Source organism: Halalkalibacter suaedae (genome assembly GCF_017939705.1).
GTDB lineage: Bacteria > Bacillota > Bacilli > Bacillales > Bacillaceae_D > Halalkalibacter > Halalkalibacter suaedae.
The window spans coordinates 171,427-229,097 of sequence record NZ_JAGKSQ010000006.1 but is presented as its reverse complement, the minus strand read 5'-3'; the positions used below and the strand labels follow the sequence as shown (position 1 = coordinate 229,097).

Below are 57,671 nucleotides of genomic sequence, written 5' to 3'. Positions count from 1 at the left end.
ACGTAAGAAATAATGACTTATTGCCACATCATTTATATCATATTCAATTATTGTTTCCGTCTTTTGTATAAATAAATGAGGAGCGATTGCTCAATAAGGGTAGTCACTCTTTATCGTAACTGGCAGGATATATAAATTATAAATGCGATATGAATGGAGGGGGAAAAATGGAACTTTGGGTTATAGTTTTTATTTCAGTTACAGCACTTTTCGCACTTATTAAATATACGTTTAATCAAAGGAAAGACAGAAAAAGAAGTACTCTGATGAACACCTTTGGCCCCGCATTAGCTGTAGGAGGTTTATTTGCTACTCTGTCCAGCTTATTAGTTTTTTTTATCAATTAACTGCGATCCTTATATTTACAGCTACGTACTCAAGCCATGTGGAGTGCGTAGCTGTTTTAGAATTTGAAAAATAAATTTTTCTAAGAAAAGAGTTCAAGAAATTGGACTCTTTTTTGTGTTAGGAAGAAGGATAGGGGGAGGGTTAAAGGAGGTCGGACCATTTGCTTTAATATTCTCATGAAAAGGACTTCTTGCATCGCTTACACGGTTAAGCAGTCTTCGCAATGTTGTTTTTTTCTTCATATGAACATCAATTTTCTTCTGACTATCCTAATCTGTTTCACTCACTAACATAGCTATAGCCATCGGGCTGAAAATGTGATATATTACCTAAGGCTAAATGTCTAAATTAAATATGGGCAAACTATTTGAAAAAATAGGACGCAAAACTATAGGGACTAAATACTAGACATATGTATAAGTCTGCCAGTTGCTTTTCATACAACAACTACTAGGTTGTGTGACTACTTATGGGCTACTTCCTATGGTTGTAGTCTTTTATTTTTAGTCTTATGTTAAAGCTTTAATTTTTCGACTTTACACATGTTGCAAAAGGCTGGAGATTAAGAGTGTCCGAGCTAAGTGATTTCCTGTGGTAGAAATCAACAACCAAGTTTAACAGAGATTATTTTTAAAATAGTTAAGTCTTTTGTTAGCATAGCCGATAAGACATAAGCCGACATTTTTTTCTTTTCGCAATAAATCTAAATTAATTACTTAAGGGAAGTGTACATCAATGAGAAAATGGTATTCTAATATATCATTAAAGACAAAAAGTATTTTATTTAGTATCATCACAACTACTTTAGTTGCTATTTTGATAACTGGGGTTAGTTACTCTGTTAATTCTAATTTCATGTTAGACGATCTTGTAACAGATGCTGAACAAATTGTTGAAACATGGTCACAGGATATTGATCCTAAAGATGTAATCGAAGTAATGGGAACAGATGATGAGAATAGTGAAGCGACTCAACGTTTGGTTAGTCATTTTGATCAATTATCAAACTATCAACCTTCAGTTGCACAGGGTTATATTTTTGGTACTGAGTTAGAAAATGGATCAGAAACGAGTTTAGTTGCTGCACCATCAGGATTATTAGACATACTTAAAACGGAAGCGGATTTAACAGTTGGCGATATGTATGGTCAGCCTGATAATATTGTCAAGCTAGTTAACAAGCTGACGGCTGAAAAGGAAATAGTCGTTTCTGATATTTACTCAGATGGATTAGGTACATGGATTACAGTTGCTAAACCGTATGTAGATGAAAATGGTAATGTTTATGCTTATTATGGAATGGACTTTAATGCACAAGGCTTTGTAGATAGTCAACGAAATATCCTAATGACTGTAGGTATAATTCTATTAATTGTCGTTGTGGTTATTGGCGTGTTGGAATATTTCTTGTTAGGAAAGCTATATAAACCAATTGGTGAGCTTGCTAGTGGGATTGAGTCTGTCACAGAAGGTAATTACGATGTGAGATTAAGAGAGTCGAATGATGAAATTGGTCGGGTAGCTGTAAGCTTTAACGCGATGGTAGATAATATAAGTAGGTTAATTAATTCTATTGAATCGGCATCGAAGAATACATCAAGTAACTATGACTCATTGTTCGCTTCTGTAAACAGAACTAGTGAGAAAATGGATAGTATTACTAAAGACGTGTCAGAAATGTCAGGAAGATTTGATTCTCAGAGTGGATCTGCTTATGAGATTTCCTCTTCGTTGCAACAGTTATCTGCTGGTGTGGAGACGGTTGCTCGTAATATTTCTAATGTCAGTGAAAGATCAAAAGAAACTGAGAGTCGTGCATTGCAAGGGAATGAGTCAGTAGATCAAGTAGGAAAACAAATGGGATTGATTAATCAATCGTCACAAAACTCAGAAAAGATTATCCGAAATCTTAATGAACGTTCTAATGAAATTCATTCGATTGTTGGACTGATTACAAGCATTTCAGAACAAACAAGTCTTTTATCATTAAATGCTTCGATTGAAGCGGCTCGAGCAGGGGAGCATGGTAGAGGATTTGCGATTGTTGCTAATGAAGTGAAAAAGCTAGCGGAACAATCAAAAGGTTCAGCAGAGCAAATTAAATCATTAATTGATTATATACAAAATGGGACAGAGGAAGCTGTTACTTCAATTAATGAGGGAGTCAAATACGCGAACGCCGGTGTATCTCTTGTAAAAGAGACAGGAGTCCTTTTTGCTGATATTCTTGACTCTGCACGGGATGTGTCTGCTCAAATGGATGAAATATCTGCAGCAACAGAACAAATGTCTGCAGAAAATCAAGAAATCACATCTACGTTTGAACAATTTACAGATTTAACCACACAAAATAGCGATACAGTTATTACACTAACAGATAGTATTAAAGATCAGAAGGTTTCATTCGATACTATTGTTGATTCAGCACAGGATATGAAAAAATTAATTAATAATCTTGAGGAAGCTGTAAAAACGTTAAAAGTATAGACCCTAAAACTTGTTCAGTACTAACAAGGCCTATAGGATAAAGTTCCTATAGGTTTTTTGTGTTGAAGCTTTTCATAGGGTGATATCCGAAAACTAAGGGGATTTTCAGAAAATAATTTATTATCCTTAATCATGATTGAGAAACACCGGCTAATCTCTTTAGTAATGGTAGATATAACACTCAATACTTAAGCATTGAGTGGAAAATCTCATCTACTTACCAATGGTCAGGTTTGAATGGAGTAACTACTGGTAATTATACCCATAAATTAGGAGTAATGTAGGAGTTATTTTCCAGTTAAAACATTTATAATGATTAAGTTGCTTAGATTAGACATATAAACAAAAAGGGTGTGAGAAGTTTTGAAAAAAAGTTTATCTATTCTTTTAGGGGTTTTCTTCGTTTTGATGTTAGCTGCGTGTAATTCTAGTGCTGATACGGTGAATAATGAGGATGGCACTTCAAGTGCAAAGAAATCGGATCTGACATTGGAGCAAGTTTTTGAAAAAACGACAGAGGCATCTAAAGAATTGAATAGTTTCAAAGTGAATATGGATTTAAACCAAGTAATTAATTCGGATCAAGATGAAGCAGCTAATGTGACATTAGAATCGACACTTGAAATGGATGTTGTTCAAGATCCTATGGCTTTTCATCAAAAAATAAGTACGGAAATCCCTGGTACAGAGCAAGTCATGGAGGTTGAAAGTTATTTTTCAAAAGACGGTATGTACTATTATGAGCCTACTAGCCAAACTTGGATGAAGTTCCCGTCTGAAATGATGGAACAATTAGTACAAATATCGAATCAACAGACAAACCCAGCAGCGGAAATTGAAAACTTGAGAAGATTTGTTGATGACTTTACATTCCAACAAGATGATAAAAGCTATATTCTAGTACTAAATGCTTCTGGTGAAAAGTTTACTGACTTTCTGAAGGAAACGGTGGAACAGACGTTGCCTGAGGGGATGGCTAATTCTGCAGAAGCTATTGAAAGTATGAAAATCAATCATATGGATTACGAGATACATATCGACAAAGAGACCTATTATCCAACAGTATTAAATCTCAACATGGAGATGGAAATGAGTGCGGAAGGACAAAAAGTAACAATAGCACAGGATATGAAAGGCCAGTATGTAGATCATAATCATCTTGAAGAAATTGAAATTCCACAAGAAGTTATTGAAGGTGCGGTAGAGGCACAACAATAATAATCTGGAAGGATGCGGGAATCTTTGAATAGATTCTCGCTTTTTTACGGTCCTTTAACTTTTTACATCCTAAGTCATTCTTCCCACTTCATCACCCTACGCAATCGTTTCTAATATAAAACTAGGTAGGAACACCCTATTAAAAGTACTTTATCGATTTTTAATAGAATAATGACTTAAATAGCATTATTAAAAATAGTGCTATCTAATTATTGAACATATATTACAAATTTTGGTAAAGTTAACTAAACAAAGCATGATACTACATAGGGCAAACCTATTGAAAAATAGGGACGCAAAGCTACGAGTCTAAGGTAAAGCAATTTGCTATGATCGTCGGGTTGCACATATAAATGGCTAGGGTAATGTCAACATCTGGCTTGAGTATGCAACCTAATGAGAAGGCTCATTAGGTTTTTTATTTTCCTAGATTTATATTTGCACAGTATGAAATGATAACGAGATTCTTATTTGAGGAGGTGAATGGAATGGTCTAATGATTATTTTGGATTTGTAGGTAGTCATTCTAGTAGGTTGAAGTTTTTTAATTTAAATAATGGAGGGATTTTAGTGAGGGCTATGATTAAAAAAGGGTTTAGTCGAGTATTGATCTATTCTTTTATGCTATTTCTGGTATGCGGATTCGCAAGTCAGACATTACATGCTGCTAGTCTTTCTATAACTAACAGTGGAGGTTGGTTTGAAACGGCATATATAGAGTGGTCTCCAGTAAGTAATGCTGAAGGATATAATGTCTATGTCAAACATGCTAATGCACCAGATAGTCAATATGAGCAAATTGACAATGAATTGATTCGCAGATACGCTTCATTTTGGAGAGCTGATGCAGTAGGACTTGCAGCTGGAGATTATGTCATGAAGGTTGATGCGATTCTTTCTAACGGTCAAAAAGTAAGCGCTTCCTCGGGTGTAATATCAGTAACGGAGCATGATAGATCTGGTTTTGCTTTTGCTGATAACTCGAAGTATGGTACGGGTTCAGGTGCATATAATGAGGACGGGACAATGAAGGACGGGGCTCAAGTTATCTATGTAACATCGGAGACTGCGAAAACTGTTTCTCATGATGTAATCGTTAATAGCTCAGGTGATGTACAGACGGGTGTTGGTATAAGCGAAATTCTTTCATTACGACAAAAGGGATATGATACGACACCGCTTGCAATCAGATTTATTGGACAAGTCACTTCTGGGGACATGAGTGGACAAGTTAATGGTAATGGTTATCTTGAAGTGAAAGGTAAATCGAGTTATTCAGAAATGAATATAACATTAGAAGGTATCGGAGAAGATGCATATGCTTACGGGTGGGGAATATTAGTCAGAAATGGCGGGAATGTAGAAGTTCGAAACCTAGGTATGGCATTATTCCCTGATGATGGCATTTCTCTTGATACAGGGAACGCAAATATCTGGTTGCATCACAATGATCTTTTCTACGGGACGGCAGGATCGGATTCTGACCAAGCAAAAGGTGATGGTTCAACAGATCTTAAAAAGGGTTCAACACATATCACAATCTCTCACAATCATTATTGGGATTCAGGAAAAGCTTCTCTAGTTGGGTTGAGTGAATCATCAGAGTTCTTTGTTACCTTTCACCATAACTGGTTTGATCATTCAGACTCGCGCCATCCACGTATAAGAGTAGCGTCAGTCCATGTCTATAATAATTTCTTTGATGGCATTTCAAAATATGGTATTGGTACAACAACAGGAAGTTCGGCATTTGTAGAATCGAATTATTTTAGAAATGCAAAGAATCCAATGATGAGCTCATTACAAGGTACTGATGCATTAGGCGATGGTACATTCTCAGGTGAAGATGGAGGTATGATTAAGGCATATAATAATATTGTTGTCGATGCGGCAAGTCTTATTTACGCAAATTCAAATGAGGGAACAGCATCAGCTAATGCCAAATCATTTGATGCGTATCTAGCATCGTCGAGAAATGAAACCGTTCCAAGCTCTTACAAAACATTAGTCGGTGGGACAACGTATAATAACTTTGATACTAGGATAGATCTTGGTGTCAATGGTTCTAGTATTGACAACGTAAGCGATGTTGAGCAAATTGTGACAGCAGAAGCTGGGCGCCTAAATAATGGAGACTTTACATGGGAATTTAATGACTCGGTTGATGACAAATCCTACAAACTCAACTCAGAGCTTATGGCAAAAATTAAAGGTTACAAGACAAGCCTCATATCTGTAGGGGGCAATTCCACAGAAATGCCAACAGACCCAAGTCCAACAGATCCGACACCAACAGACCCGACAGATCCGACTGACCCCACGCCTCCAACAGACCCAACGGATCCGTCAGAAGCATACTCTCATAATTTCACGACAAATGGAAAAGTCAGCAACTACTTCGCTATTGAAGGAAATTTATCATCTAGCAAAGGGACGGTAGAATATAATGGGTTAACTTTAAATCAATGCCTTAAGATTGAAAGTTCAACTAGGATTGAGTTTGCGACGACTGAAGAGTCCACATTAACATTAGTGTTCAACACTGAAGATGGAGCAGAAATCAAGGTAAATGGGACAAGCTATCCGATTGTAAATGGTATTGTCACTGTATCGCTTAATTCAGGCACACATGTAATCACAAAAGATGATGTGGCAAATCTATTTTACATGGCAGTAGAATAATATTTGTGGGAAGTTGTCGACTGTATTTGCTATTAGCATATAGTTGGCAGCTTTTTTTGTTGTAAACATTATCGTTTAATCCAAAAAGTTCATAAAAATAGTTTATGATAAGGAAGTCCTCGTTTGAATTAAAGCAGTATGGGAGGTGTCTACTATAGATTTGTTAGAGTTATATTACAAGAGATATACGAATACAGTCCAGGTAGCAGATTATGTGGAGTGGGCAAATCATTGTTTATATCTGGATGTACTTGAAATTAAGAAGTTAGCTAGTATGGGCATGGGTGAGCAGTTAAATCTATTTGAAATTGAAGCGATGTTTGCTGAGGCGATGAAAAGCATCCAAATGACTCCACCTTCTAAAGAAGAGTGCCTAGATGATCATTTTAAACGACTACATGCACAATTATTACTTCCTAGTGAGAATGCTATGCTCATTGTGCAAGAGATTTATCACTTTGCAATCGAATATGAGTTAGTTGAAGAACAGATGAATTGGCAAGAGCTAAGTGATATGATAGATGATTTTCAGGATGGTGATAATCATTATGGCTATACGATGGCCAAGATCAATGAAATGATTATTGGACATGCACGTAGGACCTGGCATTCGAAAGGTAGTAAGGTTACCTTTAAGGATTTTATTGGTCAGCAGATTACGGCAATTGATACGGAAATTCATTTGATTATTCAATTTGAAAAAGGGTCAATCACCATTGAATGCCCATGGCGAATCCGAAATGCTGATGTCATATTATTTGGGGGAACAGATATCCAATCTAACCAAGGGCAATGGAAAACGGTCAAAGAATTATTGGTCGGTAAAACGATTGAAGATGTTCAGTTATTCGAGCAATGTCCCTTTTTAATCGTACAATGTGACGATCTCTTTTTAGATGTGTTTCATGCGAGTTCCTTTTTTGATGGTTGGACTTTGACCGATGAAGAGGATTTCTATATGTTCTCAATGCATGGTGGAGTGATTGGATAAATTTATGAGAGTAGAAGAGTGATCTAAATGATCTATTTCATAATTATATATTAGAGGGCTGGAACTAGAACTTAAAAAAAGTGTCTAACTGAAATACCGAACAAAGCAATTACGTAGCGGATGAAATATACGGAGACTCCTGCGGGATCAAAAAGAGGCCACTGAAAAAGTCACTTTTAGCAGATTCGAGGAAGCAGCAATGGCTCCACACGTTGCACGCCTTCTATGAGAAACCCACTCATAGCAAGGCCTAAGAGAATGCAAAGGTTTCGCTCATTGCTTAAAGGCCACTAAAAAAGGTGGAAATCACGCCTTTTTCAGTGGCCTCATCAAAAAGCCAAGGGTGAGACCCCACAGGCGTAGTAGGCTCACCGGCTTCCCGCGGAAAGCGTAGTATATTTCAGGAGCGGTTTACGTCCGCCAATTATCATTGTTCGGATTTTCTATTAGTTAAATCACTTTTGTCCTAGTCTTATTTAACGTATACAGCACTATTTCTATAGACCATTTAATCTTCAACAAAGTTCTTTTTTTAGATTGTCGGCTGTTTAAGGATTCTATTAGAAATTAGGATAGACTATTCGAAAATATGATAAAATTAGAGCACTAAGTTTTTGCTACTAGAATATTCCTCAGGTTGAAATGTAAGCGTTTGTTATTATTGGTGTTTGATCATTATTTACAATTCATAAATCTATTAGGAGTAATGTAGAATCTATTCAAGGTATGAGTCATCGAAAGTCTATGAGATTTCAGGGGATTCTTTTATGTTGGGCAGTTGTTAATAAGTTTACTTGTTAAAGGTATCTCATTGTTGTTAATATATAAGCTAATAGTACTAATTAATTGGTTGGTATTGTATAGGGTTTGAAGAGCAAAGTAATTTGAATAATGGAGGTTATAACCATGATAGAAGTTATAACGTACGCAGATATTACTTTTCGAGTTGATTCAACTAGTAACTATAAAACAACAGTAGAAAATCTATTGTTAGCAACACAAAGTGATATAAAGGCTCTTGAAATAAATAATATTAGTCCGCCTAAAAGAAATACAGATAATGGATCTCATGAAGTCGTGGTGTATGGGAGACTATTAATTAATTTACCAGAGGTTTCAAAGGAAAAGAAAGTAGAACAATATATTGAGGATATTAATCCATTTTTGCGACGTCATCTAAAGCAGTGTAATAGTGTAAATAATTTGAAGATCATACAAATGAAAAGAATCTTAGAGAATCCAGATATTGAAGAACATCTTACTTTGTATGATAACTGACCATTTCTTACACATAGGAAAAGTAAAGCTTACCGAGAATGAATTCGGTGGCTTTTTTGTTTGGACAAGAATATTTTGGGTTTCAATATCTCATATGAAAAATTCAATATTCTTATATGAACATAAAATGAAAGCGTTTTATAATTAATCTGAACAAAATTATATTATAAAGAGGAGGAGAATAATATTGAGGAATAATCTTGTGAGAAATCTATGTATCGTAGCATTATCCTTTGTCATCTTTTTATCGCCTACAGTGGGTGATGGTATTCAAAAAGCAGAAGCCGCACCTTCTTTTGCTTATGGAGCAGATATCGGTTGGATGAAGCAATTGGAAGATGAGGGTGTAAGGTGGGTAGATGACAATGGACAACCTGAAGATCCTCTTCAAATCCTTAAAGACCACGGAATTAATTCCGTTAGATTAAGAGTATTTGTTGATCCTCCTAGTGATTATTATTGGAACAAAGATGGGACAACTTGGACTATGCTTGGTTATAGTGATAAGGCGGGGGTCCTCGCAGCGGCACAACGAGCAAATGATATGGGAATGAGTATTATGGTTGATTTCCATTATAGTGATGTGTTCGCAGATCCTGGTCATCAGATTAAACCTTCTGCTTGGAGTAATTACAATAATAATCAGTTGCAAACAGCAGTATATAATCATACGTACGATGTGATGAATGAATTGAGAAACAATGGTATCACACCTGATTGGGTCCAAGTTGGAAATGAGATTAACTCGGGTATCATGCTACCTAATGGTAGTACTGATAATTTTAATGCCTTAACAGCATTCCTAAATGAAGGCTATGACGCTGTAAAAGATGTTAGTCCATCTTCCAAGGTTGTCACTCATTTGGCTCATGGAGATGATAACAGTCTATTTAGATGGTGGTTTGACAATTTCTTTAATAATGGTGGTAAGACAGACGTAATTGGGGTATCATTCTACCCATATTGGGAAGGTCAGCCTTACTGGGAGCTTACTGATGACTTATCGTATAACTTAAATGACATGGCTTCACGATATAATAAGGAAGTAATGGTCGTTGAAGTAGGTGGAGACGAAAGCAATCCTAAAGATACGTATTGGACGATTTACGATACGATCAATGTTGTGAAAGCGGTACCGAATGGAATGGGAACTGGAGTATTTTATTGGGAGCCTGAAGGACATTCGAGTGTTCTTCCAGATGGCTACCTAGTAGGTGCTACTAGAGAGGTAGCTCCAAATGTTTTACAATACACCACTGCTATAGACGCTTTCAGTGATGCATCATCCGATGGAGATTCTAGTGGTGGAACAGGTGGAACTAATCTCGTAATAAACGCTGGTTTTGAATCTGATGCAGATACACAAAATCCTACAGGTTGGACAACTTGGTCAAATTCAAATAATGATGCAAATTATACTGAAGCTGGTGGCTATACAGGGGATTACCGGCTTGCTCATTGGAAAAATAGTGCGTATCAGCTTAGTACGTATCAGTTGAAAACAGGTCTTACTAATGGGCTATATACTATGAAAGCATGGGTTAAGAGTAGTGGTGGCTTCAATACTAGTCAAATGTATGTTAAGAATTTTGGTGGATCAGAAAAAAATAGTGCGATCCCTGTAACCAATTCATGGACGCAAATTACTATAACAGATATTAATGTGACAAATGGGCAAGCAGAAATTGGATTCTGGACTGATGCAAATGCAGGGAATTGGATCAATGTGGATGATGTAGAATTTTACAAAAATTAGTGGAAGTGATAAATGAGTATAAAAGCACAAGGTTCCCTTATAGGAGGACCTTGTGTTTTTTTGTAAGGAGCATGAGGCGGGGGCATAAATAAAGTGTCTAACTAAAATCACTTACAAGGCAATTATGTAGCGGATGAAATAGACGTAGACTCCTGCGGGATGAAAAAGCCAAAGCTCGAGGAGGCTCAGCGGCTTCCCGCGGAAAGCGTAGTATATTTCAGGAGCGGTTTACATCCGCCAACTACTATTTTTTGGATGTTCTATTAGTTAAATCACTTTTGTCTCAGGCCTTTTTATGATTGAAGGCAATAAAATCAAGGTGCAGTTTGATAAACATCATCAACATAAGAGATCCCTTTGTGAAGAGGAGAAAAAATTCATCTTAGATAATGAATTAACTACATTTTAGAATGAATCAAGCTTATTTCACTTTCAGATTTTCATATTTCATTTTAAAAATATTATATATTATAGGTAATGAAAGCGTTATATAATTCATGTAAGGTGATAATTAAATTAATTTAAAAATATCATCGTGAGTTTCATATTATCGTATAGAATAGGGAGGGTTAACGATGAAAAAGGCTTTATTCTTTTTAAGTCTAATGGTTTTTGCATTAATAATGGTAGGGTGTTCAAGTACTGGTGAAGAAAGTAATGGCAATGGAGGAACAGATGATGGTGGTTCTTCAGACGAAAGTGTAGAGGTGTCGATCTGGGCGACTAATATTAATGTTCCTGTACTTGAAGAGGCTGCCGCAGCCTACAAAGAACAAAATCCCAATCTAACAGTTAATGTTGAAGAAATGAATAATAATGATATCCGTTCAAAAGTGACAACCGGTTTACAAGCTGGTGGTCAAGGTTTACCAGATGCAGCTTTGTTAGTAGATGATGGTGTGACTGGTTATGTAACTAACTTTCCCGATCAGTTTGTTAATGTAGGTGAGATGGGATTTAGTGAATTTACAAGTGACTTTCCTGAATATAAGGTTAATAGCGTTTCTTATGATGGTAGCGTTTACGCAATCCCGTTTGATGCGGGTCCTGTAGGAGTCTTTTATCGTACAGATCTTTTCGAAGAAGCTGGTGTTAATGCTGAAGATATTAATACGTGGGATGATTATATTGAAGCTGGTATAAAAGTCAAAGAAGCAACTGGTGCAAATATGTTAAGTTATGACTCAAATGATTCAACTGTTTATACAATTTTCTTGAGTCAGCAAGGTTTAGGATACTTTTCTGCTGAAGGTGAAAGCAATATGGACACAGAAGCTTCTGTTAATACTGCTAATGCATTCAAGCAAATGGCAGACGCGGATATTCTACTTGGTACACCTGGTTGGGATGCGTGGGTAACTTCACTATCAGAGAGCCAAACAGCAACAGCAATTGCTGGTGGTTGGCTAGTAGGTACTTTACAACAGTCGGTACCGGATCAAGCTGGCAATTGGGGAGTTATGCCATTGCCACAATTTGAAGGAAACGACAGTCGTTCGGCAAACCAAGGTGGTAGCTCATTTACTATTTTTGAAAGTAGCGAAAATAAGCAAGCTGTTTATGATTTCTTAGAATTCTTTGCTACTGATTTTGAAACGCAAGAGCTAGCAATGGATGGTGGATTATTCCCAAGTTATTTACCAGTTTATGAATCTGAATTATTCTCTGAGGAGCTAGAGTATTTCGGAAATGAACCAGTATGGGAATTCTTTGCAGATCAAATGACTCAAATTCCATCTGTTCTCTATACAGAAAATGACCAAATTGCACGTGATGAAGCGATCAAAGTTCAGGCTGAAGTTGTTCAGGGAGCTGATCCACAAGAAGCTGTCGAGGGTGCACAAGGAAGAATTGAGAACAGGCTTCAATAGAGAATGAATAGTCTGTAGTACATTAACGTCTCTAGATCTATAATCTTACAGGTGAAATAAGAACCGCCTGTAAGATTATTCCTTTTAAATAGACTATAGTGAGTGACATATAAGGGAGTGGACATAGATGTCTCATACAAAATTGGCACCCTACTTATTTTTGGCACCGGCATTAGCCTTGTTTATGGCTTTTACGGTTTATCCAATTGTGGCTTCAGTAATACTAAGCTTTCAAACATTAGAAGCTGGAAACTATATATTTGTTGGGTTCGATAACTATATTCGTTTGATCAAGGATACAATCTTTCACAAAGCTCTATTCAATACATTAATTATCTTAGTTGTTCAAGTGCCGATTATGCTGTTTTTGGCCTTAGTTTTAGCTAATGCACTGAATAGTCAGCTGCTAAAATTACGTGGGATTTTCCGAGTTGGTTTCTTCATGCCAGCAGTTACATCATTAGTTGCTTACTCAATCTTGTTTTCGATTATGTTACAAGATACAGGCATTATCAATCAGTTTCTAAGTTATCTAGGCATTGGTCCAATCAATTGGCTAGCAGACTCATTTTGGGCAAAAGTATCGATTATGCTAGCGATGACTTGGAGATGGACAGGGTATAACATGGTTATATACTTAGCAGCGATGCAAAATATACCGAGTGAAATGTATGAAGCTGCATCACTGGACGGTGCTAGTAAAATCAAGCAATTTTTGCATATAACAGTACCTCAATTGAAGCCGATTATTCTATTTACTGCAATCATTTCAACAATCTCAACATTACAATTATTTGATGAACCGTATAACTTAACAAATGGTGGTCCATCGGATGCGACAATGACATTAGGTCTCTATATTTACAATAATGGTTTTCAATATTTTGATTTTGGTTATGCATCAGCAATTGCTTACGTTGTTGTAATTTTAGTGGCGATCCTGTCTTATTTCCAGCTTAAAGTAACGGGGGATGAATAACGTGAAGCAAAATAAAATGGTACAGAAAATAGCCTTATATGTTTTCCTAATTCTCTTTTTAGCTGTTTCAATATTCCCTTTTTATTGGATGTTTGTAGGGGCTACAAATGACACAAGTAAAATGTTCACAAATCCTCCTACACTAGTTATCGGTGAGAGATTACTAGAAAATATCAATAACTTAAACGAATCAATTGGTATATGGAAGGTTTTGTTTAACTCATTATTTGTCTCTTTATCCTATGTCTTAATTTCCTTGGCAGTGTGTACACTCGCTGCTTATGCTTTGGCAAAATTTAAATTTAAAGGTAGCCGTGTCATTTTCATTGCCTTTTTACTATCGATGATGATTCCTTATCAAGCAACCATCATTCCACTATTTCAACTATTTGCTAGCTTGAATTTGCTTAATACGTATTTTGCTTTAATTGTTCCACAGCTTTGTTATCCGTTTGCGATCTTCTTAATGCGACAGAACTTCATGTCCTTCCCAACTGCATTGTTGGAGTCATCACGTATTGATGGGGCAGGGGAGCTAAGAATATTCTTGCAGATTGTATTACCGTCAATGAAACCGGCTTTGGCAGCGACAGCGATCTTTCTCTTCATGATGCAATGGAATAACTTTATGTGGCCACTTGTCGCTATTTCGACTGAAGACATGTACACATTTCCTGTAGCTCTATCAAGTCTTATCGGCTTTTCTCTGATTGATTACGGTCAAGTTATGTCAGGTATTGCGATTGCTACAGTTCCAATTATTATCTTCTTTTTGTTGCTACAGAGACATTTTATTGCAGGTATGTTAGGGAGTGCGGTGAAATAAAATATTAATATTGATATAAACCTTAAGAATAAGCTGAATGGGAGGTGGCTGGATTGACAGAAATTAAGAAAAGATTATTATTTTCAGCCTCTGAAAACTCATTACCGTTATTCATAGAGAGCATTGGCTATAACCCTCAAGAAGAGGATTTTGCTAGACCTGAGGGATACCCGTATTACCATTGGCTTCAAACGATAGAGGGAAAAGGGAGTTTTAGCTTTGGAGGCCAGGAATATATCCTTGACGCGGGCAAAGGTGTGCTGTTGATGCCTTTTACTCCCCACTCTTATTACTCAATAGGAGAAAAATGGTCGACTGTCTATGTTACTTTTACTGGGGCTGTTGTTGAGGGAATTATGGAATCGTTAGATATTGACTATTCTGCCTTGTATGAAGAATCGAAAGAAGAAAAATCAATATCGAAAATCATTTATCAAATCATGGATAATATTGACCATAATTCGGAGTTTTCTAGGCTAGACTCGTCTGAACTTCTCTATAAGTTCATGGTCATACTAAAGAAGCATAAAAAGATCAAAAATCAACATTCGATCTCACATTACTATGACAAGCTACGTCCTATAGTGGTATGGCTAGAAGAGAATTATGCTGAAGATATTGGTTTGCAGGATATGGTCGAGCAAGCAGGTATAAGCTCACAATACCTAACGACTCTTTTTCGTGAAGCATTTAAAATGAGTCCATATTCCTTCTTGATTCAGCTGAGGATAAGAGAGGCAAAAAAGCGACTCATTACTCATAATGATCTGCCATTAAATTATATAGCAAGTAGTGTTGGATTCAATGATACGAGTAATTTCATTGCAACATTTAAAAGAATAGAAGGGATCACACCTAAAAAATACACTAAATTATTTATGCAAAATAGCGAGGTTAATAAAGACAAAAATACCCTCTAGTACCTACTAGGCTTGCCATTATGATAGAAATGCAAAGGAGAGTATTATGTTAAAACAATCAAAGTCATATGTCACTAAAGCGAAATCGATGCTTCATGGTGGCGACTATAATCCTGATCAATGGTTAGATCAGCCAGACATTTTGGCGGATGATATCAAATTAATGAAGCTTGCGAATACAAATACATTCTCAGTAGGTATTTTTGCTTGGAGTGCCCTAGAGCCAGAGGAAGATGTCTATCACTTTGAGTGGCTAGATGAAATAATTAATAATATTTATAACAATGGTGGACGTGTCATCCTGGCAACACCTAGTGGTGCACGTCCTGCCTGGATGTCTCAGAAATATCCAGAAGTGCTACGTGTTAATGAAAGACGCGAGAAATTGTTACATGGAGGACGTCATAATCACTGCTTCACGTCTGAGGTTTATCGTGAGAAGACGCAAAAGATAAACGGTTTGTTAGCAGAGAGATATGGCGATCATCCTGCCTTACTGATGTGGCATATTTCGAATGAGTATGGTGGTGAATGTCACTGTGATAAATGTCAGGAGGCTTTCAGAATCTGGTTGAAGGGCAAATATAATAATGATTTAAAGGCATTGAATGATTCATGGTGGGGACCCTTCTGGAGTCATACGATCTTTGATTGGTCACAAATTGAATCTCCCTCACCAATTGGGGAAAGTGCCGTTCACGGCTTGAACTTAGATTGGCGTCGCTTTGTTACTGACCAAACAATTGACTTCTACGAAAATGAAATTGTGCCATTGCGGAAAATGACGCCAGCTGTACCAATTACAACGAACTTCATGGCTGATACATTTGATTTAATTCCATTTCAATCCCTTGATTATAGTAAATTTGCTAAGCATGTCGATGTAATCAGCTGGGATGCTTATCCTGCATGGCATAATGATTGGGAAACAACCGATAATCTTGCGATGAAAGTGGGCTTTATTAATGACCTTTATCGTAGCCTGAAGCAGCAGCCGTTTCTATTAATGGAGTCAACGCCAAGTCTTGTAAACTGGCATAATGTCAACAAGGCCAAACGTCCTGGAATGCATCTGCTTTCTTCGATGCAAATGGTCGCTCATGGCTCAGACAGTGTGTTGTATTTCCAGTGGCGTAAATCTCGTGGGTCTTCTGAAAAATTCCATGGTGCTGCGGTCGATCATGACAATAGTACGGGAAATCGTGTGTTTCAAGAGGTTGCCAAAGTAGGAGAGGTATTAGGGAAACTGGAAGATGTCGTAGGGACCAACCGCCCCGCTGATGTAGCAATCCTTTATGATTGGGAGAGCAACTGGGCTTTGAATGATGCACAAGGCTTTGGACGGAAAACAAAACAGTACCCACAAACATTGCAAGAGCATTATCGTACGTTCTGGGAGCAAGACATTCCAGTCGATGTCATTACAAAGGATGAAGACTTTTTAAACTACAAGCTACTAATTGCCCCAATGCTCTATTTAATGAGTGAGGAGACAATTAGTCGGTTGAAGGCATTTGTTGCTAATGGTGGAAGATTAGTCATGACCTATATTAGTGGATTGGTGAATGAGCACGATCTAACTTATTTAGGTGGCTGGCATAAAGACTTGCAAGAAATCTTCGGCATGGAGCCGAAAGAAACAGATACCTACTATCCGAATGACCGTAATTATGTTCAGTTCCGTAATCATTCCTATGAAGTAAAGGATTATGCAACCGTCCTTCAGCAAGGTTCTGCACGGACAGAAGGCATGTATCAAGAAGATTTCTATAAAGATACACCGGCTGTTATGAGTCATGAATATAACAAGGGAAAAAGCTATTATATAGGGGCGCGTCTTAATCAACAGTTCCATAGAGACTTCTATCAAGAAATTATTGACGAATTAGGACTTAGTCCAGTTGTTACTGTCAAACATGGGGAAGGCGTTTCTGTTCAGACAAGACAGGGCGAGGATACGAACTATGTCTTTGTTATGAATTTCACTGAACAAACGCAACAGGTAGAATTTACTTCTGCTGTAAAAGATCTAGTTACAGGGGAAAAGCTAATTGGTGAAGTGACTTTGAATACGTATGAAGTACGAGTTGTTGCGTGTAAAAGATAACTGAATGATGAAAGAAGTATTGTATTAAATATGTAAGAGGAGCTACAAATCGAAAATGATTTGTAGCTCCTTTTTTTGTTCACGAAAAGAAGTATAGCTAAAGTGACTTAATGGAGTACCCGAACAAAGCATCTAATTAGCGGAGTATATATGAGGAGTGTTGCTATCCATATCTGGGTTGCAGAACTCTTTACGGACATATGATCCGTTAAATCTCAATAATTCCCCTTCTTGAACATGTTTACGGACATTTGATCCGTTATTTCATATAAATCTTAAAGAAATGATAGTCATAACCTTGAATAACGGATTAAATGTCCGTTACTACACGATTTTGCGTTTTTTCTCATTGTTAGCGGAACCAATGTCCGTAAGCAACCTTCAGGAACTAGGCCACGTCTTTTTCCCTTTTTATTGGGTACGTATATACAGAGCATAACCATCAGTTCAGGAGCGGTGTCCATACGCGATCCCCTATTCTTGAGCACTTATTTCGTTAAAATACAGTCTTCCTTAGAAAAGCCTATTTAATTGATGCAGCGATCTTATTTAAATTCTCAAGAATAGATGGTTTATCTCCACCACAATAGAATGCTGTTACTAATTCGTAGCATGTCTCAATATCGATTAAATAACAATTATGTGTACCCATATAGTAGACAAAATGATTTAGTTCTTCCCCTTTTGAACCATCAAATACTTTATATTGACCAAGCTCAAATAGTTCACGAGCTCCATTTTGAGCCAAGTCCATAAATTCATCTCTCGATACTTCTCTAAGAGCTACTAATCCGTCTTTATTCATGATAAAACCTCCATTATTTTATAAATTCCTTAAGTATACTTTCGATTATTACTAATGCTTTCTGTCATTCATTTTAAAATTTTATCATAATTTTATTTTTAGGAGGTAGTACTTTGCCTATTGGTAATCATTTCAGGTATTGTTCTTATCGCAAGTTCAATTAAATGAGTTAATTTCTTGTTTTAGCTATATTGCATGTGTAAGATATAGAAACGAAGAAATTCATAAAGAAGAAAATTTCAGTACTGAGGTGATTGTTTGTTTAGTCATGTGATACCGGCTGTGCGTAATATGAAGGATTTTGAGTATGCCCTTAAAAAGGATCATGAACAGATTATTTTCCTTGAAACACGCCTCTCGCAAGTAGAGAGTATTGTTAAATTTGCTAAGCAGCATAAAAAGAAAGTGTTCATGCATGCCGACCTCATTCAAGGATTAAAGGTTGATGAGTATGGGCTCGAATATTTAATTAATAATGTCAAGGTGGATGGGATTATTTCAACAAGGGTCAATGTGATCGCTTCTGCAAAGAAACATAATATTATTGGGATTCAACGGTTGTTTGCATTAGATAGTCATGCACTTAATTATAATTTAAAGGCTTGTAAGAAAATTCAGCCTGATTATATTGAAGTCTTACCTGGTATCATTCCAAGCGTTTTGAAAGAAATTAGTGATGAAACAGGAATTCCACTTATTGCAGGGGGACTAATTCGTACGAAAGAGGATGTAGATAATGCACTAAATAATGGGGCTTCAGCAGTTACAACGTCTAATCGTAGTCTTTGGTAGCAATGACTGATTTAAAAGCAGAGATGTTAAGACTCATAAAATAATTATTTTGAAATAATTGACGAATTTTTGTCTATTCTTATTGACACCGTTTTCATTAGAATATATACTTACGCTAAGTTAATAAATTGTGACGAGAACAGGAGACACATTGAATACCTTGAATGCTTATTCAAGGGGATTTCATGTGTCTTTTTTTGTCTCTAAAACTCAAATTATAGTAATATTCACAACATCTTGGGGGTGAACTGACAAAGAAGCTTACGTACGAGCGAAGGCTTTTTGGTATTATCTATTTGTCTATTAAAGTAGTAATTATTATTTTACAAAATTTTCAAAGATAAAGGGGAGAATATGATGAGAAAGAAACCGTTCATATTATTAGTGATTTCTTTACTGTTAATTCTAGTCGGAAGCTTTGTTGCTTCTCAATTTAACAGTGCTAATGGAGATGTTGATGTTTCACGCATTTATTTTGATACACCAAGAGGAGAGCTGTCAGGTCTATTGTACAAACCAGATGGTGCCGATCAACAAGCAAAGCCTACTGTCATTGCGACGCATGGATATCTCAATTCAGCGGAAATGCAAGATGCTCAGGCAATTGAAATGTCAAAACGAGGGTATGTCGTGCTAGCTCTAGATCAATATGATCATGGTCATTCAACTGGAACAATGGAAAAACCGGTTCCGTTCTTCTCTTTCTGGCCACATGCGATCTATGACGCTGTTCAATACATGTATGAGCAGGATTATGTCTTAAAGGATGAGAATGGTAATGGGGTCATTGCTGTTTCGGGTCACTCAATGGGAGGATTTTCTTCAACACATGCTGTCATGCTCGATGAAGCCGACTTCCAAGAAAGTGGTATTAGAAAAATTTATGCTTCACTAACAATGGGTTCTGATTATCAGTGGATTAAGGCACTTGGATTTACAGATGAACAGATTAATAGCTCATATGGTCCAAGATTTTCGGGCAAAATTGCAGGTCAATATGATGAGTTCTTCTTTGATGCAGCCGCAGCCGGTGCTGGAGAGCCTGTTGTCAAAAAAGACTATGTTAGTACAGAGGAAGGGCAAGGGTTTTTGGGGAATCCAGAAACAGCAGCAGCAGGTACGGTTTATGACGTTGATGGTGGGAAAAGGGTCATCTATCAACCAAATGAAACACATCCGTGGAATCATTTCTCAGAAACATCGACAGCACATGCCATTGATTTCTATGACATGACGTTTGCTGATTATAGCAATCTTGTTACAGTTGGAGAAGAAGGTCAGACATGGGTATGGAAAGAGTGGTTTTCATTTGTAGCGTTAATCGGATTCTTTCTGCTCTTCATCCCCCTAATTCAATTGTTAGCGAAATTACCGTTCCTAAAGAATATTTATACAAAAAAACCTGAACCACTTCCAGAGCCAAAAACAAATGGGGCGAAGCTTGCAGGTATCCTATTAGTAGTTTTCGGTGCGTTATTTCCAGCGTTATTCTTCTCGGCTTACTATGGAGGCGACTTCTACGGGATGAGGCTATTAAGACAAATTAGCATGATCTTCATTGCGATATCAGCAATTGTCTTCATTTATTCATTCGTGAAAAATGCCGCACGAAATATTAAAACATGCTCATTGATTATGCTTGTCTTAAGTGTCATTCAGTACTTCTTCTTGAAAAATCAAGCAACATTAATTGCGACAACAGAAATGTTTGGTGCTCCAACAGCCAACCCGACTGTATACTGGGCGATTAATGTAGCACTTGTGACATTAATGATTATGGTTTGTTACCATTTTGTTTCTAAAAAGCCTGAAGGGGCAACAATTCAGAGTTACGGTGTAAAGGTAAATGTGAAAACAATTATTGCTGCACTTCTAACAGCAGTTATAGCGGTTGTCGCTGGCTACGCGGTTCTTTATTTCGTAGATGCTGTTTTCAAAACCGATTTCCGAATCTGGACATTTGCTGTTAAAACATTTGAAGGACAGCATGTGATCGCCATGCTTAAATATGCACCACTCTTCTTAATCTATTACTTTGTCATTGGTCTATCTGTTAATATGAATACAGCGAGTGTGAAGTATGATGGGTTCAAAGGCTATCTCATTTCAATTTTCCATTTTGTCGGTGGCTTAGTCCTTTACCTTGTCTACCACTATGGTTTATTGTTTATGACAGGTACTGCAGGATACCCTAGTCAATCACTAGCTTCAATCATTGTTATTGGTCTAGTACCAGCACTAGCAATTGCTGCGATCTTTAATCGCTATTTCTTTAGAAAGACAGGAAATGTCTATGTAGCAGCTTTCCTTAACACATTGCTACTGACAATGATCACAATAGCGAATACAACACTTTATACAATCCTTTAATCACTTGTCACAGAATAACTGATAAAAAAGAGCAAAGGACTCCATGCCTGAGCTCTTTTTTATCCCTATGTTGCTTTTAAGTGTTGGGAAAAAACAGTAGGGAGGATTTCGGATGGGAACATATATATTATCGCTTGACCAAGGGACAACAAGCTCCCGGGCAATTCTATTTAATAAAAAAGGAGAGATTGTTGAATCGGCTCAACAGGAGTTTGAGCAGTTCTTTCCTAAGCCAGGCTGGGTTGAGCATGATGCTAATGAAATCTGGACGTCCATTCTCGCATGTATAGCCGAAGTGCTACGAAAGGCAGATATTGGTCCTGAGGAAATTGCAGGAATCGGAATCACGAACCAACGTGAAACGGCCGTTGTATGGGATAAGAATACTGGAAAGCCAATCTATAAGGCGATTGTTTGGCAGTCACGTCAATCCGAAGAGATCTGCCGAGAATTAAGGGAAAAGGGATATAATGACTTATTTAATGAAAAAACAGGACTGCTGTTAGATCCGTATTTCTCGGGTACAAAAGTGAAATGGATTCTTGATCATGTTGAAGGTGCGAGAGAAAAAGCCGATAACGGTGACTTGCTTTTCGGTACGATTGACACATGGCTTGTCTATAAATTCTCAGGCGGAAACGTGCACGTCACTGATTATTCCAATGCATCGCGAACATTGATGTTTAATATTTATGATCTAAAATGGGATGAGGAACTATTAGACATTCTAACGGTTCCAAAGAGTATGCTTCCTGAAGTACGTCCATCCTCCGAGATATATGCCCATACCATTGATTATCACTTTTTTGGTCACAATATTCCGATTGCCGGAATAGCAGGTGATCAACAAGCAGCTCTATTTGGGCAGGCTTGCTTTGAAAAGGGAATGGCGAAAAACACGTATGGAACCGGCTGCTTCATGTTATTGAATACAGGTGAAGACGCCGTAAAATCAGAGCATGGTCTTCTGACGACAATTGCTTGGGGCGTTGATGGTAAGGTGGAATATGCGTTAGAAGGAAGTATATTTGTTGCAGGCTCTGCAATGCAGTGGTTACGTGATGGAATGCGTATGCTGAAAAATGCTTCAGATAGTGAGGACTATGCAACGAGAGTCGATTCGACAGACGGTGTCTATGTTGTACCTGCATTTGTAGGATTAGGAACACCATACTGGGACAGTGATGCTCGTGGTGCAGTTTTTGGATTAACTCGAGGTACAACAAAAGAGCATTTCATCCGTGCAACATTAGAATCGCTCGCATATCAAACGAGAGATGTCATTGATGCGATGATTTCAGATTCTGGGATTGAGCTGAAATCACTCCGAGTGGATGGGGGAGCTGTCAAAAATAACTTTCTAATGCAGTTTCAGAGCGACATTCTAAATGTACCTGTCCATCGTCCTGTTGTGAACGAAACAACTGCCCTCGGTGCAGCCTTCCTAGCTGGACTCGCAGTTGGCTTTTGGGCCGAAAAGGAAGAGATTGCTACCCAGTGGAAGAATGATCGAACGTTCATAGCTGAATTATCAGAGAAAAAGCGTGAGGAGCTATACAAGGGCTGGAAGAAAGCTGTTAATGCCACACGAGAATATAAGTAAAGATTTTTACAAAGCAACGTAATATAGGAGTGTCAAGCCAAGGTGTTATCCGGCATTATCCTTTAAAATGAAGTGTTACTGTGCTATACTAAACTTAAGTTAATAGCGTGGATGGAGAATTCGAGAGACCACATAATCACTTTTTTCCGAAAATGGGAATAAGGTTGATTTGTGGTCTCTTTTTGTTTTTCTAACGGTGACCGAGAGAAGAAAAGAAAAACAGATAGCATTGTTTACTTAAGATGCTTCATAGGTTTTTAAAATATGATGATGTTGAAGGGGCCGATTTTAATGCAATTTTCAAACTTACTTAGAGCGGATATTAAGAAACAGATTCAGAAGGAGCAGTTAGATCTTCTAGTTATTGGTGGGGGGATTACAGGTGCTGGAATTGCCTTAGATGCAGTTACGAGAGGATTAAATGTTGCCGTTGTTGAAATGCAGGATTTTGCTGCAGGTACGTCAAGCCGTTCAACCAAGCTCGTCCATGGTGGACTAAGATATCTGAAGCAATTTGAATTTGGCGTCGTTGCAGAGGTTGGTAAGGAACGGGCCATCGTTTATGAGAACGGACCACATGTGACAACACCTGAATGGATGGTACTGCCCTTCTACAAGGGTGGAACATTTGGCCCTTATTCCACGAATATTGGTTTAAAGGTCTATGATTTTCTAGCCGGAGTTAAAAAGAATGAGAGAAGAAAAATGTTTAAGCCAGAGGTCGTGCTGGAGCGTGAGCCGTTATTGAAACGTGAAGGACTTAAGGGTGGCGGTTATTATGTTGAGTATAAAACAGATGATGCCCGACTAACTCTAGAAGTCATGAAAAAAGCGGTTGAAAAAGGAGCACTTGCCCTCAATTATATGAAGGTAAATGATTTAGTGTATGAGAATAACCATTTAGTCGGTGTGAAGGTAGAAGATATAACCGATGGCTCTGTTGAAGAAATTAGAGCAAAGAAAATTGTTAATGCAGCTGGACCATGGGTTGACACATTAAGAGAAATTGATCATTCGAAAAAGGGAAAAACACTACAATTAACGAAGGGGATTCACCTCGTTTTTGATGAAAAACGCTTCCCGTTAAAGCAAGCGATCTATTTCGATACCCCCGACAAACGGATGGTATTTGCGATACCAAGAGATGGTAAGACGTATGTTGGAACAACAGACACTGTTTACAAAGGTGATATCGCTCACCCAAAAATGACAGTTGCCGACCGCGACTATGTCTTAAAAGCGATCGACTTTATGTTTCCTGAAGTGAAGATAAGTTCAGAGGATGTCGAATCAAGCTGGGCCGGACTTAGACCATTGGTCCATGAAGAAGGGAAATCGCCCTCTGAAATTTCGCGTAAGGATGAGATCTTTGTCTCAGACTCCGGTTTCATTTCGATTGCTGGAGGTAAATTAACCGGGTACCGAAAAATGGCTGAAAGTATCGTTGATCTAGTCGCGAAGCAACTTCATGATGAGGAAGGAAAGAGCTTCCCACCCACAAAAACGAAGCATTTACCGATCTCTGGTGGTGACGTTGGTGGTTCCGAAGGGTTTAAAACATTCGTGAACAATAAACTGAATGATGGAAAGAGGATCGGTCTAGCAGAGAAAGTGGCAAGGAAGCTTATCTATCGCTACGGGTCAAATGTCGATCATATTTTTAACACGTATAGGGATGAAAAAGAAAAGGCAGCAGCAGAAAGCATCGATCCAATCGTCTATGCAGAGGTGAAATACGCCATCGATCATGAACTGGCCTATAAGCCAATCGACTTCTTCATAAGACGAACTGGAGCATTATTTTTCGATATAAACTGGGTACGTAAGCACGAGGAGTCTGTGATCAAGTTCATGAAAAAAGAATTTAATTGGTCGAATGAGCAGACGGAAATATATAAAGAAGAGCTTGACCAGCTGATCTATGAAGCTAGTCATCCGATTGAAAAAGAAGAGTTTTAAGAGAAGCGAGCCGGTACTCAAATTCCGAACAAAAGATAGAAAGTGCGGGGGGGGGATCGCTACTGCATTCATGTACCCAATAGACAAGGAAAAGGATGTAGCATAGTTCCTAAGGTTACTTGCGGACATTGGTTCCGTTAACAATGAGAAAAGGACGCAAAATCATGCAGTAACGGACATTTAATCCGTTATTTAGCGTTATGACTGTCATTTCTATAAGATTTATATGAAATAACGGATCATATGTCCGCAAGCATGCTAAAGAAGGGGCATTATTGAGATTTAAGGGATCATATGTCCGTAAAGAGTTCTACAAAGCACAGATGGAAAGCAACGGTTCTTCTTATTGATTAGAGGCCACTGAAAAAGGTGAATATCTACCTTTTTCAGTGGCCTTGCTTAATTATTTTAGTCCTGTCTGTCTGCATACACTTCCATAGCATTACGCATGAATTTGGCTAAGCCTTCACCAAATTGGTCAATGTTCTTAGTGAAGCGTTCATCATCTACGTACATTTGACCTAGTTCCTTAAATGCCTCAAGGGAATAGTTCCCGATTTTGTTTAGGAACTGATACCATTCTTTTATTTCCTTTTGAGCCTCTTTGGAAGCGGGAGAGAGATGGCGAATGGCTGCAAGATTGCGGTAGATCTCATTGAACTTTTCTTGATTAAAAGCAGTCATGTTTTTCGTTTTTTCATTTGCTCCATCAACAGCTTGATCGCCCCACCTTTCTCTTGCTTCTTGTTCATAGGGGTTATGGCTAAAGTCAAAGCCTTCGAATCTTTCTTGATTTGACATTGGTATTTCTCCTTTCGAATGTTGAATGGTTTTTTCGATAGTTCCGATCATCTTTTCGAGTCGGCTCTTTTTTTCTAGCAGCATGTTATGTTGGATTTTTAATGCTTCATGTCGATCAAATGACGGGTTATCAATGATTTCTTTGATTTTCTTCAAAGGGAAGCCGAGTTCTTTAAAAAATAAAATTTGCTGCAGGGTTTCGAGATTCCTGTCAGAATATACTCGATAACCAGCTTCAGTGGTTTCTTCTGGGATTAATAGTCCGATTTCATCATAATGATGTAGTGTGCGCACACTAATTCCCACTAAGTCGGCAACTTCCTTTACTTTCATCTTATTTCGCCCCCTTCATCAGTTACTATAAAGGATCACGTAACGTGAGAGTCAACCTGATTAATTTACGTATTTATTGAATTATAAGTAATGAATTATAAAGTAGTGTATGAATAGAAGGTGATCACTAATTGATCGCCTATGATTTTCATTAGCAATTCCCATTTTTTCGTACCAATAAAATGAAAATTGATGTTAAAGTTGAAGAAGCAGAACATTTTAATAAACGATGTTGGATTTTTATAAATAGTAGCAAGAACATACAGACGGGGGGATAATCATGTCTAGGATGATGTATACTTTTAAAAATATGTTCTTAGATTTACTATTGTTAATACTTGATGTTCTAAAGAATATGTTCTTAGATTTAGTTTCAATGGCACGGGGCTTTATATATGGTTTTGTAATGGTAGCTTTATTTATAGCCATTTGCACAGCTATATTATACGGGGTTTTGGTCATGAAAAATTCTATCTTTTAAATACTATCAAGCAGGGTTTTAGCTTGAAACGAGGATAACGTGGTTTGAAGATTGTAGAGTTTGCTGGTGCAATTGAAATAACAGGTTAATCCTGGTGCAGTATCTCAGCTATGAAGATGATTATGTAGGAGGCTGCCTGTGAAGAAGAAACTATTTTTATTTATACTATTTATTCTTGTACTACTCAGTTCACAGTACATTCAAGATGAAGCTTATAATAGAAATGTTACAGTTAAAGAAACACAACAGCATTTTGATGCTTACGAAATAGTTATTCAGGATTATATTGAAAACCCTTCTGAAGAGAAAATAAGTAAGGTATATCAGGCAGAGGATGAATTTACTGAAGCTTATTATACAATAATGACTAGAAGTGAAAGCAGTGAACGATTATATGAAAAAATCCTCCCCATCAATTCTAAACCACCTAGTCAAAATGAAATATCTAATTTAGAATCACAGTATTCTTTAGTAGAGAAGTTCAATAGACAAATTGAAAATATAGCTATAACAGAAGTATATCAAGCCGATGACTTTTCGCTACTACTAAATGAAGCTAAAAAAATGGAGTTTTATCAAGATGACGAAATTTCAATAGAAACGTCTGAAGATGAGCAATATTCTATTGCGATAAATGGAAGTTTCCATTCAGATATCTTAAGAAATTATTTTATAATAAAGACTGCCGATGGTAATTACTTCTGGGAAGCTCCGAACAGCTATTCAATTCACACTAGTGAAAATAAGATAACTTTGGCGTCCGAGGGAATACACTATGAAATCAGTTCAGATAATGTTCAATAATGTACTCCTCGCTTACTTATTAAAGGCATTCCTTCGAGAAGGAATGCCTTTTCTATGTCGATGAAAAGGAAATTGATGTTAAAATAAAGTGGAATTGAAAAAAGTGAAATAGTGAGTTTTAAAAAGACTTTTGGGAGGGGGAAAGCCTTTGTTTATTAAAGCATTTTTCTTAGATTTTTATGGCACTGTTGTCCATGAAGATGGCGAGATTCTTTTAAACATTTGTAACCAAATAAAAGAATGTTCAAAGACAGAAGCTACTCTATCTGAAATTGGAGGGTTCTGGTGGAAGGAACTCTCGAATTTATTTCATGAATGTTATGGTGAAACGTTTAAAACACAAAGAACATTAGAAACGATCTCTCTAAAAAATACACTTTCCCATTTTGGTTCAACTTTAGATCAAAACGTATTGAGTAAATTACTATTTGAGCATTGGATGAGACCTTCTATATTTGATGATTCATTAGAGTTCTTTAAGGGAAATAACATCCCCGTATATATACTCTCGAATATTGATACCTTTGATATAAAAACAGCAATTGAATTCCATAAATTAAAGGTCAGTGGATTAATTACGAGTGAGGATGTCAAGTCCTATAAACCACGCCCAGAAATGTTTGAACGAGCTTTAGAGTTAAGTAATCTATCAAAAGATGAAGTTCTTCACATCGGTGATTCCCTTTTAAGTGATGTGAAAGGTGCAATGAACATAGGAATAAAGAGTGTTTGGATAAACCGAAATAATAAGGAATTTAAAGGTGAAAATAAGCCAAGTTATGTGATAAAAAAATTAGATGAATTACTTAGGTTAGAGTCGCTAGCTAAAAGTTAAATAAACTTTTTTACAAACGGATGTATTCCAGAGTGAAAAGTAGGAAACGACGTAAGGTACTGATAAGACCACTAAAAAAGGTGAAATCTTCCCTTTTTTAGTGGCCTCGTACTGACTAAGTAGGGGACCATGTATATAGAGTTAGAGTATAAATTAGACCAAAAAACTTCCCTAGCGTGATGGAGTTCTTTGGTCTGATTAGAATTTCTTAAATACATATACCACCAAGACTTTAATGATGGGTTTCTTTAGTGGGAGTCTCGGCTTTCATTCCCTTTTCTAAATATTCAATGTCACTAGCTGAAAGCCCACCAACAACAAACTGGGTTGTCGGTATAATAGTGGATCCAGCACTACTTGCGTGTACTTTGACAAAATACAAACCATCTTGCTCAAAGTCCTTTGTTATACGGTAAGTTCCATCGCCGATGTCTTCGGCTTCTTCCATTGGATAACGAACAGATCCATCTTGTTTCCATATCTCAAAATGAACAAAGCTAGGATTTACGACTCTTTCACCATTTTGAGTAAGAACGGCATCAATAGACTCAGGTTTCCCCTCAGAAAATCTTTCGGGGATCATGACTTCTACCCTTAAAGGCAGTTCCTGTTTATATCGCTTAGCTACATCCTCGTTGAGAGAGCATGCACTTAAAAAAAGAACGAACACGATTGTTAAATAAAGTGTAGTCTTTCTCATCACATTTGACTCCATTTCTTGTTATGCATTTAGAAATCTTTTTAGTAGAGGTATCTTTTGAATAATCAACCAATCTATTAACCATACAACGATTAGCGATAGTCCCACTAATGGGAAGAGAAGTCCTAAACCTAATAAAATGACTAAGAATGATTTCTTTTTGAACAATCTAGGAGCTTTCGGAGCACCCAGTTGTTTCTTTGGCTTACGTCTTATCCATAAATAAAAGCCGCTAACTGCAACCAAAATGATGCCTAGACAAATGAATAAACTAATTAATTGATTCAAGAGACCAAACTGAGTACCTTTGTGTAGCGTTATCCCTAATGCTACCATCTTACCGACAAAACCATAATGATCATAACGATAATCTGTTAAGATAGCACCTGAATATTGATCAATATGCATCGTAAATTCATCCTGTGCCCTTGGTGGATAAGCAGAAAGGGTATAAACGCCCTCCGCATCAGATGGGATGCTAACTGTATAGCTTGGATGAACCTCTTCTCGGTTAGCGATTGTGATAATCTCCTCAATAGGTAGAGGGACAAAGCCTTGAACGTCTGATAGAGGAACCTCTAACGTTTCAGCTGCCCAAGGAACATCGGCAACATCCTGTGTTTGAATGTCTGATGTCGGGGCACTCCCTCCCCAGAGAGAAGGTGGATAACCTGCACCAGAGTTTGTCGCTATCGTTTGGAAGTGTGCTCCCCAGAATCCAGACCAAGGCAAGCCGGTCATAATTAAAAAGAGCATGCCTACTGAAAGCCAAATAGCTGGTACAGCATGTAGGTCTCTTCTTAGGATCCTTTTTCCCTTGTTGATTCTTGGGATGATTACACCAAAGATCTTTTCGTTCTTTCTAGGAAACCAGAGGAAGGCACCTGTGACAATTAAGACGACAGACCAACAAGCCGCTAACTCTACCATTCGGTCTCCAAGTGTCCCTGCCATTAACTCCCCATGGATTTCCTCGATCTTATTCATCACTCTGTCTTGACTATTTAATGTGCCAATAGATTTCCCGGTGTAAGGATCCATAAAGACAGTAAGGGATTCTCCATTAGAGGAAATGGTTACTTCACTAGAACGAGATTCATACTCTCCCGGACGATATTTAGTTATCGCCGCCTCAGGGTATAATCTTTTGACTTCTTCTAGTTGCTCTGTTGCAGAGACTCGATTCTCCTGTGGGTTTACTTCGAAATATTCCTGGTATAGAACTTGTTCAATTTGTGGCTTAAATAAATAAATAGAACCAGTGATTGCGAGAATGATCAGAAATGGTGCCACGAGAATACCCGCATAAAAATGCCATCTCCATACAGTAAGATAAAAAGACGAATTTGGTTGCTTTCTATTTTGAGGGGAAGAACGATGCTTCTCTGGAACATTCATGTTACTAATCTCCTTTTATGAAATATGAATCTGAACAATCATACTTAATAATTGTGAGGAAACTATGAAGTCATTAAAAAAAATGAATTAACTAAACCTTAGCATTCCTTTAAGAAGCTTGAATTTACATGTTACAATAATTGTAAGAAATAGTTAGGAGGGAGTAATATGGGCAAGGGGAAATTTCTTTTTTACTTTATTACTGGTACTCTCACAGGCTTAGTTATCGCTGGTTTTACAGGTTCGTTTTTTGCGAGTCTATCGACAAAGTTATTTGGTGGACCTACTATATTAAGAGTAACAGTGGGTGTGTTCTTAATATTGCTTTTTAGTTATATTTCTGTCAAAAGACAATATAAAAAGTATGTAACCGAGAATTAGGTTGCTTTAATGTCTTAACTCTCAATAAAAGTCATAGACATTTAACAGTAAATGGAAAAAGTGAAGAGGTGGATATTGTAATGGAAAAGGGTACTAAAATTGCAATTGTATTTAGTGCTATTATCGGTATTTTAATTGGATACGCACCGAGAGTAGGTTCAATTGACGAAGCAGAGGATAAAGGAAAGAAAGATGAAGGAATAAGTGAATTGAATTAACTTATCGGGAAGCATGTCATAATAAGTTGTAAATACCTTTTTGCACGCTAATAAAAAGGGATATAATGTCAAATCATCGAGGGAGATTAATGAAATATGAGAGAGGATTGGACATAACTAAAGTGTCTAACTGTATTACTGAATAAAGCAATCACATAGCGGCTGAAATATACGTAGACTCCTGCGGGATGCAAAAGAGGCCACTGAAAAAGGTGTGATCTTCACCTTTCTTTAGTGGCCTTTAAGCAATGAGCCAAACCGTTGCATTGTCTTAAGCCTGCTATGAGTGGGTTTCTCATAGAAGGCGTGCAACGTGTGGAGCCATTGCTGCTTCCTCGCACCTGCCCAAAGGGACTTTTTCAGTGGCCTCATGCAAAAGCCAAAGGTGAGACCCCGCAGGCGTAGACGAGGAGGCTCACCGGCTTCCCGCGGAAAGCGTAGTATATTTCAGGAGCGGTTTACTTCCGCCAACTATTATTATTCGGATTTTCTATTTGTTAAATCACTTTTGTCCCATCCTTTTTCCATTACTAATAAATCCTTTTACCTTTAGAAAGAAATAATAAAAGTTGAGTGATGACTGCTAAAATTGGTAATTCCAATAATGGGCCTATTACTAATGTTAAAGCTATTAAAGGTTGTTCTGGAAATGCAGTCATAGCAATAGCTAAAGCAATTGGCGAATTTCTCGCTAAAGTAGTTAAACTTAAACTTATTCTGTCGGAGTTTGGGAACTTCATAAACTGTCCAATCTTTTGAGCAACGAAGAAGTTTATTATAAAAAATAAAGAAATAGGTATGGTAATTTGCCACATTACATCTAAATTATCAAATAGTAGTTGTCCCTGTGAAGCAAACATAGCAACTATTGCAAGGCTTAGAAAAATGATAGGTAACACGCTAAGATTTGATATAAGACGGTCTCTTAGTTGTTGCTTGTTTCTTAGTAAACATTTTGTTAGAAGAGCTAAAATTAACGGTATAAATAAAACAATTAAAATACTTTCAACAAGAAAAGAAAGCTCGATAACTCCCGTTGTTCCGCCAAAAATAAGCAGGTAAATAGGTAATAAAACGACTTGTAAGATTAAATTTAAAGGCAGGATAGCTGTTGAAAGTGCCACATTACCTTTCGCAATCCCTGTAAAAATTAGATACCAATCCGTACATGGTGTAACCATTAGCATGATGAACCCGATGTATATTGCGGGATTATCAACTAAAAAAAGTGAAGCAAGTAGCCACGCTAACACAGGCGTCCATGCAAAGTTAATGATCACCGAAGTGTATGTAAACTTGATGTTTTGAAAAGCTGTCTTAATTTCTTCAACAGGTATTTGTAAGAAAGTAATATATAACATAGCTACTAATAGAGGCAAAATAAAGCTTTCTGCATTTTCTTGTACCAGATTTAACTGACCTATACTTATTCCAATAATTACAGCTCCGAAAATAATAACAGTATATAGCTTCTCGATGATACCCATTATGCGTGTCACAACCTACCTATAATATCTTTCAGCACCTATAATCTTACCATATTTGCCTGTAATGAAGTTTTGCATGATTAAGTAACGGGTGAGTTTGATTAGAATTAGCATATTAAATATTCTTTGTGCTACAGAGGATATGTAGCTGCTTTAATTAATATTCGTATATACAAAGTCGACTAATAATTGTTTTGAATTGTAATCATTGGCTAGCATTCCTAAATAAAATAAAGGGTGTTTTTTTTTGCTAAAAAAAAGGAAATTAATGTTAAAATTGGTTGTGGGCAAAAGTTTAGGAGGAGATTTAGATGGGATTTTTGGAAATGCAAAATGATTTAATCAACAAGACAAAAAGAGGTTTACCCATGATTATTGTTGGGATGTTTTTTTGGCTTATTGTCGGACTGTTAAGTTTCTTTGAGATGCACATTAAAATGCACGGACTATTACTATTTATCGGAATATCAATTATTTTTCCACTTGGCATACTTCTTTCAAAAATGATGAAAATTGATATGGTTGCAAAAGATAACCCGTTGTCAGTTCTTTCAGGAATGCTTGGCGCTATGCAACTGTTTTTTACTCCTATTTTGATGGTGATCTTTGTTGATGAACCACAAATGCTTCCGTTTTTTGTAGGGATTTTAACAGGAGCACATTTTTTTCCATTTGCATGGGTTTATAAGAGTAAAGCATTTATCTTTCAGACAGTAGCGATTATCTCTATTGCCACAATTTTTGGATTTGTGCTAACTGAATACTTATTTTCCATTTTTCCCTTTGTCATGTCAGGTGTTTATTTCATCACTAGCGTGTGGTTAATGAAAGAAAATGCATTAAAAGCCGAAAAAGGAAAGATGATACTAAGTTAGCATCCTTCTTCTTCATCTATAGAGAACGTTTAGGTGGAATAGCTGAGTAGTAGCTAAAGGGGAGGAAAGATTGAAATTCATCAAGAATAATGGCTTTGCATTTCTTGATTTCCTTGTAGTAAAAGCTAGTAATGAACTATTGATGCTGGTTTGTTCGAGAATGAATTGTCTTTTAAGGTAATAGTGATCGGAGGAAGGGTGAAATGAAAAAATTAGTAGTTATGACGTTTGCAATAGTTACACTCATTACATTATCTGCTTGTAGTTCAGGAGAAATTGATACATATTGGACAGATAAAACAGATAATCAACTACAGCGTTTAGATCAAGCGAATATCAAGTATGAAATAAGAGAAGGTGAAATTTGGATTAGTGAGGAGGATTTGTTTGATGTGGTAGCTTGTTGTTCTTAAATTATATAGTTATTTTAATGCGTATTTTTACTTAAAACAACGTGAAAGAGGGGAATGATGTTGTTTGAACAAGTAAATATCCTAGGTGTTATTTTCCAATTTGTGTTCTTAGGACTTATCGTTTTATTTGTCATTTCTTTTACTCTTTTTATAAGGAGATTGCTATTAAATTCAAAAGAAAAAGCCAGTGATATGAATGAGGTTGAAAAGAAATTAGATAAAATAATAGAGATACTAGAAAAGGATAAGAGATGACTCTCAAACTGAGTAGGAGCTTGGATTATTAAAAGGCGATTCTGATTTGTTTATTTTACGATAGTGTTTATTGTAAGAAGTGGTATGGTTCACATACTTTATAAATTCATTCCTAACGAAAAAATTTCTAAGGATAGGCACGAGTCAAGCTAGTAAGTAATAAAATGAAAATGTAAAAATAGTACTTACTAAGAGAGGAAATGAACAATATGCATCCAAATGGAATGATGTATTCACAAGCACCTGATTCACCTATGCAAGTTATGTTAGTAGAGCCTTATGTATATGCAACTCTTCGTAGCATTATTGGAAAAAGAGTGGTTATTGATACTTCACGTGGGCCAGTAAATGGGATGATTAGGGATGTTAAACCTGATCATGTTGTGATTCAAGAATATGATTCGACATTCTTTGTTCGCATAAGTGAAATTATTTGGGTTATGCCAGAGTCCTAAAACCGAAAATAGTAAGAATATAATAAGTATAGGCAGTTATGAGTTGATAAGCCTTTTAGATACCGAGATCTAAGATAGTACAGTAGCTACTTTTGCAGCTATTAAGAGCAATCCTCTATGAAGCGGGGATTGCTTTTTTCCTTGACTGTAGAAATGAACATCGATCGATCTTTTCCTAAAATTTTATAGGCTAAGCCATTAAAAATCCTTTGATGATTTTAAGGTTTTGAGCTAGGAAAGGTATGTATTTCCCTTTTTCAGAGGTCTTTAAGCAATGAACGGAACCGTTGTTTTCCTGTATTGAGTGTTGTAGAACTCTTTACGGACATATGATCCCTTAAACCTCGATAATTCCCCTTCTTTAACATGCTTACGGACATATGTTCCGTTATTTCATATAAATCTTAAAAAAATTACAGTTATAGCACTGAATAACGGATTAAATGTCCGTTACTGCACGATTTTTCGTTTTTCTCCTTGTTTAACGGAACCAATGTCCGCAAGTAATCTTTTTTGAGAACTACATAAAATCTTGAGAGGATGATGACTTGATGGCTAATTTTTGAGTGATTCAAATAGGGTGCTCGAACGATTGGGGAGTAATGAAAGAAATTGATACAAAATATGTTTCTCTTAGAGCTAAAAGGACGTAGGTCTCCATTACTAACTATTGAGGAACCATATTTTTCGAATATATTGTAAAGAAACAGTCTCTAATCGATGAATTTTGAACGGTTTGCTTTGCTCTGCTCAAAAATGAACGATACGTGGACAATAAGAAGAAAAAGAAGAAGAAAAAGAAGAAGAAAAAGAAGAAGAAAAAGAAGAAGAAGAACAACAACAACAAGAACAGAATGAAAGAGAAATCCAAAATCCACATCTGATTTTGATTTCGAGACATCAGATCAGATTCCGTTCTTTTCTAGGTGAGACTTTAAGGGCATGGTGGAGCTGGAGAAAATGCTCCATGAATTTTGAGCGAAGCGTGATTATAAATGGGATCAAGTGGTCCATTCAAATAGGGTTAGTTAGTCTTCTAATATTAATCATTGAGTTATTTTCAAGGAAAATACGTTCAAGATTAGTAAAAGGGTGAATCGTTTCTAGCATTATACATGTCCAATAAGGATGAGGTTTTTCTTTTTCAGTAACGCCCTACTTGAAATCGCGATAGAATAGATATTTTTTGTACATATAGTTATAAGGTGAATGGCATTAAATATACTATATGGTACGATTGAGAAGGGTTGCTGAGACTCGCGATGATTAACTCAAACTTTTTAAAAGGGGCAGGTGTATGAGATGGAACAAAATTACAATAAACATGCTATGATTGACCCGCTTTTTCATTATGTATTGACACCACTTGCACTACTTACTGTGATTCTTAGTATTATTCAACTTGTCGGTGGATTTTCACTAGCTAGTTTACTATCGGTTATAGGAGCCTTCTTGTTCTTATTTATTGTTGCAAAAGTAAGACTTTATGCGTTAAAGCTTCAGGATCGCCTAATTCGTTCTGAAGAGAACTTTCGTTATTTTGTGTTAACTGGGAAGCGTCTAGACAATCGCGTATCTATGAAGCAGCTAATTGCATTGCGATTTGCTAGTGATGAAGAGTTGCCTCGTTTAGTTGACAAAGCAGTGAGTGAGAGTTTGACACCGAATCAAATTAAGCAATTGGTAGAAAATTGGCGTGCGGATTACCATCGCGTATAATGAAAAATAGAAGTTGGCAATGGCTCGGTTCGCTACTTACCTTGATAGGAGAAACTCTTTCCTTTCATGGTTTTTAAAAGATGTAGTGCTCCGTCCTTGCTGCGGGGTTTGTCATAGGACAAACCCTTTTTTTTAGTAAGGAAAGGTGTGAGTAGAATGAAAGAGGATATGATCGAGGTTGATGGATTAGTCAAGAGATATGATAAACACACCGCTGTCAATGATGTGAGATTCAACGTGAAAGCTGGCGAGGTTTTTGGTTTGCTAGGGCCTAATGGTGCAGGGAAAACAACAACGATTGAAATGCTCGTCGGTCTTCGGAAGCCTGATGAAGGCACAGCTCGTCTTGCCGGCTTTGATATTCGTAAGCAGATAGGAAATGTCAAAGAAGTGATAGGTGTTCAGCTTCAATCGACCTCCCTTTTCGAATTGTTAACCGTTCAAGAAATTATGGAGATGTATGCGAGCTTCTACCCTAGCCATGTTTCAATCGCGGATTTAATAGATGATGTGTTGTTAACGGAAAAGAAAAAGGCGAGAATCAAATTCTTATCTGGCGGCCAAAAGCAGCGATTAGCGATTGCGCTTGCAATCATTCATGATCCGAAAATTGTCTTTCTTGATGAACCTACTACAGGGTTGGATCCTCAAGCACGAAGAACATTGTGGGATATTATTGAGAGCCTAAAGGCAAGGGGGAAGACGGTTGTTCTCTCGACGCATTATATGGATGAAGCCCATGTACTCTGTGATCGAATTGCGATCATGGATCAGGGTCAGTTGATCGCTCTCGACTCACCGGCAAAATTAGTGAAAAGTCTTCAATCAGATAGTGCTGTTGAATTCTCATTATTAGATAACGCGGATCCTGCTTTCCTACATTCATTACAAGGTGTAAAGCAAGTAAGCAATCGAAACGAGCGATACGTTTTATACACTGATTCAATTCAGTTGACACTAACGGATTTGATTCAGCAGGCTTCACATCAAAACATTAATCTTGAGGATCTGCAGACGAGAACGGCGACATTAGAGGATGTATTTATCCATATGACAGGAAGGAGTTTACGAGAATGAAAGCATACTGGCAACTAACATTAGCACAACTTCGCATCTTTTCACGAAACCGCCAAGTACTCTTTTTCACATTACTCTTTCCGCTTATTTTAATGGTCGCACTAGGCACATTTGTTGGCAATGGAGGTGGTGTCTCGATTTCAATTACGGTTGTTGATCATGATGATACGGATACCTCCGAGGAAATCGTCTCGCTTTTGAAAGAAAATGAGGCGTTGGTTGTAAATGAATCTAATGATTTAGCAACAGCATTAGACCGTTTAGAAAAAGGCGATACCCAAATTGTGATGGAGCTTCCTAAAGGCTATGGGGATTCGGTCTCTGCTATCACAGAAGATGAGCCTTCTTATTCCTTACCTGTTTATTATAATGAAACAAATATGTCAGCTTCAGAGCTCGGCCTTACCGTTGTGAATGCGACGATTGATGAATGGAGTAAGCAAGTGACAAACTACACGCCAATTGTTGAAATTGAATCAAAAGGGATCCGTGCTCTTGATCTTGGCTATATTGACTTTCTAGTACCAGGAATTGTGGCGATGATGATTATGAGTAACAATATGAATGGCGTTGCTGGACAGATTTCGGCTTGGCGTGAGCGGGGTATTTTGCGAAGAATGCAAGGAACTAGATTAAAAGCCTCAACATTCATTGCAGCTCAGATCTCCGCAAGGCTTGTCCTAAATGGGTTGCAGGCATTACTCGTATTGGTCGTTGCTAGCTTGATCTTTGGAGTGAACGTAAGTGGTTCATGGCTCGTGTTAATTGGTTTTGTCATATTAGGGACATTGGCATTTATGGCACTTGGTTTCATTATCGCGGGTGTCGCCAAAAATCCAGAGAGTGCTGGGCCGATCGCAGGCTTTGCGACCTTCCCGATGCTCTTCCTTGGTGGTGTCTTTTTCCCTATTAGCAACATGCCCGATTTTCTCCAGCCGATTGTCAACATTTTACCTATTGCTCACTTAAGTACGGCTCTTCGGGAAACGATGAATGTGGGTACACCGATAACTGGACTTTGGGTTGAGATCCTTATCCTTGGTGGGTGGACGATCGTCGCCTTTTTTATTGCGAGTCGTACGTTTAGATGGGAATAGATATTTGAAGAATTTCAGTAAAGGGGGTGACTGTTGAACTAGAGCAGTTGCCTTTTTTGTTAGATAAATCATTAGGGGGATCCTCGTTCCGCTAAAATGCTATAAAGATAGCCTAAAGGTCTAAAACGGATTTTTGATTCCGTTAATTATATAAACCTAACCTAATAGTGGAGTCAAACGGGCGAATAGCGGAACAGAGATCCTAGAACACGTGAAAATAAGCGTATATTCGAAGATGGCGGAATGAGGATCCTTTCATCTAATGAAAAAACATATTCGTACGTTTTTATATAGAAAAAGCAAGCATGATAAAATTAGTTGTACGTACATTTTTGATTGTATTATTAATTCAGTTCTTTTATAATGATGGTATCATTATAAATGTTTGAACAAAGTCGCTAAAACGTAGCAACCAAGATTTGATTTAGTCATTCGTAATTATTTACTTTATAAAGTTAAAAAACTATTACTTACTTGGAGGAAATTTAAATGAGTCTTGATGTGAAAAGCACCATTGAAAGTGGCAAGACAGTATTAGGGATTGAACTTGGATCAACTCGAATTAAAGCTGTTCTTATTGGTGAGAACAATGAACCGATCGCTTCTGGTAGCCATGATTGGGAAAATAGCTTTGTCGATAATGTCTGGACATATAGTTTAGAAGATATTTGGAAGGGTTTACAAGATAGCTATCAAAAATTGTCTGCAGATGTGAAAGAGCAGTATGGCGTCACTCTACAAACAGTAGGTGCTATTGGTTTTAGTGCAATGATGCATGGTTATATGGCTTTTGATAAAGACGGAGAGCTTTTGGTGCCTTTCCGAACTTGGCGTAATAACATTACCGAACAAGCTTCTACTGAATTAACAAAGTTATTTAATTACAATATTCCTCAAAGATGGAGTATTGCTCACCTTTATCAAGCTATTCTGAATAAGGAAGAGCATATTAGCGACATTCACTTTCAGACTACATTAGCTGGTTATGTTCATTGGAAGCTGACAGGAAAGAAAGTATTAGGAGTTGGTGAGGCTTCTGGTGTGTTTCCGATAGATTTGGATACGAAGAGCTTTAATGAAACGATGATTAAGCAATTTAATCAATCAATTGAAACACAAAATCTGCCTTGGAAGCTAGAAGATATTCTACCAAATGTGTTAGTAGCAGGTGAAAATGCTGGTGAATTAACAGAAGAAGGGGCAAGGCTGCTTGATGTAAGTGGCGAGTTGAAGGCTGGTATTCCACTTTGTCCGCCAGAAGGTGACGCGGGTACGGGTATGGTCGCAACGAATAGTATTGCTAAACGTACTGGGAATGTATCTGCAGGGACGTCTGCATTTGCGATGGTTGTAGTTGAAAAGGATCTATCGAAGGTACATCCTGAAATCGATCTAGTCACAACACCAACAGGTAATCTTGTAGCGATGGCTCACTCGAATAACTGTTCTTCTGACTTGAATGCATGGGTAGGATTGTTTGATGAATTTTCAAAAGCAATCGGCCTGGACATCGATAAGAATAAATTGTATGAAACGTTATTTAATTCGGCTCTTCAAGGAGATGCCGACGGTGGTGGTCTATTATCATATGGCTATCTTTCTGGTGAGCATATGACTCATTTTGAAGAAGGTCGTCCATTGTTTGTACGATCGTCTGGAAGTAATTTCAACCTAGCTAATTTCATGCGTGTTCATTTATTCACAGCATTTGGTGCGATGAAAATAGGAATGGATATTTTATTCAAAGAAGAAAAAGTAGAACTTGATGAAGTGTTAGGGCATGGCGGACTGTTTAAAACTGAAGGTGTTGGACAGAGAATCTTAGCTGCTGCCTTTAATGTACCTGTCTCGGTAATGGAAACAGCAGGAGAAGGTGGAGCTTGGGGAATTGCTCTGCTTGGATCATACATGATTAATAAAAAAGAAAATGAAACATTAGAGGACTATTTGAATGAGAGTGTGTTTGCAGGCCAATCTGTGAAGACAGTTTCTCCAGAGGCTGAAGATGTAACTGGTTTTGAACAATTCATGGAGCGTTATAAAGCTGGTCTTGAGATTGAAAGAGCAGCAGTGAATAGTCTTAAATAGTAGCAAGTTATTTTACAACTTCTTATTAGGAAGTAAACCGGAAAGAACCTAGTGTTCTTTCCGGTTTTTTTATATCTACTATTTAAGTGTTTTAATCAGCTATCGGTGGATGAGGGGATTTTATTGAATGAAAAGCCAGCCAAGTGGTTGCCGCTCATAAATGTGAGGATCTGGCTCATAAGGACGGCGATCCCGCTCATAAAAGGAGAAATGCGGCTCATAAGTATGGAGAACTGGATCATAATCTTCACCCAACACTCAATTCTCAGCTGAACCTAAGCTGGAAAGTCACCTCATCCTTGAAAAAGCTTCCACATTGGCTGGATTTTTGATTAAATTTCTCTATGTAGAAGAGCTTTTATTGAATGAAAAGCCAGCCAAATGGTTGCCGCTCATAAATGTGAGGATCTGGCTCATAAGGACGGCGATCCCGCTCATAAAAGGAGAAATGCGGCTCATAAGTATGGAGAACTGGATCATAATCTTCAGCCAACACTCAATTCTCAGCTGAACCTAAGCTGGAAAGTCACCTCATCTTTGAAAAAGCTTCCACATTGGCTGGATTTTTGATTAAATTTCTCTATGTAGAAGAGCTTTTATTGAATGAAAAGCCAGCCAAATGGTTGCCGCTCATAAATGTGTGGATCTGGCTCATAAGTAAGGCGATCCCGCTCATAAGAGGAGAAATGCGGCTCATAAGTATGGAGAATTGGCTCATAATCTTCACCCAACACTCAATTCTCAGCTGAACCTAAGCTTAGAAGCACCTCACCTTTGAAAAAGCTGTCACATTGGCTGGATTTTTGATTAAACGGCTCTATTTAAAAGAGCTTTTATTGAATGAAAAGCCAGCCAAATGGTTGCCGCTCATAAAAGTGAGGATCTGGCTCATAAGTACGGTGATCCCGCTCATAAAAGGAGAAATGCGGCTCATAAGTATGGAGAACTGGATCATAATCTTCACCCAACACTCAATTCTCAGCTGAACCTAAGCTGGAAAGTCACCTCATCTTTGAAAAAGCTTCCACATTGGCTGGATTTTTGATTAAATTTCTCTATGTAGAAGAGCTTTTATTGAATGAAAAGCCAGCCAAGTGGTTGCCGCTCATAAATGTGAGGATCTGGCTCATAAGGACGGCGATCCCGCTCATAAAAGGAGAAATGTGGCTCATAACTACGGAAAATTGGATCAAAATCTCATTAATATATTAGATCTGGCCGAAATGCAAAAACCCCACCGTTATAAATTGACGGTGGGGTTTCTATTATATTAGTTCTTTGCTAATTGTGGTCTCTTCACATCAGCTGTAAGATCAAAGCGATCTGCGTTCATTACTTTAACCCATGCAGAGATAAAGTCATTTACAAACTTACCTTTGCTATCGTCTTGTGCATACACTTCTGCAATTGCACGAAGAACTGAGTTTGAACCGAATACTAGGTCTACTCGAGTTGCTGTACGAACAACTTCACCTGTTTTGCGATCACGTCCTTCGTATACGCGACCATCAACTGGCTTCCACTCTACTCCGATATCAAGTAGGTTAACAAAGAAGTCGTTAGTAAGGGCACCGACACGTTCAGTGATTACGCCATGCTTTGTACCACCAAAGTTCGTACCAAGGACACGCATTCCACCAACAAGTACAGTCATTTCAGGTGCAGTAAGCCCAAGTAGATGTGCTTTGTCTACTAATAATTCTTCTGGGCTTAGAGTATAATCTGCTTTTTGATAGTTACGGAAGCCATCAGCGAATGGCTCAAGTACTTCTAAACCATCTACATCTGTTTGCTCTTGTGTTGCATCTCCGCGTCCTTGAGCAAATGGAACAGTTACATCAAAGCCTGCTTCTTGTGCAGCTCTTTCAACTGCAGCAGTACCACCTAGAACAATCAAATCAGCAAGGCTAATTTCTTTTTCAAATTGACTTTGAATGCCTTCTAGTACTGAAAGAACTTTTGCAAGTTGTTCTGGTTGGTTTACTTCCCAGTCCTTCTGAGGTGCAAGACGGATACGAGCACCATTCGCACCACCGCGCTTATCTGAATCACGGTACGTACTAGCAGAAGCCCAAGCTGTTGTAACTAGCTCACTAATTGTAAGTCCAGAGTCCAAGATTGTAGCTTTAAGACCTTCAATTTCTTCAGATGTTAATTCATAATCAACAGTTGGAATAGGATCTTGCCAGATAAGCTCTTCAGTTGGAACTTCTGGTCCTAGGTAACGTGTTACAGGTCCCATGTCACGGTGTAGTAATTTGAACCATGCACGAGCAAATGCATCTGCAAATTCTTCTGGATTCTCATAGAAGCGACGTGAAATCTTTTCATAGATTGGATCCATACGAAGAGCCATATCAGCTGTCGTCATGATTGTTTTAACTCGAACAGATGGATCTTCTGCATCTGGAGCAAGATGCTCATCATCAACGTCTACAGGTGTCCATTGATGTGCACCAGCAGGACTCTTTGTTAGTTCCCACTCATAACCGAATAGTAGCTCGAAGAAACCATTATCCCATTGAATTGGATTAGCAGTCCATGCACCTTCAATCCCACTTGTAATTGTGTCACGACCTTTACCTGAAACGTGCGTACTGATCCATCCTAAGCCTTGTGCTTCAATAGGAGCAGCTTCTGGTTCTGGACCAACAAGAGTAGCTTCGCCAGCACCGTGAGCTTTACCAAATGTATGCCCACCAGCAACTAGTGCAACTGTTTCCTCATCGTTCATACCCATACGTCCGAACGTATCGCGGATGTCACGACCACTTGCAATTGGATCTGGATTACCATTAGGTCCTTCTGGGTTAACATAGATAAGTCCCATTTGAACGGCAGCAAGTGGATTTTCAAGCTCACGATCTCCACTGTAACGGTTATCGCCTAGCATTTCTTTTTCAGAACCCCAATAGATATCTTCCTCTGGATGCCAAACGTCTTCACGTCCACCACCGAAACCGAAAGTCTTACCGCCCATTGATTCAATTGCAACATTACCAGTAAGGACTAGTAAGTCAGCCCAAGAGATCTTGTTGCCGTACTTTTGTTTAATTGGCCATAGTAGACGACGTGCTTTATCAATATTTGCATTATCAGCCCAGCTGTTAAGTGGAGCAAAACGTTGTGAACCACTTGAAGAACCCCCGCGGCCGTCTCCTGTACGGTATGTACCAGCAGAGTGCCAAGCCATACGGATGAACATCGGACCATAATGTCCGTAATCTGCTGGCCACCAATCTTGGGTATCTGTCATAAGATCATGAAGATCCTTTTTAAGAGCATCATAGTCTAACTTACTAAATTCCTCTACATAATTGAAATCATCGCCTAGAGGATTTGATTTTCTGTCATGCTGATGAAGGATATTTAGGTTTAGCTGATTTGGCCACCAGTCTCTATTAGTCGTACCATTTGATTTGCTACTAGTCATACTTCCCATTACTGGACAGTTTTCAATGTTACCTGTGTTATTTGTATGCATAAGTTATTCTCCTTTTTCTCATTTAAATTAAGTAATTAATAATTACTATGTTCCTAGATTAGGAAAATCACAATCTAGTTTATAATAATTATCCTGATGTAATCATTATAAACAAATATACCTTAAAAAGAAAGAATAATATCTTAAAAAGTATTTGTACTAAGTTCTTATATTTTAAAAAAGGTGTTATACCAAGGGTTTTCCGGAAAATAAAAGATTAAAAAGAAGGTTTATCTAAGTGTATGTTGAAGGAAATGATAAAATTAGAGAAATCTAAAATGAGATTAGTAATTAGGAAATCTTTATCGATAGAGAGAAGATAGACTCTGAGTGATATTGGGAAACTAGATGGAATAGATTCGAGAAAAGATAGTCTGAGATAGGGGATTTTATAATCGTGTAGGCATTTTACTGGATCAAGCACTTTGCATTTATGTTATTTTGAAAGACCTGGTATTCCAAGAGGAACTTCTTTACAATAAACAGTAACTACTTTGATACATTAATGGGGGATTCGATGAGAAGAATTGTACTGTCGACTGAAAGTGGAGCGGATTTGCCAAAGGATCTAGCTGAGAAACATGATGTTCAAGTCGTTCCGATGCATATTGTTATGGATGGTAATGATTATTTGGATGGATCTTTATCAGTAACAGATATTTATAATTATTACAGCCGCACTAAAAAGATACCGTCAACAACGTCTACAAATGCCCATGAGTATCAAGAGTTTTTTTCTAGAATCAAAATGGATTTTCCTGATTGTATGATTGTACATATTGGTTATACATCAAAGGCCTCGTCATCCTTTCAAAACGCAGTGATTGCGGCACAGGAATTTGAAGACGTGTATCTAATTGATGCATTGAATGTAACAGGTGGATTAGCTGCGATTGTGATGTACGCTGTTTCCTTATTAGAAAAAGAACCTGAAATTGAGCCTAAACAGTTAATAGAAAAAATTGAAGCGAAAGTTCCTAAATCAAAACTGGCTTTCATTCCAGGAAGCCTGGAGTTTTTAAGAGCTGGTGGACGCGTAAGTAATGCGGCCTATCTTGGAGGAACATTGTTGAAAATCAAGCCATGTATTGAATTAATTGATGGAAAACTCGTTTCAACGAAGAAATACCGCGGGAACATGAATCGAGTGGCAGAAAAGCTTTTTAAGGATTATTTAGCTGATTATTCTATTGATAGAGATCAGATCTATTTCATCTATTCGATTGGATTTGAAGAAAGCATCAAGCAGCAGATCGATAGCCTTGCAAAAGAAGCCGAGTTTAAACATATTAAATGGATTCAAGCTGGAGGAATGATTTCAACCCATTCTGGACCTGGTGGTTTCGGGATTGCAGGATTAGAGCTTTAATCACAGAGTAACCAAGCTAGTGGAGGTAGTAACTATGAAGGATCCTATTATTGTAGTGGGGGCTGGTTTGAGTGGTCTTCGCACGGCATCTATCCTTATTTCACAAGGGATCGAGTGCAAGATAGTGGAAGCACGTGGGCGAATTGGTGGAAGAGTGTTAAGTGAAGCGGCAGTAAAGAATGGTTCCAAGTTTGATTTGGGACCAACATGGTTCTGGCCACAGCATGAGCCAGTTATCTCAAACCTTGTTAAAGAACTAGGTTTACGGACATTCACACAGTACACTGAGGGAGCCATCTTATTTGAGCAAGCTGACCATGCTGAGGTGCAGCGACATCGGGTGCCAGGTATCGAGAGATCAGTTCGGTTTGACGGTGGTGTTCAGTCACTGATTGACGCTGTAGCCGCCACATTACCTCAAGGGACGGTTCAATTAGATACTCGAGTCATGGCAATCAACATGGAAGAAGAGGGCGTGATCACTCTTGATGCCGAAATTAATGGTGGAAAGAAGAAAAGGATGCGTGCGGGAGCGGTCATTTTAGCATTGCCACCCCGGTTGGTCGCGAGTCGAATAACGTTTTCGCCAGATCTGCCCGATTCTTTGAAATCAAGCCTGATCGATAAGCCGACTTGGATGGCAGGACAGGCAAAGGTAGTAGCGGTGTATCCTCGTCCTTTTTGGCGAGAAGACGGTCTTTCTGGTCAGGTGACAAGCTTTCGAGGTCCATTGCAGGAGATCCATGATGCATCACCCGAATCGGGAGATGGTGCACTCTTTGGTTTCTTTGGTATACCGGCAGAAGTCCGTCAATCACTAGGTAAGGAAAGGATTCTTGAACTTGTTGTCAATCAGCTGACAAGACTTTTCGGAGCAGAAGCGGAAAAGCCACTTTCACTCCTGTACAAGGATTGGTCGATTGATTCAGAAACTGCGGTTTTTGATGACCTTAAGCCGCTTAGTGCTTTTCCGAACTATGGACAACCATCTAACACAGATATCTGGGGACAGAAGATTATATTTGCTGGAACGGAATCGTCTTCGGAATATGGAGGCCATCTTGAAGGAGCACTAAGGTCAGCAGAGCATGCGGTTTCTGAGGTTATGAGGTTAAAACAGATAGAGAACGGCAATCGATAAATATAATTAAAAGCCACATTCCTTTAAAAGAGTTTAACTTTATAGATATGTCAAATTGGTGTAGGTCAATAAACATTCTCTCTTAACATTAGACTCCTCCTTTGTGAAGTGTCATTTCCTATTCTGTTTTAACCTATGTCACTTCCATAGCTAATTTCTCAGTTCTAAGATTCAACTTTTTTTACAGTTCTTGCTCCCGCTTAGTTTAATAATGGGAAACTTGAAGCAGTGAGTATTTTTCTATCATCTAATGTGTCGTCATACATGAAAATCCTTCTATAAAAATATAATATCTAACAAGCTTATCTATCGAGACTATCAAGCAAAACTTCCTTATCGTATGAACCTGTTACATCGTTAATATAATATATTTCAGTAGAAAAAGATTTTAACTTAACATCTACAACATAAAGATCACTAATTTGGTGTTGTAGTACAATACTATAATGACCTTTTCCAGGGTAGAACTTAGTCCCATACAAAGCAATATCGTCTCGATCTAAATTGTAGATTTCTGAAACATATTCTTTCGAATGATTAATAGCTACATTCTTTCCCAAAAGGGTCCCATTATTATGGACGTGTAAAAAGCTAATTACTAAAACTGTAACTATCCCCCAAAAAAACAAACTCCATTTTCTCTTCATTTATCCTCCTCAAGAACTCTTTCTTCAACTCTTGCACCAGTTACTTTAATAAGGAAAATTGCTTTTTCCTTTGCAACTGCACCCCTAAATCGGTATTAAATTATTGCATAGAACACTAATATTAATCCTGGGATAATCATAATTAAAGCCAAATTCCTCCCCCATTTGGCTCCAAAGTTGCTTTTGTAGTTATGACCTAGTATTAATGCTGGTATAAAGAAGATAAGTGAATAAATGATCGTATAATGTGTTCCCGTATCACCGTTTGACCAAGGACTGAATCCTAAAAACCTTAATATGGTATCTCCAAAAGCCTCAGTGTTTCCCCATGAAAAAGAGAACAGTATCCCAAACATAAGTAGCAATAATGAAATCGAACCTAGCCCAATTTCCTTATTTCGACCCTCTTTCAAATTTAGCCCTCCGTTCTAACTCTTTTTCTCTACTCTTGGTCCGTTTGTTGAATAAAACTACGATCCTGTCATTTAGTTTAACATTATCTTCCAATAAGAAGGTATAAAAAAATAGCTGCGTCTCTTACAACTCTTAATTTTACTAACGCTACCCGTTACTTTAAGTGAAACTATTCATAACCCTTTCTCTTTTTGAAGCAATTTTTTGATCAATTAATAGCTAGTATTAATCCTCCATATAGAAATTCACTGGGATCCTGATATTTATTTAGTTAACGTTGGATAAAATAGGTAAATGCTGTATAGTAATAGAAAAACGAGCGTGTAATAAAATCGTTAGTTTATGAGAATAGTAGGTGAATTAGATGCCGAGGGAAACCGTCATGCTTGTCGAGGATGACCGTGATATTAGAGAAATTTTGCAGTTATATTTAGAAAAAGAATCCTTCACAGTTATTCAAGCTGAAGATGGACCAACTGCATTACGACTTGTAGAGGAGTATAAGCCCGACATCATTATCTTAGATGTAGTCCTACCAGGAATGGATGGTTTTGAAATATGTCGGTTAATTCGTCAAAAGACAATGGTTCCAATTCTCTTTTTAAGCTCTAAGGAAGATGAAATCGATAAGATTTTAGGTCATAAGATCGGAGGGGATGACTATATTACGAAACCCTTCAGTCCAGCCCTCGTAACCGCGAAAATTCAAGCACATTTACGTCGCCATCGAACTATAGAGAATCAAATAAGCGTTGTACACAAACCGGTGAAACGGATGATCGAGTTTCCGGGACTATCTATAGATAAAGAGAGTTATGTCGTTAAAGTAAATGGAGAAACCGTTGCTTTATCGACGAAGGAATACCGCCTTCTTTGTGTATTAGCTGAACATCCAAACCGTGTATATAGTGTCAAGGATCTATTCGAGCTAATATGGGAAGAGGAAAGCCTTGGAGATCATCGCACGGTCATGGTGCATATTAGTAACTTGCGGAAGAAAATTGAACCTAGGCTGGAAACTCCAAAGTATATTAGTACTGTTAGAGGGATTGGCTACAAATTCATCGGTTCTCAGGAATAAGCTTTATTTGCGTGAAAAAGTCTTTAACTTCTTCGGGTGTGATCCCGATGCTTTTCGCTTCTAATAGAAGACCTACCCACTCATTATCTAATGTTGGTGTCGTGTCAGTGTTATGTAAGAGATTGTTTTGTTCCATTTCCTACCTCCTATAAGCCTGTATCCATATCTTAGTTTAGGAACTATAAATTCCGTATAAAATTACTTAAAGTTTTGTTAAAGAAATCCATAAAAGGATGACGATGTATGAAAAGAATGCCTGTACTAGCAGACTACAAAATAGTTGATATTGAGGTTCAAAATAGTACGTCTATTATGTACAAGGGATATTCAACTATAGATAATAAACTAGTTTTATTGAAAGCAATCAGAAAGTCAAACCCTACTCCTCATGAAATGGCAGCTAGCATCCATGAATTTCATCTGACAAAAGACTTAGATATGGATGAGGTGATTCGTCCAATTCAAATTGAAAAATATCTAAATGAACCTTATGTAGTTATGGAGTATTTTTCAGGTGTTTCTTTAAGTGAATTACTGCTGAACGAAGAGCTTGAGATAGTAGAGGCTCTTTCCATTGCGATGAAGATCACATCAGCGATGATCCAGCTCCATAAATATCAGATTATTCACAAAAATATAAATCCAGAAAATATCATTTTCAATCGAACAACTGGTCAATTAAAAATAACTGGCTTTGATCATGCAACAAAGCTACAAAGAGAGAGTCAGCGGAAAAGTGTCACCCCTTTTGAAATAGAAGGAAGGCTTGCCTATATATCTCCTGAACAAACGGGAAGAATGAATCGGTCTGTAGATTTTCGATCAGATTTATATTCTTTTGGAGTTTTGTTATATGAAATGGTGACGGGGGCACTTCCCTTTTCTGATAATGACCCAATGAAGCTATTACACGCGAATTTGACTAAAGTACCCTATGAGCCAGTTGCACGTAACGATAAGATTCCAGCAGTTCTCTCGAAAATGATCGTAAAGCTTCTATCTAAAATACCTGAAGATCGATACAGGAGTGCCTATGGGTTGCGGGAAGACCTAAAGCGATGTATCGATCAACTGCGATTATTTGGCAAGGTTGAGGATTTTCCACTTGGACAAGATGATCCCATGGTCGTCTTTGAGTTGGAAAGAAAGCTATATGGTAGAGAATTAGAAATAGACAAGTTGCTTGCGTCATTTGAGCGGGTAAGCTCTGGTCATTCTGAGCTTGTATTAATTCAGGGTCATTCTGGCATTGGTAAGACAGCACTGGTTAATGAAATTCAACCTCCGCTAATTGGAATGAAAGGATATTTCATTTCAGGGAAGTTTGATTTGCTGCAGAGGCAAAAGCCATACTCACCTATTATTCAAGCATTCAAATCATTAATTAGGCAGATCATGACTGAAGGGGACGAGTGTCTTCAACGCTATAGAGATGATATTGAAAGAGAACTAACAGGAAATGTGTCAGTGATTACTAGTGTGATCCCAGAATTAAAATGGATAGTAGGGGATAGTCCAAAAGAAGAGGAGATATCAGCTAACGATGCACATCTACGGTTTTATTTGCTCTTCCAAAAGTTCGTGAATGTATTTGCAACAAAGGACCATCCTTTGGTTCTATTTCTCGATGATCTTCAATGGGCAGATACAGCATCACTTAGTCTAATTGAGTATTTGCTAACGCATGTAGATAGTCGATATTTATTGTTAATAGGGGCCTATCGTGATAATGAAATTGGGGTTGAACATGCTTTTACTGAGACTATTCACAGTCTTCGCAAGGACAATGTGACAATCACAGAAATCTCGTTGCCGCCGTTGAATGAAAAGGTGATTCTTCATTGGGTTCAAGATACATTGATGGATGAGGGAATTGATGCTAAGAAGCTTGCACGTCTCATGTTCAGGATTACTCAGGGGAATCCTTTCTTTATGAAGCAGCTGTTTCAGTCATTCTATGAAAATGGAACCATTCTATTTCGTATCGACTTAGGAAAATGGATTATTCATTTCTCGAAGGTGAGTACGACTTTGGAAAAAGAAAATATAGTAGATTTAATGGTTCATAGGGTGAAGCAGCTTCCACTTCGCACACAACATATGTTGAAAATCGCCTCTTGTATTGGAAATGAATTTGATTTGAAGACATTATCAGTTATTTGTGATGAGGATCCCGAGCGAACTGGATCCTATTTATGGGAGGCTCTTGAAGGAGGATATGTTCTCCCGGAGGATTCAACTTATAAGTGGATCTATGCGGATGGACCCGAACAATTAATGGAAGATCAATCACCAACCTACCGTTTCTTACATGATAGGGTTCAACAAGCAGCCTATTCCATTATGACAAAGGAAGAGCAGGACCAGGCACATCTAAGCATTGGCAGACTCCTTGTCGAGCTCAAGTCGGTTGATGACTTTCTATTCGATATTGTCAATCATCTAAATAGATGTAGAGGCTATTTAACAGAAAGTGAATGGGTCCCACTAATAGAATGGAATGTGAAAGCTGGTGAACAGGCAAAGGCATCAGCCGCTTTTAAGGAATCACTTGATTATTTTCAAATAGCCTATGAAATGCTTGGTGCTGCGTGGGAGTCTAATTATGAATTAACGAATCAGTTAATGACAGGCTTAGGAGAATGCCAATATCTAAATAGTCAATTTGAGGAAGCGGAACGTACTTTTGATAAAGTGTTAGAAAATGTCCATACAAATGTTGAGAGGTTATCAATTTATAAAATGAAGGTGTTACTTTACACGCATGTTCATCGTGTCGATGAGGCAGTAGAAGCAGGAATTGCAGGGCTCGAACTAGTTGGTTGGAATACTCAGCGAAATCCATCAAAGGCCATAATAGCGAAAGAGTTACTTCTAGTTAAGTTAGCCATGCGTGGAAAAAAAGCGGATCATTTGTTGACACTGCCTCCCTTAGAGGATCAAGAAAAAAGATTGGTGTTACATACAATGATTACGATGAATGCACCCTCATTTCATGTTGATCAAAATCTTGCAACGATTCTAATGCTCAGAGCGTTACGATTCACTCTCAAGCACGGGATTACAGATATAACTTCATTGGTCTGTAATAACTATGCATTAATTTTAAGTGCCGGGTTTAGTGATTTTGAAAATAGCTATGAGTTTGGAAAGCTTGCGATTGATCTTGCGGAAAGAAGCGGAGACGTTGGGTTAAAGGGCAGGGTCTATTTTGTCTATGGAAGCTTTGTGAACCATTGGAAACATCCAATTAAATATAATTTGGACTACTTAAAGTGGTCACAACAATATTGTATAGATGCGGGGAATATCAGCTTAGCGGGAGCTAATAGCTCCTTTATTGCTATTGCACATTTCATGATGGGAGATCATTTGCAGGAAGTACGAAAAGGAATTAGAAAGCAGATCTTATTTATAGACCAAATTCGTTATGCTGTTTCTAAAGGCTTTTTAAATGAGTTTATGTATTGGATTGATATTCTAACGAATGAAAACACAGCAACAAATTGGGTGTTTGAACAAGTGTTAGAAGATGACTCAGTCAAGATTATTCATTATACAATAAGACTGCAACTGTCTTATCTGTTCAATAAGGAAGAGTATGCTGAGGCACTGTTTGACCATTTAGAAGGACTTATTAGTAATCGGTTAACGCTTGTTATTATCTCTGACTATTATTTCTACGCTGGGCTTTGGGCATCGAGATTGTATCAAGACTCTTCTCCTTCTCGCCAAAAGATACTATATAAAAGACTTAAAAGAAGTGCCAAGAAGCTAAGGGAATGGTCGAAACATTGTCCAGAGAATTATTTAAATAAGTGGAAACTTCTTGAAGCTGAACTGGCTAGAATAGACGAAAACCATGTAAAAGCAGTTGAGAATTATGACGCAGCTATTACATCAGCAAAAGATAATAATTTTATCAAGGATGTTGCCGTTTGTAATGAAGCAACCGGTCGGTACTATTTTTCTAAAGGACTTGAAGGTATTGGAAGTGCATATATGGCAGAAGCATACCGAAGCTATATAAAGTGGGGGGCTTATGCAAAAGCTGATATGTTAATGAAAGAGTATGAAGGCTATATCCCCAACATCAATGAATATGGTCTTCCTCAATCTGTCGCTCAGTTCGATATCGATGCTTCTGTGAAGGCATCTCAAGCGATATTAGGTGAAATTGTTCAAGAAAATCTAGTAAAGAAACTAATGGATATTACGATGCAGCATGCAGGGGCAGAAAGAGGAGTTCTTCTTCTAAAAAGAGGTGATCAATTATTGGTTGCTGCAAGCACAAGTGTTAATGGAGAAATTGCTGGTGCGAATGCTCTTCAACCACTTGAGGAGTCAAGTGGCCTATCTACAATGATAGTAAACTATGTAGTGAAGAGTATGGAAGCGACCGTGCTGAACAATGCAACTGTCGAAGGACTATTTATTGATGATCCATATGTTTTAACATATAAACCCAAATCGATCCTATGTCTCCCGGCAATTTATAAAGGGAAGGTAAATAGTGTTTTATATTTGGAAAATAATCAAACAACAAACGCATTTACGCAAGATAGAATTAGATTCTTATCTATTCTCTCAACACAAGCAGCTATATCTATTGAAAATGCCGAGCTCTACGGAAAGCTTGAAGAAAAAGTCAAAGAGCGCACGCAGGAGATAGAACAAGTCAATCAACATTTAGAGCAAGCAAACAAAGAATTAGAGCGGGCTGAGAAGCAACGCAGCCATTTACTATCAAATATTTCACATGATTTGCGTACACCTATCGCTTCTGTTAAAGGGTATATCGAAGCGATACTGGACGGAGTAGTCGAAACAGAAGAACAAAAGACAGATTTCTTAAAGAAATCTATAGACCGGGTAGATGGGTTGAATTCGATGATTAATGATTTGTTTGAGCTAGCACGATTAGAAAGTGGTCAAATCCATTTTTCCTTTGATATCATCCCAATTGATCGTTTGATTAAGAGATTAAAGGAACAACTAGAATATGATGTGAAAAGAAAAGGATTATTCTTCACATTAATGATTGAAGAAATTAATAGCCGGGATTATCCAATGGTTCAAGTGGATGTGAAACGAATAAGTCAGGTGTTTTCCAATATTATTTCAAATGCGATTAGACATACGGAATCAGGGGGGATATCTGTTTCTTTGCGTTTTGACAAGTCTTTAGAAAATGCAATCATTTCTATTACTGATAGTGGGGAAGGTATTTCAAAAGATCAGCTGCCTTCTATCTTTGATCGCTACTTTACGAAATCGAGAAATGGGAATGGGTTAGGTTTGGCGATTTGTAGGGAAATCATTCTTTTACATGAGGGAGAGATCTGGGCTGAAAGCAAGCTTGGAGATGGGTCAACTTTCTGTATTCAGTTACCTGTTATTCAAGTGGATGCTTTGTTTTGAGAAGGAGGTAAGTGTGGAGGTATTTTAATTGCCATAATAAGATGCTTCGACTTCGCTACCGGGATGGGGGGCACGCTTTCCGCAGGAGGGCGTTGAACTAACCGGCTTTGCCGGTGGATTTCAACCTGCCCTTTCCGTCCTGCAGGAGTCGGCCCTCCCATCCCGTCCGCTTGATTAGAGGGTGGAAGGGAATTCATTCTCTTTTTCCTTAATACGAATATGGGTAACAAGGCTCAAACAATTGGCGAAGAGCTTGTTTGAACTACCAATAAAACTTTGATATGGAACCTACCTAAGGTATCAACCAAATTAAGTAAAAATGTTAAGGGCATCTTTGAGAGTGATTTTTCAAAGTTGCTTGTCTATTGTCTGGGGGGACAGAACAATAAAGTCTGACTGACATTTCGTCCAAGGCATTTATTTCAAGAGCGGGTCCGTATAGCTAACTGTTTTTGTTCAGGTTTTAGGTTAGTTCAAACATTTTTATGCTAGCCTTTTTTTGTTTTTTTAAAACGATGTAAGTGACATCTCGACTAGTATAATTTTACTAAATAAAATAGTACTTGATTAGGAAATATGTTGTATTATGTAAATTATAGTAGGCGTATGCATTAGAATCTAGGAGGATTATATGTCAAAAAAGGATTATTCTTTCGAAGCGAGAAATTGGTTATTAATTAAGTTATACATTCTTTCTGTTGTATTATCGGCAATTATATTAGTTGCTGGTGGAATGCCTTTTCTAATAAATGTAATTGGAATTAGCTTTGGAATCATGACTATTTTGATTGTGTTTTTATTACATAAATTAAATAAAAAGGTTCATTGGATACCGTATGTTTTACTGATTAGTCTAGCAGGGATGACGGTTTTTATGCTCGAAAATCGGCCTGCTATTACAACGTATTTACTAGTTTACTACAGCATTATCATAATCTCTCTGTATCACAATTTTCGGTATGTTTTAGTTTCAGGGATCTTTGGCTTGCTGATTACAAACTATTTTGTAATCAACTACGGTGAACAGACAATTGTCGACTATAGCCCAGTGTATTTGGGATCTTTTAATATCCTGTTCATTTTAATGACAATCTTCTTAATCTCACAAAGTATTATTGGCAAGAATATTCAAAGAAATGCAGAAATACTTGCTGTGGAAGCAGTAGAGTCGAAGGAATCTATGGAGAAAATGATTGACCAGGTTCGATTTACAGTCAAAAAACTAGAAGAGTTAAACCGTCAATTAATGAATCACTCCGATTCCACAACTACATATTCGAAAGAGTTAGCAGCTACCTTCAATGAAATAGCTGGTGGTGTTGAGAATCAGGCATATAGCGCAACTGAAATGGGAGAAGCCCTTCACTCTGTTGATCAAGAAGTTAGTGAAATATCTTTGAGAGCAAAGGCGATGAGAGATAATGCAGTTAATACAAGTGAAATTGTGATAAATGGATCAAATAAGGTGAAATCTTTAAAGCAAACGATAAATGAAGTCGATCAAACACTTAAACTAACAGTGGAGGAAATGAGTGATCTAAGTGAATCAACGACTAAAGTCGGTGATATCCTTCAAACGATTACTCAAATTGCTGATCAAACGAATTTGTTAGCACTAAATGCAGCGATCGAAGCAGCTCGTGCTGGCGAGAGTGGGAAAGGGTTTGCCGTTGTAGCACAAGAAGTGAGAAAGCTTGCAGAGCATTCGATTCAATCTACAGATGAAATCGGAAGAATTCTTTCATTAATACAAGATAAAGTAACCTCTGCATCGACAAGAGTGAAAGAAAGTGAGAATTCGTTTAAATATAGCAAGAAGTTAACAGAAGACACGAGTGGAGCATTTCTTACTATTGAAACATTCGTTGACGAACTACAAAAGCTTTCTAGCGATATCAATGATAAAATCGAGCTACTAAGCAACTCATCAGCCAATGTTGTAGATGAAATCAATTCTGTTTCAAGTGTATCCGAGGAACTCAACGCTTCCGTTGAAGAGGTTTTAGCTAGTGTAGAAGATCAAAATGAAAAAATTGTTAATCTAAATGAAAAGGTAAACGAAATTGATCAATTAACAGATCAATTAAAAAAGACCGTTGCTGTTGATCTTAAGTTAGAGGAAGAATAGTCCAAGAAGTCCTATCGTGTAATTATTATTAGACAAAGTACCTTTGAGAAATCCATTCTCAAAGGTACTTTGTTTTTTCTTATCTATCCTTTGTCGTTTGATAAGAAGGTAGAATATTTCATGGTCTTCGCTTTTTGCTATCTCACCCTTGTGAGTATAAGGGTGTTAAAAGTAAGTGAACTCCGCCACTCCTCTATTTAAGCGGACGGGATGGGAGGGCAGGTGGAAATCCACCGGCAGAGCCGGTTAGTTCCACGCCCTCCTGCGGAAAGCGTGCCCCCCATCCCGGTAGCGGTGGCGAACATCTTATCACGGCAATTGGTAATACTACAAAATGTCTCACTAACGGAATTTTTTTAAATAAAGATAAAAAAAATCGAGAAATCTGTTAGGAAAATTGCGAGTTAGCTATTATAATAGAACTAACGTTTACATTTATATTACGTATTTAATACTTTAGTTAATATTAAGAGAAAGTTAGACTTTATTTCTATTCGGCAAAGGGGAGCTAGTATTCATGAAACGAAACAAAGAGAATATTTCATTTAGTGATCGCATCATTGCTCATTATTATTTTGACGATAATGACAATGTCGGAAAAGACAGCTCAGGGCATGGTAATGATGCAACTGCAGAGGGTGTGAAAAAGCCTATCGTAGAAATCGTCGACGGTCGACCGGCAGTTACACTTGCGGGTGGCAATAGTGCGAATTCTTATTTGCAGCTGCCCTCTGGTTTTCTTAGCGATATCAGTGATCTTACTGGAATTACGGTTAGTACATGGGTTTATTTAAGAAAAGGCCTGAATGTATGGGAGCGACTATTCGATTTCGGTAAGGATGCAACAGGACCTTACTTTTTCTTATCAAGAAATCTTCGTGGAGTTTGTTTTTCGGATTCAGATTTAGTTGCTGATGCCGGGAGAACGTATTCTTCAGGAGAATGGATTCATATAGCGATGTCAGTACAGGGAACGGAAGGTGGAACGCTAAGCAGTGCGGGTCCTATTATTTATGTTAATGGAGAGGTAGTGGCAGACGGTTCGATCAGCCAGACCTCAAGTGGTACTTATAAAAAGTTGCGTAGTTGGTTTGACACGTTTGCTGACTCAACCAACTATAGACATAACTATATCGGTAGATCTCAGCATGATGTAGATCCAGACTTTAACGGTTCCTTATCGGATTTTCGTGTCTACAAGGCTGGTTTGACACAGGATGAGGTCATTGAGGTGATGTGTGAATCTCTTACAGATGGAGAGATCGTTACACTTGCTAAAGATAAATATTTATCGTTTCCGGTAACAATTGTCACGAAGGATCTTTCGTTACCTTCGTCATTAATGGGTGGAAAGGTTAATGTTTCTTGGAAATCTAGTGATCAAGTAGCGTTATCGAATGAAGGTGTAGTACGAGAGAATGATTCACCGAAGGGCATTACTCTTACTGCGATCTTGAGCAAAGGGAATGATCGTGCTGAAAAGGAATTTACAGTCTCGGTTCTGCCTCAAGGAATCCCTTCGCATCATGTAACAATTGATGGTAGCCAAGATGTTTTAGATATTAGTGAGACATTAT

At 37.7% G+C, this 57,671-nt stretch carries 42 protein-coding genes and 2 riboswitches (1 of these 44 running past the window's edge); of the genes, 33 read left to right on the top strand and 9 right to left on the bottom strand.

The features are described 5' to 3' along the window. The first annotated feature begins 695 nt into the window (after positions 1–695). Positions 696–785: riboswitch (cyclic di-GMP riboswitch) on the top strand. A 298-nt stretch (positions 786–1,083) separates the two neighbouring features. The 11 genes from J7W16_RS15585 (at position 1,084) to J7W16_RS15535 (ending at position 17,463) form a co-directional block, all read left to right on the top strand. Continuing rightward, positions 1,084–2,835: a methyl-accepting chemotaxis protein gene (locus J7W16_RS15585; RefSeq protein WP_210598342.1), complete on the top strand. Its 1,752-nt coding sequence runs from the start codon at positions 1,084–1,086 to the stop codon at positions 2,833–2,835. A gap of 363 nt (positions 2,836–3,198) precedes the next feature. Further along, entirely contained in the window at positions 3,199–4,053 is an 855-nt protein-coding gene (locus tag J7W16_RS15580) for a DUF6612 family protein (RefSeq protein ID WP_210598340.1), read from the top strand. Between the two features lie 260 nt (positions 4,054–4,313). Further along, a riboswitch (cyclic di-GMP riboswitch) is annotated at positions 4,314–4,402 on the top strand. A 221-nt stretch (positions 4,403–4,623) separates the two neighbouring features. Further along, positions 4,624–6,735 carry a pectate lyase family protein gene (locus J7W16_RS15575; RefSeq protein ID WP_419095849.1) on the top strand — a complete coding sequence of 704 codons (2,112 nt, stop codon included), beginning with the start codon at positions 4,624–4,626 and terminating at the stop codon, positions 6,733–6,735. A 160-nt stretch (positions 6,736–6,895) separates the two neighbouring features. Further along, positions 6,896–7,726 (top strand): hypothetical protein, encoded by an 831-nt coding sequence (locus J7W16_RS15570; RefSeq protein WP_210598337.1) that lies wholly within the window; start codon positions 6,896–6,898, stop codon positions 7,724–7,726. 906 nt (positions 7,727–8,632) lie between these two features. Continuing rightward, positions 8,633–9,004, top strand: a complete 372-nt coding sequence (locus tag J7W16_RS15565) for a hypothetical protein (RefSeq protein ID WP_210598336.1) — start codon at positions 8,633–8,635, stop codon at positions 9,002–9,004. 187 nt (positions 9,005–9,191) lie between these two features. Then, entirely contained in the window at positions 9,192–10,760 is a 1,569-nt protein-coding gene (locus tag J7W16_RS15560) for a glycoside hydrolase family 53 protein (RefSeq protein WP_246880042.1), read from the top strand. 575 nt (positions 10,761–11,335) lie between these two features. Beyond that, the gene (locus tag J7W16_RS15555; protein WP_210598334.1) at positions 11,336–12,631 is read left to right on the top strand and encodes an ABC transporter substrate-binding protein; all 1,296 of its coding nucleotides are present in this window, start codon (positions 11,336–11,338) and stop codon (positions 12,629–12,631) included. A gap of 127 nt (positions 12,632–12,758) precedes the next feature. Beyond that, complete coding sequence (locus tag J7W16_RS15550) at positions 12,759–13,610, top strand: carbohydrate ABC transporter permease (protein WP_210598332.1); 852 nt, start codon at positions 12,759–12,761, stop codon at positions 13,608–13,610. Then, positions 13,603–14,436 (top strand): carbohydrate ABC transporter permease, encoded by an 834-nt coding sequence (locus J7W16_RS15545; RefSeq protein WP_210598330.1) that lies wholly within the window; start codon positions 13,603–13,605, stop codon positions 14,434–14,436. The genes J7W16_RS15550 and J7W16_RS15545 overlap by 8 nt, the downstream gene beginning before the upstream one ends. A gap of 53 nt (positions 14,437–14,489) precedes the next feature. Continuing rightward, positions 14,490–15,356 carry an AraC family transcriptional regulator gene (locus J7W16_RS15540; protein WP_210598327.1) on the top strand — a complete coding sequence of 289 codons (867 nt, stop codon included), beginning with the start codon at positions 14,490–14,492 and terminating at the stop codon, positions 15,354–15,356. A gap of 46 nt (positions 15,357–15,402) precedes the next feature. Then, a complete protein-coding gene (locus J7W16_RS15535) occupies positions 15,403–17,463 on the top strand; it encodes a beta-galactosidase (RefSeq protein WP_283246052.1) in 2,061 nt (686 codons plus the stop codon). A 523-nt stretch (positions 17,464–17,986) separates the two neighbouring features. Here the strand turns inward: J7W16_RS15535 and J7W16_RS15530 are convergent. Then, positions 17,987–18,268: a hypothetical protein gene (locus J7W16_RS15530; protein WP_210598325.1), complete on the bottom strand. Its 282-nt coding sequence runs from the start codon at positions 18,266–18,268 to the stop codon at positions 17,987–17,989. 258 nt (positions 18,269–18,526) lie between these two features. On the opposite strand from J7W16_RS15530, the gene J7W16_RS15525 reads away from it, so the two are divergent. The 4 genes from J7W16_RS15525 to J7W16_RS15510 all read left to right on the top strand — a co-directional run bounded on the left by J7W16_RS15525 (position 18,527) and on the right by J7W16_RS15510 (position 24,992). Next, a complete protein-coding gene (locus J7W16_RS15525; protein ID WP_210598323.1) occupies positions 18,527–19,060 on the top strand; it encodes a glycerol-3-phosphate responsive antiterminator in 534 nt (177 codons plus the stop codon). Positions 19,061–19,417: 357 nt separating this feature from the next. Continuing rightward, positions 19,418–21,430 carry an alpha/beta fold hydrolase gene (locus J7W16_RS15520; RefSeq protein WP_246880041.1) on the top strand — a complete coding sequence of 671 codons (2,013 nt, stop codon included), beginning with the start codon at positions 19,418–19,420 and terminating at the stop codon, positions 21,428–21,430. A gap of 112 nt (positions 21,431–21,542) precedes the next feature. Further along, the gene (gene glpK, locus J7W16_RS15515; protein WP_210598319.1) at positions 21,543–23,033 is read left to right on the top strand and encodes a glycerol kinase GlpK; all 1,491 of its coding nucleotides are present in this window, start codon (positions 21,543–21,545) and stop codon (positions 23,031–23,033) included. Between the two features lie 291 nt (positions 23,034–23,324). Beyond that, complete coding sequence (locus J7W16_RS15510) at positions 23,325–24,992, top strand: glycerol-3-phosphate dehydrogenase/oxidase (protein ID WP_210598317.1); 1,668 nt, start codon at positions 23,325–23,327, stop codon at positions 24,990–24,992. Between the two features lie 408 nt (positions 24,993–25,400). Here the strand turns inward: J7W16_RS15510 and J7W16_RS15505 are convergent, their stop codons facing one another. After that, entirely contained in the window at positions 25,401–26,126 is a 726-nt protein-coding gene (locus J7W16_RS15505) for a MerR family transcriptional regulator (protein ID WP_210598315.1), read from the bottom strand. A 619-nt stretch (positions 26,127–26,745) separates the two neighbouring features. Here J7W16_RS15505 and J7W16_RS15500 point away from each other — a divergent pair. Together J7W16_RS15500 and J7W16_RS15495 are read left to right on the top strand one after the other, a co-directional pair. Further along, complete coding sequence (locus J7W16_RS15500; RefSeq protein WP_210598313.1) at positions 26,746–27,411, top strand: hypothetical protein; 666 nt, start codon at positions 26,746–26,748, stop codon at positions 27,409–27,411. 148 nt (positions 27,412–27,559) lie between these two features. After that, a complete protein-coding gene (locus J7W16_RS15495) occupies positions 27,560–28,246 on the top strand; it encodes an HAD family hydrolase (RefSeq protein WP_210598311.1) in 687 nt (228 codons plus the stop codon). A 232-nt stretch (positions 28,247–28,478) separates the two neighbouring features. Here J7W16_RS15495 and J7W16_RS15490 read toward each other — a convergent pair whose 3' ends face one another. Both J7W16_RS15490 and J7W16_RS15485 read right to left on the bottom strand, forming a co-directional pair. Further along, positions 28,479–28,946 carry a FixH family protein gene (locus J7W16_RS15490; RefSeq protein WP_210598309.1) on the bottom strand — a complete coding sequence of 156 codons (468 nt, stop codon included), beginning with the start codon at positions 28,944–28,946 and terminating at the stop codon, positions 28,479–28,481. 21 nt (positions 28,947–28,967) lie between these two features. Further along, positions 28,968–30,344, bottom strand: coding sequence for a PepSY-associated TM helix domain-containing protein (locus tag J7W16_RS15485; protein WP_210598307.1), 1,377 nt, complete (start codon positions 30,342–30,344; stop codon positions 28,968–28,970). A gap of 168 nt (positions 30,345–30,512) precedes the next feature. Here J7W16_RS15485 and J7W16_RS15480 point away from each other — a divergent pair, with 168 nt between their 5' ends. Together J7W16_RS15480 and J7W16_RS15475 are read left to right on the top strand one after the other, a co-directional pair. Next, the gene (locus tag J7W16_RS15480) at positions 30,513–30,725 is read left to right on the top strand and encodes a hypothetical protein (protein WP_210598305.1); all 213 of its coding nucleotides are present in this window, start codon (positions 30,513–30,515) and stop codon (positions 30,723–30,725) included. Between the two features lie 80 nt (positions 30,726–30,805). Then, positions 30,806–30,943 (top strand): hypothetical protein, encoded by a 138-nt coding sequence (locus J7W16_RS15475; RefSeq protein WP_210598303.1) that lies wholly within the window; start codon positions 30,806–30,808, stop codon positions 30,941–30,943. A gap of 530 nt (positions 30,944–31,473) precedes the next feature. Here the strand turns inward: J7W16_RS15475 and J7W16_RS15470 are convergent. Continuing rightward, positions 31,474–32,430: an arsenic resistance protein gene (locus J7W16_RS15470; RefSeq protein ID WP_210598301.1), complete on the bottom strand. Its 957-nt coding sequence runs from the start codon at positions 32,428–32,430 to the stop codon at positions 31,474–31,476. Between the two features lie 311 nt (positions 32,431–32,741). Here J7W16_RS15470 and J7W16_RS15465 point away from each other — a divergent pair, with 311 nt between their 5' ends. From J7W16_RS15465 to J7W16_RS15430, 8 genes are all read left to right on the top strand, one after another. Then, positions 32,742–33,305 carry a DUF7010 family protein gene (locus tag J7W16_RS15465; RefSeq protein WP_210598299.1) on the top strand — a complete coding sequence of 188 codons (564 nt, stop codon included), beginning with the start codon at positions 32,742–32,744 and terminating at the stop codon, positions 33,303–33,305. Between the two features lie 203 nt (positions 33,306–33,508). Further along, positions 33,509–33,718, top strand: coding sequence for a hypothetical protein (locus J7W16_RS15460; RefSeq protein ID WP_210598297.1), 210 nt, complete (start codon positions 33,509–33,511; stop codon positions 33,716–33,718). A gap of 54 nt (positions 33,719–33,772) precedes the next feature. Then, the gene (locus tag J7W16_RS15455) at positions 33,773–33,973 is read left to right on the top strand and encodes a DUF4083 domain-containing protein (RefSeq protein WP_210598295.1); all 201 of its coding nucleotides are present in this window, start codon (positions 33,773–33,775) and stop codon (positions 33,971–33,973) included. A 200-nt stretch (positions 33,974–34,173) separates the two neighbouring features. Then, the gene (locus tag J7W16_RS15450; RefSeq protein WP_346726940.1) at positions 34,174–34,428 is read left to right on the top strand and encodes a YuzF family protein; all 255 of its coding nucleotides are present in this window, start codon (positions 34,174–34,176) and stop codon (positions 34,426–34,428) included. A gap of 1,302 nt (positions 34,429–35,730) precedes the next feature. After that, positions 35,731–36,147: a DUF6526 family protein gene (locus tag J7W16_RS15445; protein WP_210598294.1), complete on the top strand. Its 417-nt coding sequence runs from the start codon at positions 35,731–35,733 to the stop codon at positions 36,145–36,147. A gap of 156 nt (positions 36,148–36,303) precedes the next feature. Continuing rightward, the gene (locus tag J7W16_RS15440) at positions 36,304–37,224 is read left to right on the top strand and encodes an ABC transporter ATP-binding protein (RefSeq protein WP_210598291.1); all 921 of its coding nucleotides are present in this window, start codon (positions 36,304–36,306) and stop codon (positions 37,222–37,224) included. Beyond that, positions 37,221–38,321, top strand: a complete 1,101-nt coding sequence (locus J7W16_RS15435) for an ABC transporter permease (protein ID WP_210598289.1) — start codon at positions 37,221–37,223, stop codon at positions 38,319–38,321. The genes J7W16_RS15440 and J7W16_RS15435 overlap by 4 nt, the downstream gene beginning before the upstream one ends. Positions 38,322–38,810: 489 nt before the next feature. Beyond that, positions 38,811–40,409 (top strand): xylulokinase, encoded by a 1,599-nt coding sequence (locus J7W16_RS15430; protein WP_210598288.1) that lies wholly within the window; start codon positions 38,811–38,813, stop codon positions 40,407–40,409. A 1,270-nt stretch (positions 40,410–41,679) separates the two neighbouring features. On the opposite strand, the gene katG is transcribed toward J7W16_RS15430, so the two are convergent. Further along, positions 41,680–43,893 (bottom strand): catalase/peroxidase HPI, encoded by a 2,214-nt coding sequence (gene katG / locus J7W16_RS15425; protein WP_210598286.1) that lies wholly within the window; start codon positions 43,891–43,893, stop codon positions 41,680–41,682. 517 nt (positions 43,894–44,410) lie between these two features. Between katG and J7W16_RS15420 the strand changes: the two genes are divergently transcribed. Beyond that, positions 44,411–45,262, top strand: coding sequence for a DegV family protein (locus tag J7W16_RS15420; protein WP_210598284.1), 852 nt, complete (start codon positions 44,411–44,413; stop codon positions 45,260–45,262). 34 nt (positions 45,263–45,296) lie between these two features. Further along, a complete protein-coding gene (locus tag J7W16_RS15415) occupies positions 45,297–46,403 on the top strand; it encodes a flavin monoamine oxidase family protein (RefSeq protein WP_210598282.1) in 1,107 nt (368 codons plus the stop codon). 302 nt (positions 46,404–46,705) lie between these two features. Here the strand turns inward: J7W16_RS15415 and J7W16_RS15410 are convergent, their stop codons facing one another. Beyond that, positions 46,706–47,050 carry a hypothetical protein gene (locus tag J7W16_RS15410; protein WP_210598281.1) on the bottom strand — a complete coding sequence of 115 codons (345 nt, stop codon included), beginning with the start codon at positions 47,048–47,050 and terminating at the stop codon, positions 46,706–46,708. 95 nt (positions 47,051–47,145) lie between these two features. Beyond that, entirely contained in the window at positions 47,146–47,463 is a 318-nt protein-coding gene (locus J7W16_RS15405; protein ID WP_210598279.1) for a hypothetical protein, read from the bottom strand. Between the two features lie 365 nt (positions 47,464–47,828). Between J7W16_RS15405 and J7W16_RS15400 the strand changes: the two genes are divergently transcribed. Further along, on the top strand, positions 47,829–48,545 hold the full coding sequence (locus tag J7W16_RS15400; protein ID WP_210598278.1) for a response regulator transcription factor: 717 nt from the start codon (positions 47,829–47,831) through the stop codon (positions 48,543–48,545). Here J7W16_RS15400 and J7W16_RS15395 read toward each other — a convergent pair. After that, a complete protein-coding gene (locus J7W16_RS15395) occupies positions 48,526–48,681 on the bottom strand; it encodes an anti-repressor SinI family protein (RefSeq protein WP_210598276.1) in 156 nt (51 codons plus the stop codon). The two genes, J7W16_RS15400 and J7W16_RS15395, sit on opposite strands and share 20 nt — an antisense overlap. Before the next feature lie 107 nt (positions 48,682–48,788). On the opposite strand from J7W16_RS15395, the gene J7W16_RS15390 reads away from it, so the two are divergent. From J7W16_RS15390 to J7W16_RS15380, 3 genes are all read left to right on the top strand, one after another. Then, on the top strand, positions 48,789–53,966 hold the full coding sequence (locus J7W16_RS15390; protein WP_210598274.1) for an ATP-binding sensor histidine kinase: 5,178 nt from the start codon (positions 48,789–48,791) through the stop codon (positions 53,964–53,966). Positions 53,967–54,597: 631 nt separating this feature from the next. Further along, complete coding sequence (locus tag J7W16_RS15385) at positions 54,598–56,094, top strand: methyl-accepting chemotaxis protein (protein WP_210598272.1); 1,497 nt, start codon at positions 54,598–54,600, stop codon at positions 56,092–56,094. A gap of 517 nt (positions 56,095–56,611) precedes the next feature. Next, positions 56,612–57,671, top strand: the start of a protein-coding gene (locus tag J7W16_RS15380) for an alpha-L-arabinofuranosidase C-terminal domain-containing protein (protein ID WP_210598270.1). It continues 2,693 nt past the right edge of the window; 1,060 of the gene's 3,753 nt are visible here — the first part of the coding sequence; the start codon lies at positions 56,612–56,614; its stop codon lies off the right edge, out of view.

Bases quoted from the DNA above. Each gene is read 5' to 3' on its own strand.
- J7W16_RS15390 (WP_210598274.1), top strand. From the start codon at position 48,789: ATGAAAAGAATGCCTGTACTAGCAGACTACAAAATAGTTGATATTGAG.
- J7W16_RS15460 (WP_210598297.1), top strand. From the start codon at position 33,509: ATGAAAAAATTAGTAGTTATGACGTTTGCAATAGTTACACTCATTACA.
- J7W16_RS15470 (WP_210598301.1), bottom strand. From the start codon at position 32,430: ATGGGTATCATCGAGAAGCTATATACTGTTATTATTTTCGGAGCTGTA.
- J7W16_RS15395 (WP_210598276.1), bottom strand. From the start codon at position 48,681: ATGGAACAAAACAATCTCTTACATAACACTGACACGACACCAACATTA.
- J7W16_RS15510 (WP_210598317.1), top strand. From the start codon at position 23,325: ATGCAATTTTCAAACTTACTTAGAGCGGATATTAAGAAACAGATTCAG.
- J7W16_RS15440 (WP_210598291.1), top strand. From the start codon at position 36,304: ATGAAAGAGGATATGATCGAGGTTGATGGATTAGTCAAGAGATATGAT.
- J7W16_RS15465 (WP_210598299.1), top strand. From the start codon at position 32,742: ATGGGATTTTTGGAAATGCAAAATGATTTAATCAACAAGACAAAAAGA.
- J7W16_RS15430 (WP_210598288.1), top strand. From the start codon at position 38,811: ATGAGTCTTGATGTGAAAAGCACCATTGAAAGTGGCAAGACAGTATTA.
- J7W16_RS15565 (WP_210598336.1), top strand. From the start codon at position 8,633: ATGATAGAAGTTATAACGTACGCAGATATTACTTTTCGAGTTGATTCA.
- J7W16_RS15530 (WP_210598325.1), bottom strand. From the start codon at position 18,268: ATGAATAAAGACGGATTAGTAGCTCTTAGAGAAGTATCGAGAGATGAA.
- J7W16_RS15445 (WP_210598294.1), top strand. From the start codon at position 35,731: ATGGAACAAAATTACAATAAACATGCTATGATTGACCCGCTTTTTCAT.
- J7W16_RS15545 (WP_210598330.1), top strand. From the start codon at position 13,603: ATGAATAACGTGAAGCAAAATAAAATGGTACAGAAAATAGCCTTATAT.
- J7W16_RS15490 (WP_210598309.1), bottom strand. From the start codon at position 28,946: ATGAGAAAGACTACACTTTATTTAACAATCGTGTTCGTTCTTTTTTTA.
- J7W16_RS15475 (WP_210598303.1), top strand. From the start codon at position 30,806: ATGGAAAAGGGTACTAAAATTGCAATTGTATTTAGTGCTATTATCGGT.
- J7W16_RS15410 (WP_210598281.1), bottom strand. From the start codon at position 47,050: ATGAAGAGAAAATGGAGTTTGTTTTTTTGGGGGATAGTTACAGTTTTA.
- J7W16_RS15420 (WP_210598284.1), top strand. From the start codon at position 44,411: ATGAGAAGAATTGTACTGTCGACTGAAAGTGGAGCGGATTTGCCAAAG.
- J7W16_RS15450 (WP_346726940.1), top strand. From the start codon at position 34,174: ATGAACAATATGCATCCAAATGGAATGATGTATTCACAAGCACCTGAT.
- J7W16_RS15455 (WP_210598295.1), top strand. From the start codon at position 33,773: ATGATGTTGTTTGAACAAGTAAATATCCTAGGTGTTATTTTCCAATTT.
- J7W16_RS15505 (WP_210598315.1), bottom strand. From the start codon at position 26,126: ATGAAAGTAAAGGAAGTTGCCGACTTAGTGGGAATTAGTGTGCGCACA.
- J7W16_RS15385 (WP_210598272.1), top strand. From the start codon at position 54,598: ATGTCAAAAAAGGATTATTCTTTCGAAGCGAGAAATTGGTTATTAATT.
- J7W16_RS15555 (WP_210598334.1), top strand. From the start codon at position 11,336: ATGAAAAAGGCTTTATTCTTTTTAAGTCTAATGGTTTTTGCATTAATA.
- J7W16_RS15550 (WP_210598332.1), top strand. From the start codon at position 12,759: ATGTCTCATACAAAATTGGCACCCTACTTATTTTTGGCACCGGCATTA.
- glpK (WP_210598319.1), top strand. From the start codon at position 21,543: ATGGGAACATATATATTATCGCTTGACCAAGGGACAACAAGCTCCCGG.
- J7W16_RS15535 (WP_283246052.1), top strand. From the start codon at position 15,403: ATGTTAAAACAATCAAAGTCATATGTCACTAAAGCGAAATCGATGCTT.
- J7W16_RS15480 (WP_210598305.1), top strand. From the start codon at position 30,513: ATGGGCAAGGGGAAATTTCTTTTTTACTTTATTACTGGTACTCTCACA.
- katG (WP_210598286.1), bottom strand. From the start codon at position 43,893: ATGCATACAAATAACACAGGTAACATTGAAAACTGTCCAGTAATGGGA.
- J7W16_RS15400 (WP_210598278.1), top strand. From the start codon at position 47,829: ATGCCGAGGGAAACCGTCATGCTTGTCGAGGATGACCGTGATATTAGA.
- J7W16_RS15435 (WP_210598289.1), top strand. From the start codon at position 37,221: ATGAAAGCATACTGGCAACTAACATTAGCACAACTTCGCATCTTTTCA.
- J7W16_RS15520 (WP_246880041.1), top strand. From the start codon at position 19,418: ATGAGAAAGAAACCGTTCATATTATTAGTGATTTCTTTACTGTTAATT.
- J7W16_RS15485 (WP_210598307.1), bottom strand. From the start codon at position 30,344: ATGAATGTTCCAGAGAAGCATCGTTCTTCCCCTCAAAATAGAAAGCAA.
- J7W16_RS15415 (WP_210598282.1), top strand. From the start codon at position 45,297: ATGAAGGATCCTATTATTGTAGTGGGGGCTGGTTTGAGTGGTCTTCGC.
- J7W16_RS15585 (WP_210598342.1), top strand. From the start codon at position 1,084: ATGAGAAAATGGTATTCTAATATATCATTAAAGACAAAAAGTATTTTA.